The 57,671-nt window shown below is 56.4% G+C and carries 34 protein-coding genes and 3 pseudogenes (2 of these 37 only partly in view); 11 read left to right on the top strand and 26 right to left on the bottom strand.

All coding sequences use genetic code 11. The features are described from left to right. Window positions 1-199 carry the 3' portion of an RbsD/FucU domain-containing protein gene (locus BVU99_RS02845; RefSeq protein ID WP_049209075.1) on the top strand. It extends 218 nt beyond the left edge of the window, so the window shows 199 of its 417 coding nt (coding positions 219-417); its start codon lies beyond the left edge, outside the window; its stop codon occupies window positions 197-199. Window positions 200-249: 50 nt separating this feature from the next. Here the strand turns inward: BVU99_RS02845 and BVU99_RS02840 are convergent, their stop codons facing one another. From BVU99_RS02840 to BVU99_RS02810, 7 genes are all read right to left on the bottom strand, one after another. Continuing rightward, window positions 250-984: an alpha/beta fold hydrolase gene (locus tag BVU99_RS02840; RefSeq protein ID WP_075201387.1), complete on the bottom strand. Its 735-nt coding sequence runs from the start codon at window positions 982-984 to the stop codon at window positions 250-252. A 146-nt stretch (window positions 985-1,130) separates the two neighbouring features. Beyond that, window positions 1,131-17,177, bottom strand: a complete 16,047-nt coding sequence (locus BVU99_RS02835; protein ID WP_099817126.1) for a hybrid non-ribosomal peptide synthetase/type I polyketide synthase — start codon at window positions 17,175-17,177, stop codon at window positions 1,131-1,133. Next, window positions 17,177-24,307, bottom strand: a complete 7,131-nt coding sequence (locus BVU99_RS02830) for a non-ribosomal peptide synthetase (RefSeq protein ID WP_099817125.1) — start codon at window positions 24,305-24,307, stop codon at window positions 17,177-17,179. Before BVU99_RS02830 ends, BVU99_RS02835 begins: the two co-directional genes overlap by 1 nt. A gap of 21 nt (window positions 24,308-24,328) precedes the next feature. Further along, window positions 24,329-25,240, bottom strand: coding sequence for a class I SAM-dependent methyltransferase (locus BVU99_RS02825; RefSeq protein ID WP_025303319.1), 912 nt, complete (start codon window positions 25,238-25,240; stop codon window positions 24,329-24,331). A gap of 14 nt (window positions 25,241-25,254) precedes the next feature. After that, complete coding sequence (locus tag BVU99_RS02820; protein WP_025303320.1) at window positions 25,255-26,211, bottom strand: diiron oxygenase; 957 nt, start codon at window positions 26,209-26,211, stop codon at window positions 25,255-25,257. A 98-nt stretch (window positions 26,212-26,309) separates the two neighbouring features. Continuing rightward, complete coding sequence (locus BVU99_RS02815; protein ID WP_049209473.1) at window positions 26,310-27,491, bottom strand: MFS transporter; 1,182 nt, start codon at window positions 27,489-27,491, stop codon at window positions 26,310-26,312. A 306-nt stretch (window positions 27,492-27,797) separates the two neighbouring features. Beyond that, a complete protein-coding gene (locus BVU99_RS02810) occupies window positions 27,798-28,961 on the bottom strand; it encodes a colicin-like pore-forming protein (protein WP_225735639.1) in 1,164 nt (387 codons plus the stop codon). A 491-nt stretch (window positions 28,962-29,452) separates the two neighbouring features. On the opposite strand from BVU99_RS02810, the gene BVU99_RS25090 reads away from it, so the two are divergent. Beyond that, a complete protein-coding gene (locus BVU99_RS25090; RefSeq protein ID WP_099817124.1) occupies window positions 29,453-30,532 on the top strand; it encodes a pyruvate dehydrogenase (lipoamide) in 1,080 nt (359 codons plus the stop codon). Here BVU99_RS25090 and BVU99_RS02800 read toward each other — a convergent pair whose 3' ends face one another. After that, the gene (locus BVU99_RS02800) at window positions 30,533-30,970 is read right to left on the bottom strand and encodes a MarR family transcriptional regulator (protein ID WP_025303324.1); all 438 of its coding nucleotides are present in this window, start codon (window positions 30,968-30,970) and stop codon (window positions 30,533-30,535) included. A gap of 154 nt (window positions 30,971-31,124) precedes the next feature. Between BVU99_RS02800 and aceE the strand changes: the two genes are divergently transcribed. After that, window positions 31,125-33,800 carry a pyruvate dehydrogenase (acetyl-transferring), homodimeric type gene (gene aceE, locus BVU99_RS02795; RefSeq protein ID WP_025303325.1) on the top strand — a complete coding sequence of 892 codons (2,676 nt, stop codon included), beginning with the start codon at window positions 31,125-31,127 and terminating at the stop codon, window positions 33,798-33,800. Window positions 33,801-33,827: 27 nt separating this feature from the next. Here aceE and umuC read toward each other — a convergent pair whose 3' ends face one another. The 6 genes from umuC to umuD all read right to left on the bottom strand — a co-directional run bounded on the left by umuC (window position 33,828) and on the right by umuD (window position 41,010). Further along, window positions 33,828-35,144, bottom strand: coding sequence for a translesion error-prone DNA polymerase V subunit UmuC (gene umuC / locus BVU99_RS02790; protein ID WP_049204968.1), 1,317 nt, complete (start codon window positions 35,142-35,144; stop codon window positions 33,828-33,830). 205 nt (window positions 35,145-35,349) lie between these two features. Beyond that, complete coding sequence (locus tag BVU99_RS02785) at window positions 35,350-36,081, bottom strand: energy transducer TonB (RefSeq protein WP_164063052.1); 732 nt, start codon at window positions 36,079-36,081, stop codon at window positions 35,350-35,352. 250 nt (window positions 36,082-36,331) lie between these two features. Further along, window positions 36,332-37,249 (bottom strand): FecR domain-containing protein, encoded by a 918-nt coding sequence (locus tag BVU99_RS02780; protein WP_049209469.1) that lies wholly within the window; start codon window positions 37,247-37,249, stop codon window positions 36,332-36,334. Between the two features lie 17 nt (window positions 37,250-37,266). Then, on the bottom strand, window positions 37,267-37,779 hold the full coding sequence (locus BVU99_RS02775; protein ID WP_025303329.1) for a sigma-70 family RNA polymerase sigma factor: 513 nt from the start codon (window positions 37,777-37,779) through the stop codon (window positions 37,267-37,269). A gap of 168 nt (window positions 37,780-37,947) precedes the next feature. Then, a complete protein-coding gene (locus tag BVU99_RS02770) occupies window positions 37,948-40,368 on the bottom strand; it encodes a TonB-dependent receptor (RefSeq protein WP_227255664.1) in 2,421 nt (806 codons plus the stop codon). A gap of 213 nt (window positions 40,369-40,581) precedes the next feature. Continuing rightward, window positions 40,582-41,010, bottom strand: coding sequence for a translesion error-prone DNA polymerase V autoproteolytic subunit (gene umuD / locus BVU99_RS02765; protein ID WP_049209475.1), 429 nt, complete (start codon window positions 41,008-41,010; stop codon window positions 40,582-40,584). A gap of 395 nt (window positions 41,011-41,405) precedes the next feature. Between umuD and BVU99_RS25275 the strand changes: the two are divergent. Next, window positions 41,406-41,639: pseudogene (locus tag BVU99_RS25275) on the top strand (resolvase); the annotation flags it as partial. Window positions 41,640-41,697: 58 nt separating this feature from the next. On the opposite strand, the gene BVU99_RS24915 reads toward BVU99_RS25275, so the two are convergent. The 7 genes and pseudogenes from BVU99_RS24915 to BVU99_RS25085 form a co-directional block, all read right to left on the bottom strand. Next, window positions 41,698-42,069, bottom strand: coding sequence for a hypothetical protein (locus BVU99_RS24915; protein ID WP_126502249.1), 372 nt, complete (start codon window positions 42,067-42,069; stop codon window positions 41,698-41,700). Between the two features lie 75 nt (window positions 42,070-42,144). After that, window positions 42,145-42,600: pseudogene (locus BVU99_RS02745) on the bottom strand (recombinase family protein); the annotation flags it as partial. 84 nt (window positions 42,601-42,684) lie between these two features. Then, window positions 42,685-42,930, bottom strand: a complete 246-nt coding sequence (locus BVU99_RS02735) for a hypothetical protein (protein ID WP_049295892.1) — start codon at window positions 42,928-42,930, stop codon at window positions 42,685-42,687. 14 nt (window positions 42,931-42,944) lie between these two features. Next, window positions 42,945-43,130: pseudogene (locus BVU99_RS02730) on the bottom strand (DNA polymerase V); the annotation flags it as partial. Between the two features lie 268 nt (window positions 43,131-43,398). Continuing rightward, window positions 43,399-44,340, bottom strand: a complete 942-nt coding sequence (locus BVU99_RS02725; protein WP_025303334.1) for a LysR family transcriptional regulator — start codon at window positions 44,338-44,340, stop codon at window positions 43,399-43,401. Window positions 44,341-44,618: 278 nt separating this feature from the next. Next, complete coding sequence (locus tag BVU99_RS02720) at window positions 44,619-45,563, bottom strand: alpha/beta hydrolase (RefSeq protein ID WP_025303335.1); 945 nt, start codon at window positions 45,561-45,563, stop codon at window positions 44,619-44,621. Between the two features lie 392 nt (window positions 45,564-45,955). Beyond that, the gene (locus BVU99_RS25085) at window positions 45,956-46,180 is read right to left on the bottom strand and encodes a hypothetical protein (RefSeq protein ID WP_168186796.1); all 225 of its coding nucleotides are present in this window, start codon (window positions 46,178-46,180) and stop codon (window positions 45,956-45,958) included. Between the two features lie 266 nt (window positions 46,181-46,446). On the opposite strand from BVU99_RS25085, the gene fdhD reads away from it, so the two are divergent. The 3 genes from fdhD to BVU99_RS02705 are packed head-to-tail and all read left to right on the top strand — an operon-like array spanning window position 46,447 to window position 49,262. Continuing rightward, a complete protein-coding gene (gene fdhD, locus BVU99_RS02715) occupies window positions 46,447-47,289 on the top strand; it encodes a formate dehydrogenase accessory sulfurtransferase FdhD (RefSeq protein WP_080350768.1) in 843 nt (280 codons plus the stop codon). Window positions 47,290-47,347: 58 nt separating this feature from the next. Beyond that, window positions 47,348-48,265 carry a bestrophin family ion channel gene (locus tag BVU99_RS02710; RefSeq protein ID WP_025303337.1) on the top strand — a complete coding sequence of 306 codons (918 nt, stop codon included), beginning with the start codon at window positions 47,348-47,350 and terminating at the stop codon, window positions 48,263-48,265. Window positions 48,266-48,299: 34 nt separating this feature from the next. Continuing rightward, window positions 48,300-49,262, top strand: a complete 963-nt coding sequence (locus BVU99_RS02705; RefSeq protein ID WP_099817123.1) for a Dyp-type peroxidase — start codon at window positions 48,300-48,302, stop codon at window positions 49,260-49,262. Window positions 49,263-49,288: 26 nt separating this feature from the next. On the opposite strand, the gene arsC is transcribed toward BVU99_RS02705, so the two are convergent. From arsC to BVU99_RS02690, 3 genes are all read right to left on the bottom strand, one after another. Next, window positions 49,289-49,720 carry a glutaredoxin-dependent arsenate reductase gene (arsC, locus tag BVU99_RS02700; protein ID WP_025303339.1) on the bottom strand — a complete coding sequence of 144 codons (432 nt, stop codon included), beginning with the start codon at window positions 49,718-49,720 and terminating at the stop codon, window positions 49,289-49,291. A gap of 14 nt (window positions 49,721-49,734) precedes the next feature. Continuing rightward, window positions 49,735-51,024, bottom strand: coding sequence for an arsenic transporter (locus BVU99_RS02695; protein ID WP_025303340.1), 1,290 nt, complete (start codon window positions 51,022-51,024; stop codon window positions 49,735-49,737). A gap of 70 nt (window positions 51,025-51,094) precedes the next feature. Further along, a complete protein-coding gene (locus tag BVU99_RS02690) occupies window positions 51,095-51,421 on the bottom strand; it encodes a metalloregulator ArsR/SmtB family transcription factor (protein ID WP_099817122.1) in 327 nt (108 codons plus the stop codon). Window positions 51,422-51,572: 151 nt separating this feature from the next. Between BVU99_RS02690 and BVU99_RS02685 the strand changes: the two genes are divergently transcribed. The 4 genes from BVU99_RS02685 (at window position 51,573) to BVU99_RS02670 (ending at window position 54,542) form a co-directional block, all read left to right on the top strand. After that, window positions 51,573-52,682: a YbdK family carboxylate-amine ligase gene (locus BVU99_RS02685; RefSeq protein ID WP_025303342.1), complete on the top strand. Its 1,110-nt coding sequence runs from the start codon at window positions 51,573-51,575 to the stop codon at window positions 52,680-52,682. A gap of 95 nt (window positions 52,683-52,777) precedes the next feature. Next, window positions 52,778-52,957, top strand: coding sequence for a hypothetical protein (locus tag BVU99_RS02680; protein WP_019453520.1), 180 nt, complete (start codon window positions 52,778-52,780; stop codon window positions 52,955-52,957). Between the two features lie 212 nt (window positions 52,958-53,169). After that, the gene (locus BVU99_RS02675) at window positions 53,170-53,766 is read left to right on the top strand and encodes a hypothetical protein (RefSeq protein ID WP_025303343.1); all 597 of its coding nucleotides are present in this window, start codon (window positions 53,170-53,172) and stop codon (window positions 53,764-53,766) included. A 2-nt stretch (window positions 53,767-53,768) separates the two neighbouring features. Then, window positions 53,769-54,542 carry a DUF3307 domain-containing protein gene (locus tag BVU99_RS02670; RefSeq protein ID WP_025303344.1) on the top strand — a complete coding sequence of 258 codons (774 nt, stop codon included), beginning with the start codon at window positions 53,769-53,771 and terminating at the stop codon, window positions 54,540-54,542. Window positions 54,543-54,590: 48 nt separating this feature from the next. On the opposite strand, the gene mgtA is transcribed toward BVU99_RS02670, so the two are convergent. Both mgtA and BVU99_RS02660 read right to left on the bottom strand, forming a co-directional pair. Next, window positions 54,591-57,290 carry a magnesium-translocating P-type ATPase gene (gene mgtA / locus BVU99_RS02665; RefSeq protein WP_025303345.1) on the bottom strand — a complete coding sequence of 900 codons (2,700 nt, stop codon included), beginning with the start codon at window positions 57,288-57,290 and terminating at the stop codon, window positions 54,591-54,593. A gap of 241 nt (window positions 57,291-57,531) precedes the next feature. Continuing rightward, window positions 57,532-57,671 carry the 3' portion of an MgtC family protein gene (locus BVU99_RS02660; RefSeq protein ID WP_025303346.1) on the bottom strand. 559 nt of this gene lie beyond the right edge of the window, so 140 of the gene's 699 nt are visible here — the last part of the coding sequence; the start codon falls outside the window, past its right edge; the stop codon is at window positions 57,532-57,534.

Genomic DNA, 57,671 nt, shown 5'->3' with positions numbered 1-57,671 from the left:
GATGGCCTGCCCGCCGGACTTCACCAACGCTATCGAAGCCGAATACCGGCAGCTGCTGCCAGAACATTGTCCGATCGAATACCTGCCGCGCGAGGCGTTTTACGCCGCGGTCAAATCGGATCGGACGTTGCTGGTGATCGCCTCCGGCGAACAGCGCCGCTTCGCCAACCTGCTGCTGACGGTGGCGCCGGTGGTGTGATGACGCCATTGCGTTAATGGCGGTTGTGCCCCAACCGCCATACCTGCGCTTTACGCCAGCTGCTGATTCACGATATCCGCCACTTCTTTCGGCTGATGATTGATGAAGAAATGATCCGACGAAACGGTGTGCAGACCGATATGCGCGCTTGTATAGCGCGCCCAAGCCGCCATGTCCGTCTTGGAAACAGTGCTGTCGCGGCTGCCGTGAATCAACACCAAAGGATAATTGATTGTCTTCTCCTTCAACGCCCGTTTCATATGAAAATTAATCGACAGCTCGTTGCGTATAATAGGGAAAAATAAGCTTCTGAAATCAACGTCATCCAAAATATCAGGTTGAGTTCCGCCATAACGACGCAATACTTCGGCCATTTCATCATCATCTGAATGCATCGGATCATGCTTAAAATCCGTAATGTGCGGCGGTGCTTCTGCGGCGATAAAAATTCGCGCCGGCGGTTTATCCTGAGCGATAAAACGACTCGCCAATTCAAAGGCGAATAATCCGCCATTGCTGTGACCAAGAAATGAGTACGGTTTTCCCGACATCAGGCTCGTGGCTTCTCGTTCCACCTCATCCAAAATTTTGTAGACATCATTGCACAACGCCTCTGAAAAGCGGCGCCCATTGCCGGGCAGTTGCATGGCGTACACGGACGTATTGCTATTGACGTAGTGAGAGAATGGCACGAATACCTCGGCATTTCCGGCAGCATAAGGGAAACAAAATAAAATATGCTCATCATCCCCACCGGTACCCCTTTTTATTTGCTCAAACCACATACGGCTTCCTCTGCTTTGCAAGAATATGACGCTATCCGCCACCGCGGAGAACGGGAGCGGCGTAATCAAAATCAATACCGTAGCGGGATCAGCGGGATAGTTTATCCCGCTGATTTCCCCTCAGGTATAGCGAACACGCTGCGCCATCAAGCCAGCGTCCAATGCCCTAACCACGAAGTCATTTTTTCCGCCATCATTGCCGCGCCTTCTCCCGCGTTCATCGTCAGGTGGTTCCCCGGAATTACCTGCACCTCGAAGCGGCCCAACACCCAGGGATGCCAGAACTTGCTTTGATTTTCAGGAAAATCTGCAATCACCTCACGGTGAGAGAAAAACAGCACATCACTCATCAACGCATGCGGGTGGTAACGCTGCATCATCACGTTATGCCGTTGCCAGGTGCTCAAGTAACGAGGTAAGAACGCCGAGGAAAAGAGCGTTTCGGCCGCAGTTCCTTTGGTGATCTCAGATAAATAATGGATTTTATCCGCCATTTGGGTCATCGCCTTCCAGGCATCCCAATCAATGTCCAGTGACACCAGGCCAAATGAAAGCAGGTAGTCCAAAATCTGTTCATCCGTCATGGCCGCAGGCAGATTTCCCTGTCCTGGGGAATCAATCATCACTACCGGCAGAGACACATGTTTTCCCTCTTGGTACTGCCGCGCCATTTCAAACGCGATAATACCGCCGAACGAAGAACCGGCCAGGCAACATTCGCCTCGCTCAAGATGCGGCTTCAGCAAAGCCAGATACTCTCCCGCCAATTGTTCGATGCTCTCGAAGGCGCCCGAGCCATTCAGCAGAGGTGAACGTATGGCATAAATCGTTCTGCTGCTTCCCAAGCATTGAGCCAACTCCCGGTAGAAATAGATGTCGCCGCCGATGGGGTGGATCAACACAAGTGGCATCATCCCCTCATCCTCACCGTCGCGCAGCTTCACCAAACCGCTTTCGCCCTGAGGCTTCGCTGTCGCATGAGCCTCCAGCGATTGCGCTATTTGCACGACGCTCGGCTGTTCCATGGCCATAAGCTCAAGACGTATACCGGTCATTTTTTGCAGGCGGCCAATCAGTTGCAATGCGCTCAGCGAGTCGCCGCCCAGTTCGAAGAACCCGCGCTGTGGATCGACCGACTCACACCCCAGAACCTCGTTGAACAACATTGCCACCCGTTGTTGCATATCTCCTTGGTGCACGGCTGCCTCCGCCGGAACCGGGGCCGGCCGCGAATGAGCGGGTGAATTCATCACACCGAACCAATGCCGCTGAGGCGCGAAAGGATATGCCGGTAGACGCAAAGACGCTTGCCCCGTACACCGCCAGAAACGCTCCTGGTTGATTTCCACACCTGACATATGCAGCACGCCAACGGAACGCCACAGCATCTGCGCAGCCTGCCGCTCATCCGTAGCGTTGCGCGGTGAAGAAACGACAACGGCCGCATTCCCCAATGCCGGATGGCGCGACGCCAACGTACTCAGAATTTGACGCGGCCCTACTTCCAGCAATACCCAGTTGTCATCGGCACGGCGTTCAAGCAAGGTACGCAGGCCGGCGTCATATTGCACCGTATGCCGCAGGTGCTGCACCCAATATTCGGGCTGACAAACCTGTTCCGCCGTTGCCCACTGGCCGGTCAAATTGGAGATAAACGGTAACTGCGGCTCGTTGAAGGCAATTTCTTGCAGTGCGGCCTTAAACTCTGCCAACACAGGCTCCAATAAACGCGAATGGAACGCGTGCGAAACCTTAACCGGATGGCAAGATACCCCTTGGGCGATCAAGCTCGCCTGCAAAGAGGCGATTGCCGACGCCGCGCCGGAAATGACACAGCTTCCCGAATCATTAACGACGGCGATATCGACGCCCAACGCGGCAGCCTGTTCGCTTACGCCCTCCGCCGACTGTTTGATAGCCAGCATCGCCCCCGGTGCGGTGTGCGCCAATAGCGCACCGCGTTTGAGCATCAACTTGAGCGCATCCTCCAGTGAAAATACGCCGGCGATACATGCGGCAACATATTCGCCCAGGCTATGACCAATCATCACCGTCGGCTCAACACCGAGGAAGCGATACCACTGCGCCAACGCATATTCATACACAAACAGCGCCACTTGAGTGATTGCGGTGTGGTGTACGCTCTCCCCGTTCGCCAATACGTCTTCCCGCGTTATTTCACCGCCCATCATCGGCTCGAGCAATGCGAGGCAACGATCGACCTCCACTCGGAATTGCGGTTCGGCGTCATATAACGCCTGTGTCATGCCGACGAATTGTGCGCCCTGGCCCGGGAACATAAAGGCCACCTGCGCCTCGAACGCAGGTCGGGCCATCGTTTCGCCCTTCTCGCGCAACCGCGCGACGACCGCTTCCCGTGAATCTCCGGATACCCACCGTTGGCATGCATAGCGGTGTCGCTGCGCCATCAGGGCATAGCCAACCGCCTCCATCGAATGCTCAGGATGCGTTGCCAAATGATCGGCCAAAGCCTCACTCATCCGTTCGAGAGCTGCGTCATCCGCCGCAGAAACGCACAGCATATTGCGCTGAGCGGACTGAGGTGCGGTTGTCGGCGTGTTCGGCGCCTGCTGAAGGATAACGTGCGCGTTGGTGCCGCCAATGCCGAAAGCGCTGACGCCGGCGGTGCGGAGCCCTGTGGCGCTTTCCCAGTTGCGGGTTTCAACATTCACATAAAACGGCCCTTCAGCCAGTTTTAATGCCGGATTCTCACGCTGCATATGTAGCGTGGGAACTAACGTGCGATGCTGCAGGCACAACGCCGTTTTAATCAAGCCGGCGATGCCTGCCGCGACATCCAAATGCCCCAGGTTACTTTTCACCGAGCCGATTGCGCAGGCGTGTTCCGCCTGTTGTCCGGCGAAGGCCGCTTTCAACCCGGCAATTTCAATAGGGTCGCCCAATGGCGTGCCGGTGCCGTGCGCTTCGACATAGGAAATGTCCGCCGGCGTGACATCGGCATCGGCCAATGCCTTTGCAATCACCGCCTGTTGACGGCTCTCGCTTGGCGCAGTGAATCCCATTTTATCCCGCCCGTCATTATTTACGGCCGACCCTTTCACAACGGCATACACAGCATCACCGTCCGCCAGCGCTTGCGCCAAAGGTTTCAGCACGACAATACCTACCCCTTGTCCTTCAATGGTTCCCGCCGCTTGCGCATCAAACGGACGGCAGTGACCATCAGGTGAGAAGATCATCCCTGGCTGGTACAGGTAACCACCGCGCGCTAATTGACCAATGGAGATGCCGCCTGCCAATGCGACCTGACAGTCGCCCGCCTGCAAGGCGCGACAAGCCTGATGAACAGCGACCAGCGAGGATGAACAAGCCGTTTGGATCGTCATCGCCGGCCCGGTCAAATTCAACTTGTACGCCGTTTTTGTCGCCAGGAAGTGGGATTGGTTATGAATCATCAACTGGTAATGATCGATCAAATCAGCCTGAGGCATGTTCGGTAGAACAACGTCTCTTTCGTAGTTGCTGTTGCCGATGGCCGCATAGACGCCGATATCACCGGCAAAGCGCTGCGGATCGCAGTTCGCATCTTCCAAAGCATGCCAGGCGCATTCCAGGAAAATTCGCTGCTGCGGATCCATCAGACGCGCTTCCTGAGCCGTACAGCCGAAGAAATCGGCGTCAAAGCGATCGATATCGTCGAGCATCCCCTGGGCGCGAACATAATGCGGATGATCCAGCAGTGCGGAGTCAACCGATGCCGCCAGCGCCTCGCGCGAGTAATGCGTAATAAACGCCTCGCCATCGCATAACCGTTGCCAGAATGCCGCCAGCGTTTGCGCGCCTGGGAAACGGCCCGCCATCCCCACAATGGCGATATCGTCCCGGGCATTGATCGGTCCAGTCGTCGGTGCCGGCGCCGCTTCATGTTGGCGACCTTCGATATGCGCGGCAATGCGGGCAATGGTCGGCAGACGGAAGAGATCTATCAGACCGATTTTTTGCTGAACCTGGTCGGGTAACATGCCATAGAGCCGGGTCAACATGATGGAGTTCCCACCCAGTTCAAAGAACGAGGTATTGACGCCCACCGCCTCGCAACCGAGCAATTCTTGCCAGATAACCTGCAACTGCTTCACCAGCGGCGTAGCGATTTCGCTCTGCGCCGCTGGAGATGCCTCACCGGCGTCAACCGACGGCAACGCACGCACATCCAGTTTGCCGTTAGCGTTCAGCGGCAAGGCAGACAACGCAATCCAATAGGCAGGCACCATATAATCCGGCAGTTGTCGACCGACGTGTTCATTCAACTGCCCGGCGTTAATTTCGCCCTGCGCCACATAATAGGCAACCAACGCCTGACCGACGTTCCCATCCCCCGCCACTTGGCATATTTGCACGGTAACCTGCAAGATCGACTCGTGCTGCAATATAACCTGCTCAATCTCGCCCTTCTCAATACGATGGCCGTGCAACTTGACTTGCTGATCCTGCCGCCCAAGGAATGCTATTTCACGATTTGGCAAAATGCGCGCGCGATCGCCGCTGCGATACCATATCCCCTCAGCAAACGACAGTGAGACAAAGCGTGAGGCGGTCAGCTCAGGCTGGTTGTGATAACCCTCGGCCACGCCGCTGCCCCCGATATAGAGCTCGCCGATGGCCCCGACAGGCAAAGGTCTGCCGGCCGGGTCCAACACCAGACAACGTTCTCCCGGCAAAGGGCGGCCTATCGTTAAAACGCGATCCGTCGCGGCATGCCGATAATGTTTACCGGTTGACCAAATGCAGGTTTCCGTCGGACCGTAGACATTGACGAGCGCCGTGAAAACAGCCAGGGCCTTCTGCGCCAAATGCGGCTCAAGCTTTTCACCGCCGACCAGAAGTAAACATTCCTCGTCCCCCTGCAATACCGGTAGGACAATTTCCAGCATGCTGGGCGTTGACTGGATGAAATCGAACTTACGGCAATCCAGCCCAGTGACATGGTGAGTTCCCAAGGTAACGCAGCCGCCGCTCAATAACGGCAAACCGTATTCAAGACCGAAAATGTCGAAAACGGGGTTGGTCATGCTGTACGTTTTCAGCGCTTCCCTGCCCTGGAAGTACTGCTGCCAGAAACCTCGCAATGTGGCGAGCAGCGCCCCATGCCCCACGCTAACCCCTTTGGGTTTACCCGTCGTGCCGGACGTGTAAAGTATGTAGGCGGTCTTCTCCGCCGCAGGTGTGAACGTCGGCATCGTGGCCTGTTTGCGCCACAGCGCTTCTCCCGCGGTGCCGAACAAGGGAATAGACGGAATACCGTACTCGGCCCCTTCATCCCCAGACATCGTCAATACGGCGATAGCCTGGCTGTCACGCAGAATGAAATCGATACGCTCCTGCGGATAGTCTTTGTCCAGCGGCACATAAGCTGCGCCCAGTCGTCCTATCGCCAACAAGGCCATGACCGTCAAGACTTTGCTGTGCAGTCGCAAGGCAATAGGCGCGTGCGGCGTCTTCTCAAGGCGGCCGGCGATGAGATTGGCGAGTTGCGTCACTTCTGCGTCAAGCTGGGCGTAGCTCCAGCTGCGCTCGCCGTCACTCAGCGCCGGAGCGTCTGACCGGCTGCATGCGTAGTGCGCCAACACTTGCGATAAGGTGGCGGCATTCCCCGGCGCAGGAAGCAACAAGGGTTGCTCCGGCTCACAATAAACCGGAGCTATCGCCACCGTCTCCGTACTCGCGTCTTTCGCCATGTGGCCGACGATGTCCTTTAACAGTGCCATCGCTTGCCGCATCATCGCCGCATCAAAGTACTCCGCCGCATATTCCAGCTTAATCAGCAGAACGTCCGGCTCCTCCTCCACGCTGACGACCAATGGATAATCCCTCTGCTCATTGCGACCGACGAATTGATGACGCAGTTCGCGGTGGCGGTCTTCATCAGGCTGCGGGTAATTTTCATAAATGAACAACGAGTCAAACAGGCGCTGGCCCGCAGGCTGCAGATGAGCCAGATCGACCAGGCATCGGGTATTGGCTTCATTAATATCTTGCTGCAACCGATGTGCCTGCTGAATCAGAGGCACATCGCTTTGATGCTCCACCTTCAACGGTAGCGTATTGAGGAACATGCCCAGCGTGTTTTCGATACCATTCAACGGCAGCATCCTTCCCGCCACCACGGTGCCCACCACGGTCACGGCAGCACCGGAGTAGAGTGCGAGCACCTTGTGCCAGGCGTATTGCAGCAAGGCGTTCAGGGTCATGCCTTGGCGCTGGGCAGCTTCGAGCGCGCACCGGCGCTCTTCGGCGCTCAGTTCACAGCGGCAAATCCCTGCAGCAGAGACGCTCTTAATGGCTGCTAACGCCGATGACTCCGCATCCGGACGGCGCCATCCGCTCAGATCCGGCGAGGTGTCGACCGAGCTCAGGTAGTCGCGCCAGAAATCCGTGTCCCTATCGCGATGCCGTTGAATGTAGCGCTGCACTGAAGCAAAGAGATCCGGTCTGTCCGCCGGCTCACGTCCGTGAGAAAACGCCAGGTAAGCGTCATGCAGCGCCCCCACCAGCAGCGGACTGCTCCAACCATCGAGGATGGCGTGATGTACACAGAACAGGCAAGCGAAGTGATCATCCGCCAGTTTGACCAGGCAGACACGGTACAGTCCGCTTTGTTGGAGATCGAAGCTGGCCTGCTGCTCACTTTCCTGCAGCCTGTGCAAGGCGTGTTCCCGCTCTTCAGGCGACAGATGGCTGATGTCATGGACGTGCCAAGGGAAGCGCCCTTCATGATCCACGACCTGCACGATTTCACCGCGCCAATCGAACCGCAACCGCAGGCAGGAGAACTGCTGTTGCACCCATTGCCACGCCCGCTTGAACGTCTCGGGCTCGATCGCACAGTGATAATCCCAGCGCGTAGCCACGCGATACACCCGATCGGCGTCGCCAAAGGCCAGCGAATGGTGCAACATCCCTTGCTGCAGACTATTGGCCATGAAGACCGCATCAACCGCCTGCGCATGTTGCAGCCGATCCAGATGGGGTTGCGGGAGGGCGAAATCGACATCCGATTCGGTTAACCAACGCCAGGATGGCCAATTCATTGATACCAGGCCATCTTCCAACTCTCGAATAAGCCGCTGCGTCAACCAGGCCGCGTCATGCTCCCGCAGCCGGCTTTCGACCCGCAATTCAAGACGATCGCCAACGTTCAACACGACGATATCGATCAGATGCGTCCCTTCCTGGGAGGCATGGCGATGCAGCCCCACAAAGTGGTGATCCAGCGCCCAGTCTCCCGCCGCCTCCATCTTGCCCAGGTAGTTGATGCTGATGCCGTCCTCTTTCACCACGGGCAAACCACACAGGACACCGAAGTTTTCCGCCCGCTGCGACCAACGTCTCAGATTATTTTTCACCGCGAGCAAATGCTCCCTGGCATCGCGTTGATAGCTAAAACGCACGGGATAACGACTGGTGAACCAGCCCATCGTCCTGGAGATATCCAGCGTTCGCTCATCCGCTTGCCGACCGTGCCCCTCAAACCATAGGCTAAAGGCGGTTTGTCCGGTCAAATCATACAAAACGCGGCCAACCGCCCAGGCCACCATGTCCTGCGGCTGCATGCCGAACATGGCGAGGTGCTGCATCAAGCGACAGGATGGCCCTTCTCCCCACGCAAGGGCATGACGCGTCGTCGCGGTTCCGCCCAGCGCTTGCAACGCATGAACTTCGCTGCCCGGCAATTGCCCCAGCCACTCTTCACGTTCATGAGAGGTAATTTGCGCACGTTGCCGCAGATGGTTCACCCATTGGCGATAGCTGCTGGCCTTCTCCGGCAGCGTTTCCTCTTGGCTCAGGCGTCGTAAATCGTCGACGATCACCTGCAGACTGACCGCATCGACAATCAGGTGATGGCAAGCGACGAACACCCTGGCCTTGCCGTCCGCGTACCCTTCAAGAACGGCGAACGCGGCCAAAGGCCCGCTCTGCAGATCGAACGCCTGCTGCCAGTCGGCAAAACGCTGCAACAGCGCGGCGTCAAAATCCGGGTGGTCTTCCGGCAGCGACAATGCGCGAATGTCCAAAGCGTGGCATGGCGGCAGCGCAGCCTGCGGCTGGTAGCATTGGCGCCATTCTCCCTGGGTATCTTTTTCGAAGCGCAGATTGAACGCGTCGTGCTGCGCCACGAGGCGCGGCAACAGGCATTGCAGACGGGCCATTGTCATGCCAGGCGCCACCAACAGCCCGTACTGGTTCCACTGCTGCGGATGCGGCAGATCATGTGCCAGGAACCATTGCTGGATGGGCAGCAGCGGAACTGCGCCGCTCAAGGCCCCCGTTTCGCGCTGCACGGTCTGGATGCCGCCAACGGTTTGACGGCCGAGCAGAGTGTCGTAGAACGATGCGATGGTGCGATACGTCAGCAACTCTTTCAGCGTGACATCCAGCTGCAATTCGCGCCTTAACCGCCCCGCCATTTGGATACTGGCGATACTGTCGATACCCAACTGGAACAAATCCGCCTGGGTACTGAGTTCCTCCGCCGGCACGTGCAGGATCTCGCCCCACAGCCGACACAGTTGATGTTCACGGTCGTCACGCGGCGGGCAATAAGTCGCCTGCTCTTCGGCTGCGGGTAGCGGCAAGGCGTTGCGATCCAGTTTGCCATTCGCCGTCAGCGGCAAGGCATCCAAAGCGATAAGATGCGCCGGTACCATATACTCCGGCAATTGTTCAGCCAGTCGCGAACGGAGCATTTTCTCGTCAGCGTTCGCTTCGCCGACGTAATAAGCCACCAGCATCGGTGCCGGCTGCGCCATCACCAGTGCCACGGCCTGGTGGATCCCGCCGCATTGCAGAAGCCGGCTTTCAATCTCCCCGAGCTCAATTCGATGCCCGCGCAGCTTGACCTGGAAGTCGTTGCGCCCCAGGAATTCGACATAACCTGCCGCATGCCAGCGCCCTAAATCGCCCGTCTTGTAGAGGCGTCCGTGACGAGGGTGCGAAATGAAACGCTCCGCCGTGAGCTGTGGATTTCGCCAATAATTTAATGCCACCCCCATCCCGCCAAGATAGAGCTCACCGGTCACGCCAACCGGACACATCTGTCCCTGCGGATCCAAAACATAAAGCGCCTGATGAGGCATCGCGGTGCCATAAGGGATGGAGCGCCAGGCCGGATCGATCGCCTCTATCGGGTACCAAACGGACCAAATGCTGCCCTCAGTCGCCCCGCCCAGACTGATGCAGTCAGCGTGCGGCCAAAGTGTGCGCAACGTCTCCGGCAGATTCAGCGGGATCCAATCACCGCTCATTAAAAATGCGCGCAGCCTTGGCAGTGAGCATCCCTGCCGTGCCACGGCATCGGCCAGCAGCCCGGCAAGCTGTGGAACGCTGTTCCAGACGGTGACTTCACGCTCAGCAAGCAGCGGCAACCACCGCTCCGGATCTTTTACGCTCTCTTGAGCCGGTAAGACGATCTCCGCACCGACGCTAAGCGCGCCGAAGATGTCATAGACGGAGAGATCGAAGCTCAATTCAGACAGCGCGAACAAGGCATCTTCAGCGGTCAGCGAGAGGCGTCGATTTACCGCTTGCAGCGTATTCACTGCGCCACGGTGATCGATGGTGACCCCTTTTGGCCGCCCGGTGGAACCGGAAGTGAAAATGACATAGGCCACATCGGCGGCGCTGACGTGCGGCAAGCCGAAACACGGTGGCAAAGCGGTCGCCTCATCCAGCATATCCTCGATGACCAGCAGTTGATAACCCGCTTCGCTCAGTGTCCGGATATCCACACGCGCCGACTGTGCCCGGGTCAGCCAGAGCTGTTCTACACCGGCCTGTTGTAAAATATCGGCGATGCGCCCCGCCGGCCACTCCACATGCAACGGTAGATAGCCCTTGCCGGCCTTCATGATCGCCAGACAGGCACAGACCTGGGCGTAGCTTTTTTCCGCCAATACGGCAATCAGCGGCGCAGATGAGCCCATCCCCTGCTGCGCCAACGCATCGCTGTCTTGTTTCAATTGGCCATAGGTCATGCCGATCGCCGCTTCCCCGTCATACACCGCGATCGTTTCTCGATGCCGTGCTTGCGTCGCCAACAGATCGAACGCGCTGAACAGGGTTTCTTCACTGAGAGGCTGAGTGACGGCATTTGCCCGCTGCATCATTTCTCTTTGCGCTTCAGGCAAATAGTTTTCGCATCCCACCGGCGTTTCCCAAGGCTGCTGCGCTAATAGCGAGATCAGACGGCAATAGGCGCGATTCAGATGCGCAATGGTTTCTTCATCAAACAGCTGGTCGACATAAAGCCACTTGCTCATAAAGCGGCCATCGACTTCAATAGCCTGCAGGTCGATCCAAGCCTGAGAGGTTTGCGCACACCAATATCGCTGCTCGCGCGCCTCGCTGTCTTCCAGATACGCCTGTTTATCCCAATCGCCGGTTTGTTGCCCTACGACGCCAGTGAAGACCAACGGCGACACCGCCGAATGGCGATCCAGGCCGTGCAGTTTCACCAGATCGCGCTGCACATCCAACCCGCTGTACAACGCATGCTGAATGTCGTCCCACATGCGCTTATGCGTCGTCTCGATGGTGGTGAACAGATCCTCGCCGGCATCGCGAAAGTGGAACAGGTTGGTCGAGGTAAAATCACCCAAAATGTCGTTTACGTCCTCGCAAACCGCGTAGCGGTTGAACAGCGTCATGGTAATGAGAAACTCGCTGTTGCCGGAATATCGCGCGATGAGGTAGCCATAGAGGCTCAGCAATACCGACGAGTATGAGACCTGATAATGCTGCGCTTGCCGTTTGAAATCCTGCCAAATTTGTTTGTCTATATATAGCGTATGCTCTGCAAAGTGCGGGTGTTCAACCGTGGCCGACGGTACCTTGAGCGGTAAGTTTGGCCGCAGCGGCATATCGGCCAGCTTGTCCTGCCAATAAGCGCAATCTCGTTGATACCAACGGGAGGCCTTCAGATGGGCCAGATGCTCCTGGTAGTCTTTGAAGTTCACGGTTGCCAGCGGCGGCAAGACATTTCCCCGATACAGCGCATTAAGCAGTTGATACAGCGCCAGACGGCTTTGCACATCCAGCAAAATCAGATCGAGACTGATATGCAGCACGTCGCGCTCGCGCAGCCGGCTGATTTCAAAAGTGAACAACGGGAAACGGTCGACCTGATAGACCTGATGGGACAGGCGCTTGCGCACGCGCGCCAGCGCGGTAGCCTCATCGTCGAGGCGCAGGTCATTCACCGCCAAGGCATAATGGCCGGCCTGCGACACCGAAATGAAGCGCTGAGTCATGCTTTCCGCGTCATACACGGTGCGCAGCACCGGACAGAGGGCGATCAATCGGTTAATCGCCAGCTCCAGACGTTCGTCATCAAGGCGCGGATACACGAACTCGTTGTAGATGTGGTTGGCGACGTTGCCGATCTCATAGTTTTCAAAGCGCCCAACCAGATAGGCTTTCTGAATCTCGGTCATGGCAAAGCAGTCGCCGTTTTCGGCACCGCCCTGCAGAGGTAAATGCTGTAAGTCGCGTTCATCCGCAACATTGATGAAATCGCCAAGGCCGTATTGGGTTCTTCCCTGCCGTTCACAGCACGCTATCAGCGTGTCTATAGCCGCCTCCCAGGCCTCCAGCAACTGTTGATTTTGCTCACCGGACAGACCGCTGACGACTTCGAGCTGCAACCGACCTTGCTCTATGTAGCTAAAGAGCGTAATACCGAAAGGCAAGCCGTTGTCAGGATGGCGCGTCTCACCGACCGGCGACATGACCAGCGCCCAATCCTTTTCATCCGGCGAAGTCAGCTGTCCCAGGTAGTTGAAACAAACATTGGGCAGCGGCAACCCTAGCTCACGGGCAAACGCGCCAAATCCTACGCCCTGATGAGGCACGCCGCGCAGTTGCGCTTTGGCCGCCTGCAAACGCATTGCCGGATCGGGAGAGGATGAGAGCGCACAGGGATAAAGTGACGTGAACCACCCGACGCAACGATGAACGTCCAGAGCGGCATCAATCTCTTCGCGTCCGTGCCCTTCAACGGTGACATGGGTCAGCTCTCCGTTAAACCAGTGAGCGAGCATGCCGTCTGCACACGCCAGCAAACATTCGTCGACTTTCGCATTGAAGGCACGTAAACCCTCGGTTTGCAGCGCCTGCGTCACTTTTATTGATAACGCGAGGCGGCTGCATGCCATCGTAGCGCCGCGCGCAGCCGGCAACGCAACGGGGCGGTAGTCCGCCATCCTGGCCCGCCAGTAAGACGCCTCTTCCGCGTGATTGGCACAATATTGCTCGAAGTGCTCAGTCCACTGACGATAACTCGTTCCCTTATCTCCAAGGCTTTCACCGTGGTAGGCGTTCGCCAGATCGCGGGCCAGAATGCCCCAGCTGACGCTATCGAGCACCAAATGGTGGCAAGCGCAGAAAATACGGGCTCGCCCCTCGTCGAACCCCGTGACATAACCAAAACGATAAAGCGGCCCGTCGGCCAGATCGATATCGCTTTGCCATTCGGTCAGCACGGCGGACAGGGCCTCTTGCCATTGCGGTGCCGAGCGTTCGACATGATGACACCGCAGTTCGATGGCGTCCGTCATCGGTTGATAGCCTTGGCGCCAATGCGACGAATCCTCAGACGTAAACGTCAGGCGTAGCGCATCGTGATGTTGAATCAATGCGTGCAGCGCTTCGCGCAGGCGTTCGACGTCCAGCGCCGGCACATCCAGCAGAAACGCCTGGTTCCAATAACTCGGATAAGGGAATGCGCAGTCAAAGAACCAGCGTTGGACAGGCAGCAGCGGCAACTCGCCAACCAATACGCCCTGCTCCCGTTTGCCTTCAATCATCACCTGCTGCTGATGCTGAGCGAGACGTAAATGGAGTGCATGCACGGTTTTGCTGGCGAACACGTCTTTCACCCGGATCGATACGCCCATCGCCTGGCGCAATTTGCTCACCAGCTTGATCGCCATGATGCTGTCCAGCCCCAACTGATACAGGTTAGCCTCACAGCTGAAATGCGCTTCATCGATCCCCATCATTTCCGCAACAATGGCGGCGATCTGCGCTTCCCTCTCCGACTGCGGTGCGACACGTTCCTGTACGACCGGCAGAGACGGTTCAGGAAGCGCACGCCGATCCAGTTTGCCATTCACCGTGACGGGCCATTCTTTCAACCAGATAAAGGTCTCCGGCACCATGTACTCGGGCAAGGCGGCGGCAAGAAAGTGTTGTAGCGTCGCCTCCGGCAACGGTGCCTGCGCCGTGTAATAGGCCACGAGGCGGGGATGGGGCTGTTGATAAACCAGCGCCACCGCCTGGCGCACCAAGTCAAACGCTTCGAGACGCTGGGCGATTTCACCCAACTCAATGCGATATCCGCGTATTTTCACCTGAAAATCATTGCGGCCAACATAAACGATTTGCCCATCATTCCGCTGATACACCAAATCACCGGTTTTATACAAACAGGCATAGTCATCCGCCCGCTCATCCCATTCGGTGCAATACGGATTGACGATGAATTTCTCCGCCGTCAGCGCCGCTTTATTCAGATAGCCGCGCGCCAGTCCGACGCCGGAAAGGTAGAGTTCACCCACCGCACCGGGCGGCAAAAGCCGCTGCCCTTTGTCCAGGACCAACACTTTCATGTTATCAATCGGCCGCCCGATCAGGACATTATCTATATCCGGATCGTTACAGTCGAAATACAGCACATCGATGGAGGCTTCGGTTGGCCCATAAAGATTGTGCAGGGCGATATGAGGCAAACACTGCTTAATCCCTTTGACCTGGGTCAGTTTGAGCTCTTCACCGCTGCAGAACACGTAGCGCAAGCTCGGCAAGCTGACGTTTCGATCGCGTTGAATGCCCTGTAATGTCTCGGTAAAAGCCGCCAGCATGGATGGCACAAAATGCAGTACGGTGATGGTTTCGCGCTCGATCAGCTCAATCAGATAATCCGCGTCCTTGTGGCCATCCGGATCGGCAAAAACGATGTTGGCGCCGTAAAGAGAGGCCCAAATCAGTTCCCATACGGAGACGTCAAAAATGTACGGCGTTTTTTGTAACACCCGATCGGCTGCCGTCAGCGGATAGGATTTATTCATCCATTGGATACGGTTGATCAAACCGCGGTGCGTGCACATCACGCCCTTGGGCTGCCCTGTGGTCCCGGAGGTATAGATGACATAGGCCAGATCGTTCGGTGATATCTGACGCGCCATGTTTTCATCGCTCAACAACTCAAGCTCGTGGCGCAGCGATTCATCATCCAACACCACCAGCCGCCGCCCTGGCGCCGCCACCCGGTGTCGGTAGGCCTGATGGCAGATAATTACGTCGGCCCGGCTATCCTGTAGAATGTAATCGAGACGATCGTCGGGGAATGCCGGGTCGACAGGCAAATAGGCGGCCCCCAATTTCAGGATCGCCCAAATACCGACCAACAGCTCGACGCTGCGATCCAGACACAGCGCAACGCAGGCGCCATGCCCCACCCCACGTGACGATAAGGCGGCCGCCAACTGATTGGCTTGTAGATTCAACTGGCGATACGTCAATTGCCGATGCCGATCCGCACAGGCGATATTGTCCGGCGTCAGCGCTACCTGCGCTTCCAATAAAGACGCGATATGCTCATCTTCTGAATAATCGCAGCGCGTGTCATTCCATTCAGACAGCACCTGCCGACGCTGGGCTGGCGTGATTAAATCGATTTGTTCGAGCGGCGTCTCCCAGGATTGCCGATCAAACTGGCCCAGCGCATAAACTAACGCCTCGAGAATATTGCGAACGTAGTCCTCTTCGTAACGATTCTCCGCCGCGGTTAACGTGAAATCGATTTGACCGTCTCGTTGAGCGGCAAATAAGGACATGCCAAACTTTTCCGCCAGATCGGGATAAGGCTCCAGACGATATTCCACGCCGGGGACGGCGATATCGCCGTTTTCAAAGTTATGGAAGGTAAATAGCAGCTGAACCAGTTCATTGATGCGCACCGCGCCACCGTCGATCTCCGGCGCCAAGTGCCCAATGTTCACCCACGGATGTTCCTGCAACTGCAAAATATCGTGCTGAATGCTTTTGACATTGCTCAACACGCTTTGGTCTGCGCGCAATGCGGCGATGACCGGCAGGGTGCTGATAAACGGCCCAATGGCGCGGCTGAACGCCTCGGGGCGATTCATCACTGTCAGTCCAATAGGGAAATCGCTGTCCTGGCCGCTAAAGGTCCGTAATACATGGGCGAACGTCGTAAACAACAGAGAATAGAGCGTCAGTCCCCGTTCGCCGCATGCCTGCGTCAAACGCTCGACAACCTCCGACGTCAATCCTGCCTGCACGGCAAAGGCACGATTCTCCACGCCAGAGAGATGGCGCTGTCGCAATGCCGGCGGTTCCGCCTGATTCAAACGGGCGGCCAACGATGTTCTGAACGCCTGAACATCATCTTGCCGCACCCGCCACTGTTGATATGCGGAGTAATCCAGGTACCCCGCTTCAGGCTGCGCCGATACAGACGGTGTGGCGTACGCACTCAACAGTTGATGAGCAAAATGCTGGACGGAAGGGGCATCAGACAGCATATGATGGTGAACGCACGCCAAAACGGCCTCTTGCGTCTCAGCCCGCACCAGCAGCACAAAGCGCGCAAACTGCCCTTCCGGCATAGGGAAGGTTTGTTGTGCCAACGCCCGTTTCTTACTTTCCAGCTCGGACCAGGAAATCCTTTCTACTTCCAGTGCAAACTGCTCAGGCGCCAGAAAAACGCGCTTCATATCGCTATCAATCGACTGACGCAACAGGGGCTGATGCCGTAAAAAGGTTTGCAGCGCGTTTCGCAACCGCGCGATATCCACCTGCGGCAATCCAATGAACAACGGTACCGTATAGGTATACGGCAAGCCGTCGATGTCGCTTTGCAGATACATGCCTTGCTGAATTGAGTCCAGCGCAAGTGGCCAGCTACTTGGCGGTAGCCTCAGAAAAGACGTTTCCTTCGCGAATTGTTCGCTGGTCACGCCATTGTCCTGTAACAGCGCCAACAATTCGTCTTTGCGTGCCGCCACTTCAGCCTTCAGATCGGCATCAAAGCCGATATCCTTGTCGACAGAAAAACCCAACCGATCGTCCGCTTTAGCCCACAATAAAATGTTATTTTTTTTCAGGTTGTTCAATAAATCCGTCAACATCATTACAGCGCCCCTTCTTCTCTGCCGTTGCCACAAGGTTGCCCGGCGACCCACGCCGCCATTTCCTGAATCGTATTGTTGTTGTAGAGGTCTTCCAGACGCATCTCGGTTCCCGTCGCGAGGTTGATCTTGCGTACCAGTCGCATAGCCAGAAGCGAATTCCCCCCTTGAGTGAAGAAGCTTTGGTCACAACCGATTCGCTCTTCACGCTTGTCCAGAAGCTCCGCCCAAAGTCGGCGCATCCGTATCTCATCATCGCTGCGCGGAGCCAGACATTCGCTGTGCTTGACGACTTTCGGCAAGCGTGATGTATCGACCTTACCGTTGTTAGACAAGGGGATTTCCGGGATCAAAGTAACGTGCTGCGGCAACATATAGTCCGGCAAACGACGCGCCAAATGCCGTCTGATCGCCTGGGTCATCGAGACAGTGAGCGCAGGAACGTCAAAGACCGGTTCATCCTCGGCCCGCGCATACCCTATCGCCATGCTGCACAACGTGTCCTCGGCCGGCGTGACGCCAAGAATGCAGCCGCCAATTCGCCGCTGGGCGGCGAGCGCGCCAAATCGCTGCATCATCCAGCCACTGGCCTGATAATGGCACGCGTTCTTAGCGCCATGGACCTGCAACAACACCTGAGACGACTGCAACACCCCGTACACGTCTGATGATTCGGCCAGCACGGAGGTCTCACCGAGGCAATAGTGTCGCCCTGACGCGCGAGCGACATAGGTTCCCCCCTCGTTTTCCATCACGCTGAAATCGACGCTGACTTGCGGTGGTGAAGTGACGGCGCAAACGCCGAGGTGGATCCGACACGCTAATGCCCCCTCGTCAGGTGAAACGGCGTCAGCGGGCTTGACGTAATAAGCGACGCCCAAAGACTGGAGATGCTCAGTCAGCAAGGCCAACATGTGGCCGACTTCTATCTGCGCCAAAGCGAATGCGCGCTCGGCATATAACGCGGTGATGGTTTCCCACCGAACCACCAAGTCCAGATAAGGCCCGGTGTGTTCTCCCGACGCTTCTGCCTGGTACAAATGCTGTTCCAGCGGATGGTAGTAGTAATAACCCGCGGCATATTCTCCCATCGCCGCCGGGAGCCCGAGATACACTTGCACCGCATAGAGGCTGCTGGCCGAAGGATAGCGATATTTTGGCAACGCGCGCTGCGGCGAACGGAAAGCGGCGCATACGGCCAACAGCCCGGCCAAAGACGCAGGCGGCAGCGCGCTTCCCTCTTGCGCCATCTGTTGCGTCAACCACCCCGGCAGCGCTTCGTACAGACTGCTGATGGTTTCGGCGGATAACGCCTCCGCGGTAAACTGGCGAGTGCTCTTGCGGGCACGGTAAACCGCTTCATCCAACGGATAGGGTATCGCTCGCGAAGGTTGCAGATCTTGACGTAACGCCGGCAGCGAAAGCACGAATGCGTCGCGGTTAGCAAAATAGAGCGGCACCGGCTGTTGCGCCTCGGGAACAACGTAAGCCATGAGGTCACCCTCGCTGAGCCGCACGATCGTCTGCCGGATCCCAGGTAATTGGCTCAAGTTATTCTCGATATCCTCCAGCTCCACGCGATAACCGTTAAGCTTGACCTGGGCATCTCTTCGGCCGAGGAACTCGATATAGCCTTCCGCCGACCAGCGACCCAGATCGCCGGTTTTGTACAGGCGTCCATAGGTTGGATGATAAATGAAGCGTTCTCGAGTCAGCGTTTCAGCCTGCCAATATCCCTGAGCAACGCCGAGCCCACCGATATGTATTTCTCCGGTTACGCCGAAAGGACAAGCACTCCCCCACTCATCCAGCACCCACATCTGTTGATTCGGCATGGCGACGCCATAAGGAATGCTTTTCCACCTCGCGTCTACCCGATCGATTTCATGCCAAATGGACCAGATGCTGCCCTCCGTCGCGCCCCCCAGGCTCACCATCTTGCTGTCTGGCGATTGGGTTTTCAGGCGATGAGGCAAATTGAGCGGCAACCAATCGCCGCTCAACAGGAACAGCCGTAACCGGGTTAGCGCCTGCGTCGCAGGTTCGACTTCGTCAACCAGCAGGCCCGCTAATTGCGGCACCGAGTTCCAGAGGGTCACGTTATGTCGGCGCAGCGCGGCCACCCAAGCTTGCGGCGCTTTGGTCTCACGCTGGGAAGGGATCACCACACCGCCCCCCACGGCCAACAAGCCAAACAGATCGTAAACGGACAGATCAAAGCTCAACTCGGACAGCGCCAGTATCCGGTCTTCCCGACCGACCGACCAACGTTGGTTAACAGCCAGGATGGTATTGACCGCCCCCTGGTGATCGATCGCTACCCCTTTCGGTTTACCGGTAGAGCCAGAGGTAAAAATAATGTAGGCCAGATCGTCAGCCCTGACGATCGGCCAGGCAACCTCCGTCGACGCACGTTCCTGCGCCGGCGCCACTATCTCGTCGAACACCAAAATCGTGATATCCGAAGGCAACGCCGACAGCTCATGTGCCAGGTCATGACGCTGCTGAGCAGAGAGCAGCAAGATATCGCACCGGGCTTGCTGCAGAATGTCGCGTATGCGCTCCCATGGCCATTCGATGTGCAACGGCAGATAAGCGCCGCCGCTTCTCATGATCCCAAGGGTTGAGACGGCCTGCGCATACCCTTTCTCCAGCAGAATAGCGGTAATACGTCCCTTTTCGCCCTTGGTATGCCGCAATAGCGCACGCCCCAGCGTGTTGCTGTCCTGTTCCAGCCTGGCGTAGGTAAAGTGGCGTTCGCCTTCGGTTTCGATCACCGCAATGCGCTCGGCCGTTTGCGGCGTTTCCAGACTGGAAAGGAACAACCCGTGCAGCGTTTGCTCCGACACCGTACTTTGCGTGGCATTCCAGCGCATGACCGCTTCCGCATGTTCCGCCGGCAGTTCAGGCTGCGGGAATGACATGGTTTCCCAATCGTGTTCTGCCACCCATCGAATCAGAGAACAATAGCCTTCGTGCATGGCCTTGATGGTTTTCTCATCAAACAATTGTTCGACATAATCCCACTCGGCAACGAACCCTTCATCGTTTTCGTAGGCTTTATGGTCGAGCCACACCTGAGACGTTTGGGAGATTGCGTATTGAACGCCGCGATATCCTTCATTAAGCGGCAATTCAAACATGCTCGCTTTATTGTTCATGCCAAGCACGCTGGTCAGCACCACCGGCGCGATAACCGTATTGGCGGGCAGATTCCGCCGCTGTTTCAACAAACGCTGTACGTCAATGCCGTCAAATAAATTATTATCGACGTCATTAAGCAAGGTGCGGTGGATAGCCGATAGCTGTTCGCTCATCGCAACGCCATTTTGACGTTGGTAATTGAACAGGCTTAAAACGGTAAAATCGCCAATAATTTGCTCGACCTGAGAATGTAACGGCAAACGGTTGAACAGCGTTAAATTAAGGCAAAGGCTCTCTTGACCAGACCAATAACATAACGTTCTGCTGTAGAGCTCAAGGATCAGAGCGGTCGGACTAATATTGAAGCGCTGGCATTTGTCGACGATCTTTTGCCAACTCAACATGGGTATCGTCGCAGACAAACGCCGGAAGCTCGGCTTATCGATCCTGGCGGGATGCGCGGCCAGCGGCAATCCGACCTCCAGCGTATAATCATCGATTTTCTGCAGCCAATATTGCTGCGCCCGCTCAAATAATGCGCTGCCGCGCAGGCGCTCGTACTGCAGCTGATAATCGCGGTAGCTGATATCCAGCGGCGGCAGCGCCAGATTTTCGTCGTGATATAACGCAATCCACTCGCCGAATAATATTTCAAAACTGGTCATGTCAATGATAATGGCATCAAAGCTGACATGCAGAAGGTATTTCCCTTGATACTCGCTCAGGAAAATATCGAACAGCGGATAACAATCCGGTTTGTAAACCTTGTGCGAGTACTCGGCGCGCAAAGCCAATAGCTCGTCTTCATTTCTCAGGGGGTGGTAGCCTATTTTGTAATGCGCTGCCGCACTTAAAAATCGCTGTTCTCCCTCTTCAAATACGGTGCGCAACGCAGGATGGCGTGCAATAAGTTGATTATAGGCACGCTCCAATTTTTCGTGATCAATATGGTCGAAAACAAATTCATTATAAATATGGGTAGAGACCTCGCTGAGATCGAAACTTTTCATTCGTCCCAGATAATAAGATTGCTGAACATTATTCAGCGGGAAAGGATGGTACAGATGGGTCTCATCACATTGTGCAATCTGGTAGTCTTGGTAAAGAAAACTGCCGCGCCCGGCGGCCACCAATGGCGTTAACCTGGCCACATTTTTTCTTTCGAAAATATCTTTAACTTTCAGATCGCACTGAAGCGTACCGTTTATGCGATTTACCAAGCGAATGGCCGACAGGCTGTTGCCTCCCAAAGCAAAAAAGTCGTCGGTAATGCCGATTCGTCCGCTTTCGCTCCCCAATACATCCTGGAATAGCTGGCACAGGCATCGCTGGAACTCGTTTCCCGGCGCTACGTAATGCGCTTTATCTTGCGCTTGTACCTGCGGCAAGGCTTTACGATCCACTTTGCCATTCATATTCAAGGGGATCTCAGGCAGGTACATATAAGCGCTGGGGAGCATGTAGTCCGGAAGCAGCGTCACCAGATAATCCTGCAGTTGCTGGCGTGCCACCGGCGATTTGGCCTGATAATAGGCAACCAGGAACGCCTGTTGTTCTTCCTTGGCCGGCTGTAAATTTACAACAACCTGCTGCATCCCGGGGTAGGTTCGCAAAACCGACTCTATTTCACCCAGTTCGATCCGATGTCCCCGCAATTTTATCTGGTTATCCCATCGGCTGAGGTATTCAAATCTGCCGTCGGGCAAACAACGCACGCGATCGCCCGTCTTGTACATGATGCGACCGAACCAGGCTGACGGCGTGCTGGAACATATGTTCGGCAAAAAGCTTGCTTGCGTCTGACGCGCATTGCCGTAGTAACCGCGCGCAACGCCCAACCCCGAAATATACATTTCCCCGATCACGCCGGGAGGAAGTAAACGCCGCCGTTCGTCCAAGATAAAGCACTGGGTATTCGCCAGCGGGCGCCCAATGGTGACGCTATCAACCCCAGGCAACAGTTCATCCGCGGTAGACCAAACCGTCGTTTCGGTTGGCCCATACACATTCCACGCACGCTCGGTGTTTTCTGACAACCAACGCGCCACCGCATGCGGCACCGCTTCCCCACCGCACAATGCCCGAACGGGTAGCGTTGTCTCGGCATATTGCTGCGCGACCTGATGCCAAAAAGAAGGCGTCCCCTGCATCAGGCTCACGGAATGACTCGCGATAAAGTGCGGCAAGTCATTATTCGCCAACAACGTCTTCTGGTCGGTTAATACCACCGTGGCGCCAAACATGAGCGGCATAAATATTTCCAGAGTTGAAATATCAAATGCCAACGTCGTGATCGCCAGAAAACGATCCTGATGCGTCACAGACATGCGTCGAGAAATATCGCTGGCGATATTCACAAAGCTGCGATGTTCTACGGCAACCCCTTTAGGCTTACCTGTCGTTCCCGAGGTGTAAATAATATAGGCCAATGCTGAAGCCTCAGCCTGGGAGGGGAATTCGTTGCAACCGTCGGCCCCAGCGAAAGGAGAAGCGGCATATTCACGCCAATCCAAATAACTCAGCCCTTGCGGCAGGCTGCCAGCTGACTGAGCATGCGCACCGATGATTAACGCCGGCTGGGCATCGGCCAAAATAGAATAGGTCCTCACTACGGGCGCATTTTTGTCGATCGGAATATAGGCGCATCCCAGCTTAAGCACGGCCATCAGGCATACTGCCAACTCCGCCTCACGCGGCATCATCAAGGCAATTTTGTCGCCTGCCGCTACCCCATATTGCCGTTGCAGATAGTCGGCCAGGCGACTGGCCTGTTGCTGCAGCATTCGATAACTGAGCGTTTCATTTTTCGTTATCACTGCAGGGTGATCGTTAAGCGCCCTTGCCTGTTGTTCAAACATCCCGACGATAGTCTGTCTCGGATATTCACATTGCGTGGCATTAATTTTCGCATAATAACGTTGGTAGCTATTTTCAGACACGCCGGTCAACGCATCTATATCCCCTTCATTACGCATGAATGTGGCGAGCGCCGCCATAAACTCATCGATATTTGCGGCTACAACGTCGAAAAAGGGGTTTTCGCCGTAAAATTGCAAACTGAGCGTACAGCGCGTGCTGTTCCATACGATCCTGATCGGGGCCGCTGCCGCGTCGACATCCCCCTCATCCATGATGACATCTACGCCAACCACAGATAAAAAACGGCCGTCATGATGGGATTCGTAGAATGGGTTCGCCGGGTCCCCCTGCAGTACCCGCACTAACCAAGGAGAGAGCTCGGCGTATGTTTCCGTTCCGTTGAGTAACCGTAATACTTTGCTGCTGCGTTGCCTATCTTGCAATTGCAGAGCATAAAGCCCAGGCCGCCGTGCATTGAGCAGAAACTGCAACTGGAAAGCCAACAGCAAAGCCTGTTGCGGCTGCGCAACGCCATCGATGGTCCGTTGAACCACTGCAGCATCGTTAACGGCAGACACTTCATCCCTCAGGTTGAAGCAGCCATAACGCGGTTCATCGTTTTCCAGCGCTCGCTGCTCTTGCTGTACCCTCTGCTGGGCAACCAGCCAATCCGTAACTCGGTTTGGCCCTTCGGGCAGAGCAATATCCAGATCTTTCGCCTCACGGCTGAGCATGACCACGCCATCGATGAACAACTCGCCCAACACCGTCTGCGACAACGCTCGGCGGGCTTCCCGCCACGGCAGCTCACGCTCAGCTAACGCCCTGATATTCCCGTCTTCTTCAGCATGAATCTGGAACAACACATTTTGTCGATCGGCGAAAACGGCTAACCGGACGATGGGGCCTCTCACCGAGGCGCTTTCTTCGAGACAGAGCTCATAGTCGATACGCTGATCGCCAACGTCGGAATAGCAAAAGAGGTTGTGCTGCGAACCTGTCCAGCGCGTTCGCTCAGCGTCGCTCAGACCGATTAAGTAGACAAAGTGGCCGGCATCCAGCAAGTAACGGACAATATGGCTGCGCAACGGTTCTACGGTGTGGTTGACAAGAATGTTCAGAATCTTCATGGATATTACTCTTTTGGGTTATCAGGGTTTTACCGCCACGAGGATCGGCAACACGCCGCGTGAGCTGTAGTTGATATCTTTAACCGTGAACCCTGCCTGGGTTATCTGTTGCCTGATCTCTGCTTCTGAAGTGAAATTAAGGTAGGTAGCCTGAATAATGTCGCCAAAGATCGCGAACTCCTGCAAAAGGTCCGCCATTGGCGTTTCATATTTATCCCACTCACCGGTGGGCGCGTTCTTTTCCGGCGGTGGCGTGAGGAAACTGAGCAACAAGGTTCCCCCTGGTTTTAATGCCTCGAAGAACCGACGATACAAAGCCACCAGCCTGTCCGGGTCAGACTCATACATATTCAGGCCGTTACTGGTAATCACATCGAAAGCGTTTTTTTCTTTTAACTCCCAGGCATTCTGCTGCGAGAATCGGCAACGGTTCGCCATGCCAACGCGCTTGGCCTTTTCGTTGGCGTGATAAAGTGACTCCGGGTCAAGATCAATGCCGGTCAATTGCACCGCGCCATGGCCGCTGTAATCCAAATCCAATAAATCATCCATCACCCCGCACGGGATTGAAGCCAGCGTCTCCGCCTGCGTAATCAACTCAGCCAGCAAGGTCTGATAACGGTAGTAACGCTCGCGCGCCCGGCACAGCAACGAGCGATTCAGAAGCCAGTCTTCCAAAACATGTTCGGCGGGTTTTCCGGCGGGATGCTGGAAAATGTAAGACGTCCAGTAGCCATTGAGGCCGCGGTTATGCAGGAGGAAACGACCAAGCTCAAACTCCGTCAATTGATCGACCAGTTCAAGATTTCTCTCTAATGGAAGAATAAGCGAATTGCTATTCCGTAAACGCGCTTTTATTTCATCGGCCAACATCTTTGTTTCAGTCAAATAGGCCAGTTTAGAATGTGTTTTATGCGAGGCGAAACTATCCATACCCATCTCCATGATTAAATTATCCAACCAATATTTTCGAATCCCTGGCGCACTATCGGCGAATTCAGAATGCCGGTTCGTTTCAAAGCCATTAGCACGTTTTTAACAATGGGGACATCAGGCGTCACTTCAAAACCGCGATAAACCTTATTGATTGACTCCCGGCTGGCTTCGCAATCATGAGTTATCTTCGATAACAGCTCAATGTTAAACTGTTTCTCTGATTCAACATTCAAATACATTTTTACGAAATCAGCGATCTGCCCGCCGATCATCGCCTGATCGTTTTCATCCAACCTCGTCCAGATATAGCCAAGTAATTCGAGAAAGAAAATATAGTGTCTAGACTCATCGTTCATATGGTCATTAACATAGTATTTAATCGATGGATGAACGCCGTCACTATTAAAGAACTCCACCAGCTCTCTCACCAGGGTCGTTTCGAAAATGCACACCGCAATGATCTCGAAAATGTCATGGCAGCGCTCAGGTAACCGTTTCATCACCTCTGTAACGGCCACATAGGCGTCAGAATCCGGGTAACTCAGCGCACCGAGATCGGCATCATGCTCTCTAAGTTGATTGATCATATGTCTGGCGATATAAACATGATAATACTCATCGATGATGACGGTATAGGCATTCAATTTAATCTGTTCGTCAAATTTGACAGCGAGATCGCCGTAGATAATTTTATTGCATGCTGAGTTAATGAGTTTGATCTCAAGATTAACGATATCATTGAGGTATTTAAACAATGACTGAGTAAGTATTTTTGACTTCCTCTCATTGTCCATGCCGCTCATCATGTCAGCCAAAAATATCGGCTGATTCTCCTCGGGGAAAAATGCGCCAGGAATAGTAAAGTCGATAAATTTACCGGGGCGGGTTCTTATTGATGCGCGCTGTTCCCATTTATCAGTATAGGCGGCAGACAAACCGCCCTTCGAAACCATGGTTTCGTTTTCCATAGATATTCTCCAGATGAAGGAATACATGTATTTAAAAAAGTCATGCCGATCCCGGCCAAATATAAATATTTAGCCGGGGGTCACGCGAAAACGATTATTTATTCTTCAGCTTTGCTTGGGGATGCCACGATACTCAACATAGACAACAACACGACAACGCCTATCACACTCGCCATCACATAGCTCATTTCCTCCGGCCGCCCGATAAAGACGTAGCTGGCCATCCCCGTGATAGCCACAACCAGCAGCGAGCGCATGCTCATGATATAGGAGGCCGCCACACCATAAATTTCCGGGTAGACACTCATGGAACGTGCGAACAGCGTCGGATAGCAGATAGAAAAACCGAAGCAGAACAGGCTCATCAGCAGGGTAATAGCCCAAGGCGTTGTCGCCGTCAGTAGAGCGAGAATGCTGACGATGGCTAACGCCATACCGATTTTCTCAGCGCGCCGATCGCCACCAAACGCGGCGATAATACGGGCGGAAAAGAGGCTGGGGATTGAAAATGACGCCACGATAATAAAAAAGTGAACGACAAATGCCGACAGCGAGAACGCAAAGGTTTCACGGTAAAGAAAAGCGCTGGAGGCGATGAATACCATATAAGCAGCAAAGAAAAGTGAAGGAATCAACGATAATCGCATGAATTGGAAACTCGCCGTCAGCCGGGCATAGCTTCCCACAATGGCTTTGAGATCGAATGGCGTTTTTTCTTTCTTCGTTTCCGGCAGGAACAACAATTCCAGCAGTACCGCCGCTGCGGTGATCACCGCGACAACCGCATAGTTTCCTCTCCACCCCCAATGCTCATTAATCCAACCACCGGCGATCGGCGCTAGCGACATGAAAATCGAGATACAGGCATTAACCAGACCGATCATGCTGTACATGGCCGCCCCTTGATAACGGTCTGCGATGATCGCGTAAGCCACTACCACCGGCGTGCAAGCCCCCAACCCCTGAATAAAGCGGGACAACATCAAAAGATCGATTGAAGTGGCGTAGGTACATCCCAGAGCACCTAACAGCATGATAGCCCCACCGATCAACATGGTTTTGCGTCGACCAATCGACTCTGACAGTGGGCCATAAATCAACGCGCCAAACACAAATCCCAAGAAGTTATAGGTGATCGTACGCTGAATATGCCCTTCAGAAACACCGAAACTGGCAGCCATATCCGGAAAGCTGGGAACGGACATATCCACTTCAATACACCCAGCCAATAAGGAAACCACAAGGATAAAGGGCAGAGGCACCCACTTTCCTGTCAACATATCCATACTCCAACAGAACATTAATCCGAATGTTAATAACCATGAACAAACTAGGAGAACAATTGTTATATGTAAATATCGCTAATGAATAAAGGATGATAAATAGTGTTTTACGTGAAGAAAATCACATAACAGGAAGAAAAATAATGAAATTATCCGATGACGGGGAGATGGCTACATAAGACGAACTACACAGATAAAAAATCATCAACTTAAGAACTACATGAGACATGCTAATGCATTGTTCAGGGCGCGTTCATACCCCATAAAAGAGGGGGCATGCCCCCCTCTTCTGTCATGAGCTTGTTACATCTCGAGGATGAATTTTTCCAGTTCTCCTGCAAGGGCCGCATCGATATAGCTGGTGGCCCAGCCAAACAGGTAAGCGAAGGCGAAAATGCCCACCGTCGACGACACCAGCGTCGGCGCGAAAAACGCGGCGATAACGGAGAGCGTATACCCTGCGCCGATCGACAACCCGAGCGCTTCGAGCTGGTTGCGGAACGCTTTCCAATTGCCGGTAGAGAAACCTTCAATCGCGGCGTTTACCAGATCCGCGCCCTTGATCGCCCAGTCCACCCCGGTGAAGACCTTGCCCAATACCCGCGCATTGCGGGCATACTGTTCCGCATCGATCATTTTCAGCCAGGCGACAATCGCCGCTTTGTCCTGCGCCTTGAGCTTTTTGTTCAGGCCCTTCGTCAATTGCTCGTAGGTTTTCTCCGCATCTTGCACGTTGCGGATATATTTTCCTTGAATTCCCGCCTCCAAATCCTTGGCGAGTTTGGCGTATTTCGCGCCGATCTTTTCCGCGATATCTTTATTGATACCTGCGGCCAGGCTGACGCCATCCTTGATGGCTTTTAATTCCGCATTTTGATATTCGACGAAGTCCTTAACGATCGTTTTTACCGAGCCGGGCGATTTTACCGGCTTGCCGTTGGCATATTTCACCTCCATGGCATTCAGGTTATCCCCTCTCACCACGGCGATAAACGCGGGCCGGTTCTTATTGGCCTTATAGTAGAGGCTGTAGGTCGCCACTCCGTCTTGCTTTTCCACCTTCAAATGATGAAAACCGTAGTAACTCCCGGTCGTGCGGGTCGTCGAGAATTCGCCGGTTTTGCCGTTGCCATGCCAGCCGCTGACGGGCCGATCGCGATGCGAGTCTGTCACGAAACTGCCTAACGAAGAGGCGCCGATCTGCCCGGCATTCAGGCCATTGTTGCCGCCTTTGCCAGGGGTTGAGGGCTTGCGCGCATGGCCGGTTTCGATATCCCCGATCGCCACTGTCACCCCCTTGGCGTTGACCCCCATCACCAGTCCCCCCAGGCCAATGTGCTTCGCCTGATCGGCCGTCAAACCGGTGGCGGAAAGGCTCAGCGTGCCGGATGGGCTGACGCTTTCAATATGCAATTTCGCATCCGGGTTAATTCTGCGCGCCGCCTTAATCACCGCCGCCAGCTTCATGCGCAGCGCCGGATCGTTTTGGATCGCCGCTATCTGTTGCTGTTCCGGGCTGCTGCCAACGCCGGCGCCGCCGCGATCGCGATCGCCGGAATGGCCTTTATCGCCGCCCCCCGGCTCTGGGCCCGTACCGCGTTCAGAACTCCAATTAGTTCCATCCCCTTTACCACCATAATTAAATCCAGGCATATGCTTTCATCCTTATTTCGTTTTATTTTTAAGATGCCGATATCCTCGTTTAGCGTTCACTAACGCGTGCCTGAGTAATATCGGCAAACCGTTTTTAGCTGCCCGCCATTTATAAAAAACCGCAGAAATAAGGACAACGGATGACGGCTGTCTGGTCGGTGAAACAAATAGGCTCCCTTCCGCAGAACCTGAATATACCGCCGCAGGTCACGCCTGGACGGCGGCGGCCTGTTCAGAAGTCATTGGCATACGTCATGAATTGCAATTACAATCATCGCACTTGCAACTAAAAAAGGGTACTCCGCATGTCGCCTCAACGTATAACACTGCCCGCCGCCTCGGCCAGAACCAAAACCCTGGCCGAAGCCTGTATCCGCAAGATGACCTCCGTCAGTCAAAAAGCCGGCGCCTCGCGCCCTTCTTCCAGCGCCTGGACGGCGCAAACGCTGGACGAACTTAACGCCAGCGGCGACATCTGGCTTATCGACGGCAGAAGGCGCACCGAGCCACCGAGTTCCCACTACGCCACCGCCTGGCCGCTCTGGTTTGGCCATCAATCAGAGCGTTATGAGAAGCCGCTGTTTTACTTCGTCAACACGCCCTCGGTGGACATGCTTCGCGGGCTTGAGCCGGAAACCAATCGTAAAGGGATTTTCATCAGCGATGCGGATACTGGCAGTGCCGATTTGCCCAAAGGCGTTCAGGCCTGGTTCCCGCTTCAGCTCACGGCCATGCCGGGCTGGTTGCCTTTCGATCCGGCCAATGCCCGAGAAACCGGCGCGATACTCCATCACGCCCTCCACGCGCTCTATCTGGAGGGAACGAGGAAGATGGTGTATCTCGCGACCAACGCAGACAATGGCCCCCTCTCTTCAGGGGAACCGTTTGTCGCAGAACAGGCGTTCAAGGGAATGTATCGTGTCGCCGCCGCGGCAGACTCGCCGTTGCAGGTTCGTCTGTGCGGCGCCGGCCGAGCGCTCGCCCGCGTTCAGCAGGCGGCCAAGGTGTTGAAAAACTGGGGGATTGTGTCTGAAATCTGGAGTTGCCCCAGCTACACACGGTTGGCGCAGGACGCCGAACTCGCCGACATGCAGCGCCAGGACAGCGGCGGCGAATGCCATCTGAAAACGTGCCTGGGTACCGGGAATGCCCCCGTCGTCGCCGTTACCGACTACTCGCACCTGATTGCCAATCAGCTCAGGCGATTCATTCCCGCGCGCTTTGCCGCGGTGGGCTCAGATTCACGGGTGCGCGGCGAAATCCACTACCCGCAGGCGGAATGGATTGCGCTCTGCGCCCTTAAACTGCTGGCCGACGAGCAGAAAATCCCTTCGGCGCTGATCGCCGATGCGCTGCGCGTTCTGCACATCACGCCCGATGCCTGATCACTCTCTGGCCAGCTGCATCGCATTGTTCAACGCGTCGGAGAAGCGTGCGACCTCTTCTTCGCTGAACTGGTTGAGAAAGTGGGTGTTGACCACCGAACGGTAGATCTCCCACATCTTTTTCCGCAGGGCCTTGCCTTCCTCGGTGATAGTCGCGAAGGAGGCCCGGCGATCGTCATCCGATCGAAAACGCGTGACCAGCCGCTCTTTTTCCAGGCGATCCATCAGGCGGGTCAGGTTGTAACGCTCAATCACCAACACGTCCGCCAGCTCATGCATGCGGCGTGTGCCGTTTTCCCCGCTTTCCAATCCCCATAACACGTCATACCAGGCGTAAACCGGCAGCCCCGCTTCCGACAACTTCGCCTCTATCTTTCTGATCATCGCCCGATGCGCGCGCACAAAGGAGAACCACAGGTCGGGTTGTTTATCTGTCATGTCATTTTTCTCGTCAAAACCGGTGAGTTGCAATTGCAATTGTAAAGGGATAGAGTGGCTTTCGCCATTGTTGCATTTGCAACTCTTGCACTTGCAATTCACTGAATCCCTGTATCGCTCAGCGCCTTATCAGGTAAGTACATTTGGAGCTTTTATGAACCAACCTGCGGTAAAAGCAGATCTCGACCCACAAGAGACGGCTGAATGGCTTGAGGCATTTGAAGGTGTCACTGACATCGACGGCCGTGAACGCGCGCATTTTTTGTTGGAAAGAATGGCCGAAGCCGATCAGCGCAAGCACGGTGATTTCTTCAGCATGGTCACCACGCCCTACGTGAATACGATCCCGGCCTATAAGCAACCGACGTATCCCGGCGATCTGGCCGCTGAAGCGCGCATCAATGCGTTTATTCGCTGGAACGCCATGGCGATGGTGCTGCGTGCCGGCAAACATTCCAACGTCGGCGGGCATATCGCCACCTACCAATCGGCCGCGGTGCTTTACGATGTGGGGTTCACGCACTTCTTCCGTGGGCGCACCGATGATTTCGCCGGCGACATGGTGTATATCCAGGGCCATTCCGCCCCCGGCATTTATGGCCGCGCCTATCTCGAAGGCCGCATCGACGAGGAGCTGCTCGACAACTTTCGCCGCGAATCCGCGCGCCGCGGCCTCTCCTCCTACCCGCACCCGCGGCTGATGCCGGATTTCTGGCAATATCCCACCGTTTCGATGGGGCTGGGGCCGCTGACCGCCGCCTACCAGGCGCGCTACATGCGCTATCTGGAATACCGCGAGTTGAAACCGCACCAGGGGAGAAAGGTGTGGGCGTTTCTCGGCGACGGCGAGATGGATCAGCCGGAATCGCTGGCGGCGATTGCGCTGGGCGGGCGAGAAAAACTCGATAACCTGATCTTCGTCGTGAACTGCAACCTGCAACGGCTGGATGGCCCCGTGCGCGGCAACGGCAAGATTATTCAGGAGCTGGAAGGCACCTTCAAAGCCGCCGGCTGGCAGGTGATCAAGGTGATCTGGGGCAGCGGCTGGGACAAACTGCTGCAAAAAGACCGCTCCGGGCTGCTGATGCAACGCATGATGGAGTGCGTCGACGGCGATTACCAAACCTTCAAGTCGCAAAGCGGCGCCTATGTGCGGGAGCACTTCTTCGGCAAGTATCCGGAATTGCTCGAGCTGGTCGCCGACCTGAGCGACGATGAGATCTGGGCGCTGCACCGCGGCGGCCACGATCCGCAAAAGGTGTACGCCGCCTACCATCAGGCGGTGCATACCCCGGGCAGGCCGACGGTGGTGCTGGCCAAAACCGTCAAAGGGTTTGGCATGGGGGAAGCCGGTGAAGGACAGAACATCAACCACCAGCTGAAAAAAATGAGCCAGGATGCGGTGAAAGCCTTCCGCGACCGTTTAGGGCTGACCATCTCCGACGCCCAACTGGCAGAGATCCCTTACCTGAAGCCCGAACCCGACAGCGCGGCGGCGAAGTACATCACCGCGACGCGCACCGCGCTGGGCGGCTACATCCCTGCCCGCTTCGGCCAATCCGCTCCGCTGGCGATACCGGAACTATCGCGCTTCGACGGCCTCCTGAAGGGCAGCGGCGAACGCAACATGTCGACCACCATGGCTTTCGTTAATATCCTCGGCACGCTGCTCAAAGACGTCAACATCGGCAAACTGATCGTGCCCATCGTGCCGGACGAGTCGCGCACGTTCGGCATGGAAGGCCTGTTCCGCCAGATTGGCATCCATTCCTGGCTCGGCCAGCTGTATACCCCGCAAGACGCCGGGCAGCTCAGCTACTATAAAGAGGCCAAAGACGGCCAGATTTTGCAGGAAGGCATCAACGAATCCGGTGCGATATCGACCTGGATCGCCGCCGGCACCGCCTACAGCAACCACGATGTCGCGACGATCCCGTTCTATATCTTCTACTCCATGTTCGGGCTGCAACGGGTGGGCGATCTCGCCTGGGCGGCGGCCGACGCACGCACCAAGGGTTTCCTGCTCGGCGCCACCTCCGGCAGAACCACCCTGATGGGCGAAGGCTTGCAGCATGACGACGGCCACAGCCACGTGCTGTCTTCGGTGATCCCCAGCTGCGTCTCCTACGATCCGACCTATGCCTATGAACTCGCGGTGATCGTCCAGAGCGGCATGCGCAGGATGTTCGTTGAACAAGAGGATATTTACTACTACATCACCTTGCTCAACGAGGGCTACCCGCAGCCGCCGATGCCGGCGGGCGTGGAGGACGGGATTATCCAGGGCGCCTATTTGCTCAAACAGAGCGAAACGACAAACCAAGAGAGCCCGCGCGCTCAGCTGGTCGCCAGCGGTGCCATCATGCGCGAGGCGCTGGCGGCGGCGGAGCTGTTGGCGGCGGACTTTGGCGTCGCCAGCGATATCTGGAGCGCCACCAGCCTGAGCGAGCTGCGCCGCAACGGCATGGCGGCCGAACGCTGGAACCTGCTGCATCCGGAAGATCCGCCGAAAGTTCCTTATATTCAGAGCCTGCTGGCGGCGCATCCCGGCCCGGTGGTGGTGGTGACGGACTATATGAAGATCGTCGGCGATCAGATCAAACCGTTCTTGCCCGACCGCACCTTTATCGCCTTGGGCACCGACGGCTTTGGTCGCTCGGACACCCGCGAGGCGCTGCGTGAGTTCTTCGAGGTCAACCGCCATTTCATCGCGCTCGCCGCGTTGAAACTGCTGGCTGACGAAGGCCGTATCGCCCGCAGCGAGGTCAACCGCGCCATGGCGCTGTATGGCATCGCCCCCGATAAGCCGGATCCGGCGGCGGTGAAGTAACACTCAGCCTACCCACGCCGCCGGTTGTCACCCGCGGCGTTTTTCTTCCTTCGATTCGGCGGAGCACGGCGCCCGCTCCCCCAGCCGCACCACCGGAATGTCCGCCAGCCGGGTGGTGTAGGCCGGCGACAGCATGTCGCGCTTCATTTGCCACGGCTTGACGATCCCCTGCCCGGCGAACCACACGCGCCCGCGCCCTTCCTGATTCAGGCGATCGAGGGTCGCCATCAGCCGCTCGCTGTTGCGGCGCGGCGGGCAGTCGTCGAACAGATCGATCTGTGCCATGGCGGCGGCGCTGAAATCTCCCAGCACCACGCCGCCCTTCAGGTAACGTCGCCCCTCCTGCCAGATGCTTTCCAGCGCACGTACCGCCATGGCGATGATGTCGCGGCTGTCATTGCTCGGGGTTTGCAGCCGGGCGGTGCCCATATTGCTGTAATACCCTTCGCCCGCCGAATGCGGGCTGGTTTTGATAAATACCGACACGTTGCGGCAATAGCGCTTTTCCTGCCGCAGCTTTTCGGCGGCGCGTTCGGCGTAGCTGCAGATCGCCTCGCGCATGTGTGGGTAGTGCGTCAGCCGCTGGCCGAACGAGCGGGAACAGATGATCTGCTCTTTGGCGGCCGCCTCATCTTCCCACTGCAGGCACGATTCGCCGCGCAGCTCGCGTATCGTGCGCTCCAGCACCACGCTGAAGGTTTTACGCGCCAGCCGGGTATCGCAGTCCGCCAGCTGCAGCGCGGTGTGAATACCCATCGCCTGCAACTGGCGAGTCAGGCGGCGCCCCACGCCCCACACCTCTTCCACCGGGAGCAACGCCAGCAGTTTGCGCTGGCGCGCCGGATCGGATAAATCCACCACGCCGCCGGTGCCGCGCCATTTCTTGGCAGCGAAGTTGGCCAGCTTGGCCAGCGTTTTGCTCGGCGCAATGCCGACCCCGACCGTCAAATGCAGCTCGCGCCGGATGCGATCGCGCACCCGCTGGCCGAATGGCTCCAGCGCCTCGCAGTGCGCCACGCCGTCCAGCCGCAGAAAGGCTTCGTCCAGCGAATAAATCTCCACCGCCGGCGCCATCTCTTCCAGCGTGTCCATCACCCGGCGGGACATGTCGGCGTACAGCGCGTAGTTGGAGGAGAACACCGCAACGTTGCGGCGGCGCATCTCCTCTTTGATTTTGAAATAAGGCGCCCCCATCGGCACGCCCAATGCCTTCGCCTCGGCGCTACGGGCGATCACGCAGCCATCGTTGTTGGACAGTACAATCACCGGCCGCCCCCGCAGATCGGGCCGAAAGATGGTCTCGCAGGAAGCATAGAAACTGTTGACGTCTACCAGGGCGAACATGGCTACTGCCCCTTCATCGCCAGAGGCCAGACTGGCGTTATCGTCAGTGGGTTGTTATTCATAACGGCACCAGGTTACTGTTCATGCATACAGTATTTGTATTTTTCTGGCGACGATCAAGTAGAAACCATCTCATCGCTGCTATCCGTTTGATGCACTTTGGCTTTTAACTCAGCCCTCCGTTTACCTGGAGCCGAGTTTTTCATTAACGGCGAACTTCACGCAGATCGAAACGAATCGGAATGGTCACGCTGAATTCCGCCTGCCCCGCTGCGATCTCGTTGCCGGGTGCGGGCAGTGGAGAAGCGCGCTGCGGTAACTGAAGCGCCTCCCGATCGAGCGAAGCAACGCCGCTCGATCGCAATAGCTTCACGCCCAGCACGTTTCCCTGTCGATCCAACGTCACGGCAACCTGAACAATACCCTGGCGCTGCTGGCGTACCGCCAGGGCGGGATAGCGTTTGAAACGGCTCAAATGCGCCAACAGCAGGCCGCTCCAGACCGAGGCATCCTGACTCGGCTGCGACGCCACGCTGGTTTGCGGCGCGGCAACACGCTTTCCGTCCATAGACGGCGGCGCGCTGGTGCTTGATGCTCTTGAGTTTGCAGACGCCATTTTTTCCTGTTCTTCTTGCCTTGGGCGCGGCGGTTCCGTCTTCGGTTTGATGGGGTCGTTCCGTTGCCCTTTGGCCTTGCTCTGCCGCTCCGTTGCACGCGGCGCATGAATCAGCGGAGGCATCGCCGCCTCCGGTTCCCGATTGGCCTGCCGTTGCGCCACCGCCTGCACCTGGCGCACGCCGGTTGGCATCGGTTCCGTGTTGGGTGTCGATTCAGCCGGCTCGGCAACCATCATCAACACCATCGGTTGTGCCGCAGGCAGCAACGGTGGCATCAGGTGATAACCGAGCCCAAACCACAACGCACCATGCAGACCCAACGCCAACACATTGGCGGTAGCCCAGCGCCATCGCCCGCCTGTAGGGGGTAAAGAGAAATCGCCAGATAATACGTTGTGATTGAACATAGGGAACGGTACTCAGGTTAAGCGTAAAACAGACCAACGTACGCAGCGGTCAACGGCAGTCGGGGTATGTCAGAAAGGTCGTTTAGGCACGCGGCACCGGGCAGGTAACGAAAAAGAACAGGTCAATAGAAAAGGAAATGCCCTAATGGCAGAGTAAAAAACTTTAGGATACGGTGATGAAGTATTTTGACAGCATATTTACCCTAACCGGCAACGCGCCGGGCAGTGCCGCGATGACGCGCTCGGGGTCAGCCAGCGGGAACGCACCGGAGAGCCTCAGGCCGGCGACCTCCGGCCGGCAGCGAATAACGCCCTGACGATAACGCCCCAGTTCCATCAGGAAGTCGTCCAGCCGCATGTTGTCGGCCAGCAGCATGCCTTGCCGCCAACCGGGCTCTTGCGTCACGCGATACGGTTCGCCAATGCCTTGCCGGCTTAATCTGCCGCCCTGACCGGCGTTGAGCACCGCGTTCCGATGCGCTGGTGAAAGGATCGTGACCCGGCCAAGATAAACGGCGATATCACTGTAAGTGTCCCACAGGCGAATGCTGAAGCGAGCAGCCTGCACCATGAGCTCGCCCTGCGGCAATCTCACCGTCAACGCACCGCTTTCCGGCGGCAGATTCACCATCATTTCGCCTTCCAGCAATGTGGCCTGCTGACGGCTGACGTTGACCGCCGTTTGCGTGTTCAGCATCAACTGCGCGCCATCCGCCAACGCGACGGTTTGCTGTTCCCCCACCGCCGTACGGTAATCCGCCAGCCAGGGGCGCCATGGCAGCGCGCCCGAACCGACACCAACCGTCCCCACCACGCCGATGGCCGCCAGGCTTCTCAATAACCGGCGACGTTGCGGGTTCGGCAACTGCGACAGACTACGCTGCGCCGCCGCCCCGTTAAGCAGAGAAAAACGGGATGAAAACGCGGCGATATGCCGCCAGGCGCGTTCATTTTCCGGTTTCGCCTGATACCAACGTCGCCAGTTTTCCCTATCCGCGTCGCTTGCCTCTTCCGACATCAGCTGCGTTAACCACGCGGCGGCCTCTCGCGCGCTCTGCCGATCGATATCCGATTCCATCATGGGTTCCGCACCTGCCGTTACGCCGCCAATGCAAAGAAACAGTGCAAATTAGCGCGCTGCAGATATTGTTTCACCGAGCTGGTCGACACCCGTAAACGTTCAGCGATGTCGCAATAACGCATGCCCTGCAGGTGCGCCAACAGGAAAGCCTCGCGGACGTGCGCCGGCAATCCGTCCAACGCCTGATCCAACTGTTCGAGCATTTCGAGGGTTTGTTGACGAACTTCCGGCGAGGGCGCCTCGATCGCCGGCAACTCGCTCAAGGCCTGCAGATAGCTCTCTTCGATTGTTTTACGCCGGTAATAATTCGCCACCAGCCGGCGCGCTACGGTCGCCAGGAAGGGGCGTGGTTGCCGAATGGCGAGCAACTGCGGGCTCAGTAAAATACTGATGAAAGTATCCTGCGCCAGGTCTTCGGCGTGATGCGCACACCCAACCTTCTGTCGCAGCCAATGGCATAGCCAACTGTGATGCTCAAGGTAAAGCTGTTGAGCAAACCCGTTGGCTGCCGCGGCCTCTTTCCTTGCCATTCGGTGACACCAATTGATAATGAGATTGAAAATGATAATTATTATTATTTTAAAATTGTAACTTCTGTGTCAAGCGATTGCTGATGATTTATAAACGGCGAAAAAATAGGGAAATACGGGGGAGGAAACGTGAAAAGGGGCCTAAATGGCCCCCTGCAGACAGGATCGTCAAAAACGCTGACTGACGCTGAACTTGATGTTGCGCCCTACGCCAGACACCGATTCGCCCAGGTAAGGGTAATAATCGCGGTTGAACAGGTTGTCCACCGCCACGCGGGCTTCGAAGCCGTGCAAACCGCTGGGCTGCCACGAGGCGAACAGGCCGTGCAATGCATAACCCGAGGTTTTCGGCAGGGCCCAGACAACGGCCATCGGATCGCCGTCGGCCGGTGAACGATCCTGTTTACGTACGAAATCGCCGGTCCAGCCGAAGGCCATGTCCCACTGCGGCACTTTCATGCCCAGCATCGCGTGTGCCGTAACGGGTGGAATTTCGGCAATCCAGGTTTCGTTGCCCCACGGATCGCGCGGTGAAGCGTCGCGTTTGCCGCGGATCGAGGAGAACGACAGGCTGCCGAACAGGCTTTCGCTGTCATAAAACGATTCGAGCTCCACGCCCTCAATGGTATAGCCCGGCAAGTTGCGATAGTTCGACAACGGTTGCCCACATTGGCCCCCGTGCCGTGCGGCGTCACACACTACGCCGCGACGATAGAAAATCTCGTCCTTGCCGCGATTGCGGAACAGCGTAGTGCGGATCTGCAGGCTGTCCCGCGCCATCAACACATCGTTGAAGTCCAGCACCGCGCCGAGACGAACGCCCGTCATGCGTTCCACCTGCAGGCCGCGGCTGGTACCGGGCACGCTGGAAGCGGCGTATTGCACTTCGTACTGTTCGTCGATCACCGGGGCGCGCCAGGTGCGGCTAACGTCGGCAAACAGGGACAGATTCGACGTCGCTTTCCACATCACGCCCAAATGCGGCGACCAGCCGGTATAGGTCACGCTGCTGTAATCATGGCCCACGAGCGGATCGCTGTCGTTATAGCGCGGCGCCCGGTTCGGTTGCCCGGTATTGGTCACATGATCGTAACGCACGCCCGGCGTCACGGTCAGGCTGCCGAAGCTGACCGCATCCTGCAGATAAACGCTGCGGGTTTCCTGTTCGCCCGCCGGCATGTAGTACGGCTGGAAATAGCCGTAGTTGTAACTGGCGTTTTTCACCTGCGAAGGGTAATACATCAGGGTATCGCGCTGATGTTTATGCCAACGCGCACCGAGCAACAGCTTGTGCTCCAGCGGACCGCTGGCGAAACGGCTTTCATTGCTGACGTCAAACTGCCGATCGGTATAGTTCACCCAACTTTCATTGCCCAGCGTACCGAGATAGCTGAACTTTGAAGCGGAATCCGGCCGCTTGTCATGCTGCTCGGTCTTCGAATAGGCGTAAGACAGCGTCAGATTCAGCAACGGCTGCGCTTCCGGCGCCAGATTCCATTTCACCGAGTAATTGGTGTCTGTCTGGTCGCGATACACCAGAATGCGGCGCCACGCTTCTTCCCGGCCATATTTATCGATATCCGCCTGGCTGGGCGCGGCGATATCGTCCCGCTTGGCGGCAAAAGGCTGCCAGCCATCGGAATCGGATCGCATCGCCGACAGCGTCAGCGTTTGCGCCTCGCTCAGATAAATATTGGTTTTTAACAGGTAGGAAGCCTGATCGTTGGCAGAATAGGCAAAACGCGTGCCGTCCGGCCGCTTCAGGTTGCCGCCGTCACGCTTGCTCATGTAGAGCAAACCGTCGGCGGATCCTTCCGGCGTACGGCCGTACAAGGCACCGCTGTAAATGCCCTGACGATCGTTGGTGTGGTAGCTGTACTTCAGCAAGCCGCCAAAATCTTCGCCCGGCAGCAGCATGTCCCCAGCATCTTTGGTCTCCAGCGTAATGGTCCCGCCAAAGCCGCCATTGCCGTTCAACAGATTGTGCGGCCCCTTATCGACCTCAACCTTTTTCAGCAGTTCGGGTTCGATGAATACCGAGCCCTGCCGATATTTCTCAAATCCCTTCGGCGCCCCGTCCAGCACGACCTTCACATCTTCCATGTCCCCCATGCCCCAGATATTCAGGCTTTGGCCGCCCGGGCGCGGCGAGCCCGCCATCCCTACGCCAGGCAAGCGATCAAGCAAACTGGCGATATTGTCAGCCTGCACGCGTTCGATGTCTTCTTTATCCAACACCGAACGGCCGGCGGCGACGCTGTCGGACAAACCGCCGACCACCGACAGTTCCGGTATCGTCAACGGCTGAACCGGCCCGGCGTCGACCAACCGATATCCCTGTGCGGTTTGCTGAGCGCGCAATCCGCTGCCCGCCAACAGCGTATCGAACGCGTCGGTGAGGCGATAATGCCCCTGCAGGCCCGCGGTGTTTTTTCCACGCGTCTGTTCGGGCGTGAAAATCACTATCACGCCGGCCTTAGCGGCCGCCGTCTGCAAGGCGGGCGCCAGGTCACCGGCGGGAATGGCGAAAGGCAGGATAGCGGACTGCTCGACCGCCGCCGGTGGCACCGACGCACCGGGCGCCGCCATCGCGGAGGTGAGCATGCCCGATAATGCGCACCCTACCCCGATAGCGACCCGCTTCCCGGCGGTACGTTTGGCTGATGTGAACGTACGCCCTGCGCCGTTCTTGTTTTTTATGGCCATGAAGGATTCCCCTGAGTGTAATGAACTGGAAACTCAGTAGAGAGGTCACGCCAACGAAAAGATCGGGCAGAAAAAAAATGAAAAAAAGGGCCGAAGTCACCGGGCCGCGTAGACGATAAAGGTCACCACGCCGAAGATCTCCAGTTGCGCTTCGTCGTCGAACACGATCGGCGCGTAGGCGGGGTTCATCGGCAACAGCCGCACATCGGGGTGACGCTGCAGTTTTTTGACGGTGAATTCGCCGTCCACCGCGGCGATCACGATATTGCCGTGCTCCGGCGTCAGGGCGCTGTCGACAATCAGCAGATCGCCATCCCGGATATTGCCGTCGATCATCGATTCGCCGCTGGCGCGCACGAAATAGGTGGCGTTGGGGTGCCGCACCAGCAGCTTGCCGATGTCCAGCCGACCTTCGACATAGTCTTGCGCCGGGGAAGGAAAACCGCAGGCCACGCGATCGGCAAACAGCGGTAACGTTAGGGGTTCACCTGGTGAAAAAGCATACAACCTTGAATTACTCAGCATAATCACAACCAAACTGTATATTTATACAGTAAAGCATAAACAAAACGCGAACGCGTGCAACCCCCTATCCCCCTGCGGATCGCGCTTTGCCGCGTAATATAATAATTTTCTGAGCGATTTTTTTTTACGCCTGCTAAGTGTTTTACTGCCCCTTGCACACACGTTATCCACCAAAACTGTGGATAATGCGGCACTCAGACCGTTGGCGTATCGATGGGCAGGATGAGTGAGGGGTTGTCATTGCGAACGGCGCCGACGGCGGGCGATACCGGTTGCCAGACGAAATCCTCTGCCTGCAGGCTGCACACGTCAGCCTGCATTTGACCAGAGGGCGGGACTAAGCGGGTGTCGAGCCAGTCGCGCGCGGCCGTCGGTCTCTGCTGCGTACAGCGCCGCAAAGAACAGCGGCAGGCCTTGCCTCAGCAAGAGCCCACAGGAGGAACGGCGGACGGCCTTACAAAATGACACCAATAAAATTGCGACTGGCAATGGCATCAATGGGACGGCCAGAGACGAAAGTCAGTACGTTATGCCAGGAGCTTGGGATAACCCGACAAACGCTGTACCGCCACATTTCCCCTGATGATCCACTGCGAGCTGACGGTATAAAGCTGCTCAACCGGGGATAATTTTAGCGGACGGAAAAATCTGGGGTTCCGGCGTAGAACCCCGAATAAGGAATAATCCTTAATTCATTTCAGGATTATTAATTCCATCTAAAACCTCTCGGCAATATTCTTTTTTATAGGCTTCATCATTACTTAATGACTTAACCAAAAAATCAGCATTTTTCCAACCATTATCCCAATGCGTATCGAATCCTGACTGTTCATACTTTAATGTTCTAGTTAATGAGTCTTTTATTTGTTTTTTATATTTATCAATTTTCTCATTGGTTGCCCCACAAACATCATGTGCAACACGAGCATTTGAGCCAGAAAAACCTATTGCTGAAATTGCCATCGCTTCATTTGATTTGTCGAAATCATTCGCATATGCCACAGCATTAGATAAAGCGAATATGACAAGAGCAGGTATGATTTTTTTGTATGAAATCATCTTTCACCTCTAACTCATTGATTGTTCATGGGGTCAGTTGGGATATCGAAAATTATTGTACATTAAGGCTGCTTTTTAATCAGTCTCAACTTCTTTATAGAAGGCCTGAATGCGACAAACTTGGGAAGTACTGTAGCCTGTCGCGTCTGCTGTTTCTCGGATGCTCAGTTTCTTAATCTGTCGGTAGTACAGGACTTTCTGATGTCGTTCCTGATCTGCCTGCTTTCCCCGGTATCTACCCAACGTATGCGCCCGTTCAATTCCCTGCTTTTGCCGTTGGCGGCGACTCAACCAGTCCTTATGTGACATCGCGGCCATCAGGTCGATTAGCATGTTATTGATGGCGGTTATTACTGCACGGGTGATCGGGCCCGCCTGTGCAGGATCTTTCTCTGACAGCGCCTGCCATGAGGTAGGGACATCCAGGCTGACAATCCGTAACTCATGCTGCTCAATCTGCTTTTTCAACGTCATCCAGTCACTGTTGCTGAGACGGGTCAGGCGGTCTATCTGCTCAACCAGCAAAATATCAGTTACCGTTTGGGGGCGGCCAGCACAATCAGCATCCGTCGCTGCAGCGGCGACGGCCGGCGGACGTTAACCGTTGCCACGATGTCACTCCTCTCTCTTATAGATGAGGACATGCAGGCGCAGCCGGTCGGCATCAACACGTTCATCCATTATTGTGCCCGGATAGCCCTGCAGCGCCAGACCGTACCAGAAACTCAGAATGACAGAAGCCTTACCCAACTCTAGGGTGTAACCCATCCCGCCCTGGTTCAGATTGCATTTTTTAATCGCATCTTCTGCTTCCCGGGTCAGCTGCGCATAGCTGAGTGAAAAATTCAGTGCCTGATCCATCCTGCTCGCTCCATCTCTCCGCTGGCGCGCACGAAATAAGTGGTATTAGGATGCCGCACCAGCAGTTTGCCGATATCCAGCCGGCTCTCGACATAGTCCTGCGCCGGGGAAGGAAAACCGCAGGCCACGCGATCGGCAAACAGCGGTAACGTCAGGGGCTCACCTGGTGAAAAAGCATACAACCTTAAAGTACTCAGCATAATCACAACCAGGCTGTATATTTATACAGCAAGGCATAAACAAAACGCGAACGCGTGCAACCCCCTATCCCCCTGCGGATCGCGCTTTGCCGCGTAATATAATAATTTTCTGAGCGATTTTTTTTTACGCCTGCTAAGTGTTTTACTGCCCCTTGCACACACGTTATCCACCAAAACTGTGGATAACCTGGCACTCGCCCCCACGGCATATCGATAGCCATGGTGAGTCATGCACTGTCATGGCGAACGGTGCCGAAGACCGTGATATTCAGCGATTAATCGGCGTGTTATCCCGTACCGCGCCCTTCTTCGTAAGCCACGGTGCGAGCTGCTCGGTTATCCAATCCATGAATACGTTAACTTTACGGGACAAATTATGACGATGCGCGACGACGAACCAGAACTTCATCGGCTCAGGCTCACAATCAGGCAGAATCTGCAGCAGCTCGCCACGCTCGACGTGGTTATGCACGCCAAGCATCGGTGACTGGATTAAGCCAATCCCCGCCAACCCAGCAGCAATAAACGACTGCGCATTGTTCAGCTTCAGCGATCCTGGCAGATTTAAATATTCATATTTACCGTTTTTCAGGTAGTCCCAGCCCATCGGCTTACTACCAATATTCGGCGTATAGTGCACGGCCACATGCTGATACTTGAGAAGGTCATCGATACTGTATGGCGTGCCTTTTCTCGCCAGATAATCCGGGCTGGCGAGGTTGAATACGGGCATTTCTCCAATCAGTTTCGCCACCAGGTTCTTATCGTAAACGGCACCCGCCCGGACAACGCAGTCGAAGCCTTCCTGTACCAGATCCACCCGCCGGTCGGTGCAAGATAATTCCAGCGTAATGCCGGGATAGCGGGAAAAAAAATCGGGGAGTTTAGGGATAATAATGCTGTTGGCTATATCCGTAGGCATATCCACCCTCAGCTTGCCTTTCAGTTCCGTCCTTTCGACAAACATCGTCTGCAGGTCATCTACCGAAGAGAGTATTTCTACTGCGCGTTCGTAAAACGCCAAGCCGTCTTCCGTCAGATGCACTGCCCTGGTGGTTCGATGTAACAGGCGTACGCCAAGCACGTCTTCCAGCTGGCGGATAACAATGGAAATTCGACTCTTATTCACCCCCAGATCGTCTGCCGTTTTTGTGAAGCTGCAGGTCTGGGCCACACGCAAAAAAATCCTCAGATTTTCCAGGGTATTCATGCGATATCTCCTAACGTTTTGCATATTCATGGGGAGGTCCAGACGTTATGCCACCGCAAAATATTATCCAGAACGACTATTCCGTCACAACCAGAAATAAATATATTAATTGAATAACAAAAAAAAGAAAGAAAAGCACCGCCAAAACGAGCGATGCCCTAGGAGAATTCCGTGAAATAAAAAGGTGATGGTGAAATGCAGTTTTTATAACTCCATGTGGACACACTCACTTATTCATCACATTAAAAATAAATACTGCTTAAAAGATCCATTCACCCTCAGTTCATGTAATTATTGAACCAGTCCAACATCAGCTTTGGCTCGCGTTGGAAGTACAGATAACCATCCCAGCGGTGGGTGGTATTACGGATCCAGTGCAGCTGTTTCTCTTTAACCGGCATGCTGTCGAAAATGTTCTGCACATCGGATGGCCGGGTCATCACGTCGTCATGTACCTGATAGATGAAAGTGGGAACACTGGTGTTGGTCCGCGCAGGCACGGAAGGATCCATGTCATCCAGATGGAAACTGGTGACCATCGCCAGACGTTCGTCAATTTCATCAAGACGGTCCGGGATGCCGGCCAATTCCGTCGCGACGCCGACGGCGGCACGCATGGAAATCGGCTGTGGCATAACCACACAACGGACATCATTGAACTGCTCCGGATATTTCGCCATCGCAAAGAACGTCGCGTTACCGCCCATGCAGCGACTGAACAAACCGATTTTCTTTCCTTTCAGGTCAGGACGGCTGCGGACATAGTTCAATGACCCCACGACGTCGCGCGCTTCCAGCACGCCGATGCTGCCGATACCGCCGTTAGCTTCGCCGCTCAGACCCAGATTGCGCAGGTCGTAAGCCAGTACGTTGTAGCCTGCATCGTGCAGAATTTTATAGTCCGGCAGGAAGCTGAAAGCAAAATCGTTACCGCCTGCAGCGCCGATGGAACGCCACGGCTCGCGGTCGGCAGGCAGGCCAGTCCGGCTGCACCACACAGGGTGGTTACAGATGATGACCTTGTCGGAACCTACGCAAGGGATGAACCACGCTTCCAGCGGCACGCCGTCCAACGCTGGGAAAAAGACGTCTTCATACTGCAAGCCGAAGTCAGTGGGTTTGCCGATGACCGGAGAACGGATAGGTTTACTGAAAATAGCAACCATGCTTTCAACGATGGCATCGGCTTCTTCACGGCTTGGCGTAGACGTTGTCTGTGTCATGATATTGTGCTCCATTTATAATATATTGGTTAAAGTGTATATTAGTTAATCAATAGTTCGCAGATGCGCTGTATTGCTTAGCTGAGATGGATACTAGTAAGGATATTGTTTGCGATAAATAGCAAAAATATAAACGTATTGTTTCACTAAACAACAACAATAGGGGGCGATGAGAAAAAGACAGAAGCAGCAATCAAACAGAGGCTGACCTCAGCGATAATAAAAAAATCACTTACACCAATAACAAGTCACAAGTCACAAGTCACAAGTCATTATTAATAACGCCAAAAAATTCCATGACGTAAAAACCCACATAAAATGCCGACAACGTTTCAATTTGATAAGTCAGCGGCTCATTTGAAATCACGGTGACTATATCGATAGGGTTATGTTCACTCTGGTGGCTTGTCAGAAGAAAAAGTGCTGCGGCTGTTCAAGCGCAGACTCGCCGCAATGCCGCATCGTCGAGTACCAATTTTGACATTTTTGCACTGGTGCTTAATCACGTAAGGCTCATTGCCAGAGCAAACGACGACAGGATAAACCTGCTGATTAAAAAATGCGCCTCTTCTCCATGCCCCCTGACTTTCTAAAGCACTGTATTTTAATACCGTCATTGTGTTCGTGGCGCAAAGCGGCATCCATCGCCAAAAGTCGCCATACGCTGCAGTCCTCTGCGTAATATAATAATTTTCTTAGCGATTTTTTTACGCCTGCTAACGGTTTCACTCTGCCTTGCACACACGTTATCCACCAAAACTGTGGATAACCTGCAGGGCGTGATTCCCTACGCGAGCGGGATCAGAATCCTGTATAATCCCCACACCTGCTAATAAGAATTCATCCCCGTCGGCGCCTCGTCACCGACAGTCACGAGAACGTTATGAACAAGCACCTACTCCTCGCAGAAACCGACGATATCAAACAGGAATGCCTGACGCGCCACGCGGTCTGGCAGCGCAACGATCTGGCTCAGGCGCAACAGGATTGGCTGGCGGAAGAAGTACCGGTCGCCCTGGTGTACAACGGCATTTCCCACGTGGTGATGATGGCGACGCCGAAAGATCTGGCGGCCTTCGCCATCGGTTTTTCGCTGTCCGAAGGCATTATCGCCTCCCCCGACGACATCTACGACATCCGCCAGCAACCGGCCTGCAACGGCATTGAAGTGCATGTGGAACTCTCGAGCCGCCGCTTTATGCAGCTGAAAGAGAAGCGCCGCAGCCTGGCCGGCCGCACCGGCTGCGGCGTCTGCGGGGTGGAACAGCTGCAGGAGGTTGCTCAGCCCATCGCACCACTGCCTTTCACGCAACGTTTCGATTTGGCGCTGCTCGACCGGGCGTTAGCGCAGCTGCAGGAGGTGCAAACGGTAGGAAAACTGACCGGCTGCACCCATGCGGCGGCCTGGATCCAGCCGGACGGCGCGCTCAGCGGCGGATGTGAAGACGTCGGCCGCCACGTGGCGCTCGACAAGCTGCTGGGCTACCGCAGCCAACAGGCGTGGCTGCAGGGTGCGGCGCTGGTGTCGAGCCGCGCCAGCTATGAAATGGTGCAAAAATCCGCCATGTGCGGCGTCGAGATCCTGTTCGCCGTTTCCGCCGCCACCCGCCTGGCGGTGGAAGTGGCCGAACGCAGCAACCTGACGCTGGTGGGCTTCAGCAAACCGGGGCGCGCCACCGTCTATACGCATCCGCAGCGGCTCTGGCAATCGACAACGGCGGCCTAACGCCGCCGGATAAGAATCGACTATTCTCAATAGCAGGACACCAGGAAGCACCCACGTCATGATAATTCGCCCGAATCAGAACTGGTTTTTTCGCCTGTTCGCCTGGCACGGTTCCGTGCTATCAAAGATCACCTTTCGCCTATCGCTGAACGTGCTGATGTCGATAGTGGCGGTGATCAGCTACCAATGGTACGAACAGCTCGGCGTGCATTTAACCATCGCACCGTTCAGCCTGCTGGGCATCGCCATCGCCATTTTTCTCGGCTTTCGCAATAACGCCGGCTACAGCCGCTTTGTCGAAGCGCGCAACCTGTGGGGCTCGCTGCTGATTACCGAGCGCTCCCTGCTGCGCCAGATCAAAAGCCTGCTGCCGGACGAATCGGCGGTGCAGCAAAAGGTTGCCAAGCTGCTGATCGCCTTCAGCTGGAGCCTGAAGCATCAGCTGCGCGGCACCGACCCGACCGCCGATCTGTACCACAATCTCAGCAGCCAAGAGCTGGCCGAGGTGATCGCCAGCCCGATGCCGACCAACCGCATCCTGCTGATGCTGGGCCAGGAGATCGGCAAGCTGCGCCGACAGGGGCTGCTGAGCGACATCACTTTCGAGCTGCTCGACAACAAGCTGAGCGAACTGTCCCACGCCCTCGGCGGCTGCGAACGGCTCGCCAGCACGCCGGTGCCGTTCGCCTATACCCTGATCCTGCAGCGCACCGTTTACCTGTTCTGCAGCCTGTTGCCTTTTGCCCTGGTGACCGACCTGCATTACATGACACCGTTTGTTTCAGTGTTCATTTCCTATACCTTCTTATCCTGGGACTCACTGGCCGAAGAGCTGGAGGATCCGTTTGGCGTGTCGGCTAACCATCTGCCGTTAAACGCCATCTGCAACACCATCGAGCGCAACCTGCTGGAAATGAACGACCAAAGCCCGCTGCCACCGCCGATGAAACCCGACGAGCACTTTAATTTGATCTGACCGATTTCACCCGAACACACTGGAGCCGAATGCAATGAATGCAAATAACCCTCTGCCGCAAGCCGTATTCACACCGGTGACGCGCCATGCCATCTTCATCGTCGCTACCCTGTCGCCCGTTCCCGCCCATCTAGCGGCGGTGCGCGCCTGGTGCGGCGACATTGCCGCCGTGGTGCGTTCGGTCGGCAAACGCGCGCCGGCAAGCAATCTCACCTGCGTCTGCGGCTTCGGCTCCGAAGCCTGGGATACGCTGTTCGGCGCACCGCGCCCTCGCCAGCTGCATCCGTTCAGCCCGATCGGCAGCGGGGAGCGCGTCGCCGTCGCCACGCCCGGCGACATCCTGCTGCACATCCGCGCCGATGAAATGGATCTGTGTTTTGAACTGGCCTCTCAGTTGACCGCCAAGCTCGGCGACGCCGTGACGGTGATAGAAGAGGTGCACGGCTTCCGTTATTTCGATCAGCGCGCCATGATCGGCTTCGTCGACGGCACGGAGAACCCGGAGGGGCACGAAGCCTTCGACTACACGGTGATCGGCGACGAAGACGCGGCGTTCAGCGGCGGCAGCTATGTGCTGGTGCAAAAATACCTGCACGACATGCAGGGCTGGAACTCGCTCAGCGTGGAAACGCAGGAGAAGATCATCGGCCGCCATAAGCAGTCCAACATCGAGCTGGATGAAGCGGTCAAACCGTCGTCGTCGCACAGTTCGCTGACCACCATCACCGACGAGCAAGGCAACGAGGTGAAAATTCTGCGTGACAACATGCCGTTCGGCCGCCCCGGCCTGCGCGAATTCGGCACCTACTTTATCGGCTATGCACGCTCCCCGCAGCCGATCGAGCAGATGCTGGAAAACATGTTCATCGGCCGCCCGGCCGGCAACTACGATCGGCTGCTCGATTTCAGCCACGCGGTGACCGGCACCCTGTTCTTCGTGCCTTCTGCCCCGCTGCTGGAAGCGCTGGCCGACCGCAGCGGCGCCGAACTGCACTGATTGAATGAAATACGGGGCCACAGCGATTAGCCATTGGTTATCCTGTGGCCCTGCGCATCAATCACCGGCTCTCCGTCCTCTTTGCTGAAAGCGCCACGCTGCGGATCCGGCAGAATCTCCAACACCGCCTCCGACGGACGGCACAAACGCGTACCAAGCGGAGTCACCACAATGGGGCGATTGATCAGGATCGGCTGTTGCAGCATGAAGTCGATCAGTTGATCATCGTTCCAACGAGTCTCGTCCAGTTTCAACTCGGCGTAAGGCGCGACGTTTTTACGCAGCAACGCGCGCGGCGTCATGCCCATCTCGGCCAGCAACGCAATCAACCGTTCGCGGCTGGGCGGCGTTTCCAGATACAAAATCACCTCAGGCTCAGCGCCGCTGTTGCGGATCAGCGCCAACGTGTTGCGCGACGTGCCGCAGGCCGGGTTATGGTAAATCTTGATACTGCTCATGACGGTTTCTCCGGTTAGGACAAAACGGACAGCCGCAGCGCCAGCGCGGCCAGGGTGACGAACAGGATCGGCAGCGTCATCACCAGTCCCACGCGGAAATAATAGCCCCAGGTAATGACGATGTTCTTTTTTGCCAACACATGCAGCCACAGTAACGTCGCCAGGCTGCCAATCGGGGTAATTTTGGGGCCGAGATCGCTGCCGATAACGTTAGCGTAAATCATCGCCTGTTTGATGACGCCTTCCGCACTGCTGCCGTCGATAGACAACGCCCCCACCAATACCGTCGGCATGTTATTCATGATGGAAGAGAGAAATGCGCTCAGGAAGCCGGTGCCAAACGTCGCTGCCCACAGCCCCTGCCGCGCCAATGCGTCCAGCACACCGGAAAGCCAATCGGTCAAGCCTGCGTTGCGTAGCCCGTAGATCACCAGATACATGCCCAGTGAGAAAATGACGATCTGCCAGGGCGCTCCGCGCAACACCTTACCGGTATCGATCGCTAGCCCGCGTTTCGCCACCGCCAACAGAACCAGCGCGCCGCAGGCAGCGACCAAACTTACCGGCACACCGAGCGGTTCCAGGGCGAAGAAGCCAATCAGCAACAGTGCCAATACCGCCCAGCCGGTCCGAAACGTCGCGCGATCGCGAATCGCTTCCCGTGGCACAGGTAAACGCGTCAATGCGTAGCGCTGCGGAATATCCTTGCGGAAGAACAGATGCAACATCACCAGCGTCGCCGCGACGGCGGCAAGGTTGACCGGCACCATCACCGCCGCATACTCCGTAAAGCCCAGCCGGAAGAAATCCGCTGAAACGATATTTACCAGGTTGGACACCACCAGCGGCAGGCTGGCAGTATCGGCGATAAAGCCCGCCGCCATGACGAAAGCCAGCACGGCAGCAGGACGAAAACCGAGCGCCGACAGCATGGCGATCACGATCGGCGTCAGAATCAACGCGGCGCCATCGTTCGCGAACAGCGCCGCCACTACGGCCCCCAGTAGAAGCATATAGGTAAACAGCCATCGACCTTTGCCGTTGCCCCAACGTGCGACATGCAAGGCGGTCCAGGTGAAGAAGCCGCTTTCATCCAGCAACAGGCTAATGATGATGACGGCGATAAAGGTCGCGGTCGCATTCCAGACTATCTGCCACACCACGGGAATATCGCCGACGTGCACCACGCCGCTCAATAATGCCAATCCCGCCCCGAACGACGCACTCCAACCGATGCCCAGCCCTTTCGGTTGCCAGATGACCAAGATCAACGTCAGAATAAAGATCGCCCCTGCCACTATCATCGCTGCTCTTTCGCCCTTTTAAGTTTACATATTCGATTTTTCATATGTATTTACGTAAATTTTTTTACCCTTACGGACAACCTTTCGCCACACGTTGCGCTAACTTCGTCATCTGTTCTGGCCGACACTGATAAGCCTGCTCAATAATCGCCGCGGCCCAAGCCGGCATATGTGGCGACAGGCGATAATGTATCCATTTACCATCGCGCCGATCGAGCAACAGCCCGCTTTCGCGCAGCATCGCCAGATGCCTTGAGATTTTGGGTTGCGGCAGCGCCAGTGCGCCCGACAACTCGCAAACGCACAGCTCGCCGGCGTGGCGCAGCAACAGCACCAGCGTCAGACGCGTCTCGTCAGACAGGTTTTTAAACAGCTTCAGCGGCGTCAATGGCGTCATGTCGCACTCCCGTTAACCTTTATCTTCTCCACAAATCGCTCGTGAAGATACCATCTTCATATTCGAAAAAACAAATATAAAATGCAAAACGTTGCCCTCCTCACCGAGACATATACTTATCTTTATGCCGTTCTTGCAGGAAGGAGGTACCATGCCGCTCACATTCAAACGTTCGGAAAGGCTCTCCATCGGCACCGAAATAGAGTTACAGCTGGTCGATGCCGAGCACTACGATCTGGCGGATCGGGCCGACCGGGTGGTCAGCGCGGTCGGCGACCGCCGGCGCGTCAAGCATGAGCTCACCCAATCGATGGTGGAGCTGAACAGCTCGGTGCACCGCGATCTCGATGAGCTGCACGCCGAGCTGCGCGCCCTGACCCATACCGTCCGGCGCAGCGCGCAGCGCCTGGGCTGTGACGTCTGCGGCGGTGGTCGGCACCTGAGCAACGACTGGCGCAAGCAGGTCATCAGCGACAGCGCGCGCTACAGGCAGCTGGCCAGCCGTTTTGGCTATCTCTCCAAGCTGGCCTGCGTATTCGGCCAACACATTCACCTCGGCGTCAACGACGGGGACGAGGCGATGTACCTGTGCCATGCGCTGACGCCCTATTTTCCGCAGCTGATCGCGCTCAGCGCCTCGTCGCCGCTGTATCAGGGGGTCGACACGCGCTTTGCCAGTTCCCGCTTCAGCGCCCAGAATTCTTTCCCCAACTACGGGTGCCTGGAACACATCTACAGCTGGCGCGAATTCAACGCTTACTACGAACGCTTGAACGCCGCCGGCGTGATTGAAAGCGTCAAGGATATTTACTGGGATGCACGGCCGAAACCGGAGCTGGGCACGGTGGAGATCCGCATCTGCGATACGCCGCTTCGCCTCGCGCACGCCGTGCTGCTGGTCGGTTACTGCCGTCTGCTGGCCGATTTTCTGTTGCAACGCCGGACGCCGATCGCGCCGGAATACGATGCCTTCACCCACTACAACAAGATCAACGCCTATCGCAGCGGTTTCGCCGCCGAATACGTCGATCCCACGACGCTGCGCCGCAGCAGCCTGACCGCCCACATCCTGCACACCCTCGAGGCGCTGAGCGATTTCGCCGAGCGGCGGGAGGATCGGGCCGTGTTACAGGCCGTCGAGCGCCATGTCCGCCAGGGCATCAGCGATTCGGAGCATATCCGCCAGATGTTGCACAACGGCCTGCCGCAGGCTCAGGTGATCAAACGCCTGTGCGATGAGCTGTTGCAACCGGCAAGTTAAGTTTCGGCTATCGATTCCATACGCCAAAGCCACTGTTCATTATGTGCTCTTTCGCTACAATCGTGAGCACTGACATTCACCGTATCGAGGACACCATGTACAACTTCTCCCGCTATCAGGCAAAAGAACTGGCGCTGGCTTACATGAGCGGCAAAAAACACGATCTGTCGCCGCAGGAGTTTTTGCAACAGCTGAAAAGCAGCGAACGATCGTTTGAGCACCTGCTGAAGCACGGCAGCGAAATGCCGCGTGAAGTGCTGGTTAAAAGTTTCTGAACGGCCGGTTGCCGGCCATTTTCCCTCTACGCCGCCGGTGGCGAGCCTGACAGGCCCGCGCATTCCCGGCCGTTCGTCCCCTTTCCTCACGCCACCGCATTTCGTTCTCACAGGCGAATTCCCTACAAATTCGTATCCAAAGACGAATTATTGACATATTCGTATCCAGGTGCGAATTTATAGTCATCCCTCGGTAAGCAACGGAACACGCTATGTCGACGCCAATCAGCGTAATCAGCGGCGATCTGGTCGATTCTCGCCGATCAGATACCGTCAACTACCTCAACGAGCTGCACAGCCTGCTCGATCGGCTGCAGCGCGACGGGCAGCTTCATCAGGTGGAAATCTTTCGCGGCGACGCCTTCCAGGCGCAGGCCGCCCCGGAGGACGGGCTGCTGCTGGCGGTATATATTCGCCTCGCGCTGCGAGCGATGGGCGCCGCGCACTGGGATGCGCGCGTCGCCGTCGGGCTGGGCAGCCAACGGCCCGACGCCGCGGGTTACGGCAGTGCCTTTATCAACTCCGGCAGCGCGCTGGACGCCATGGCGAAAAATTGCCGCCTGGCTCTGAAAACCGACAACGATCGGACAAACGCCATTGTCAGCGATCTGCTGCCGATGTTAGATCATGTGATTGGCCGCCTGTCGCAGACCGAAGCGCGCATCGTCCAGATGAGAATGTTCGCCGACAGCGGCGCCGCCGTGGCGGACCAGCTGCAAAAAGCCGCCTCCACGGTCTCCGCCGCACTGAAACGCGCGGCCTACGAGGAAATCATGCGGTTTATTCACGCCATTAACAGGATCGTCTGACTATGGATCTGACCTATGCGCCTTTGCTGGCCTGGCTGTTGCTCGTCCATCTGCTGGCGGATTTTCCGCTGCAGCCGCTGAGTTGGGTGGAAGACAAAATCCAACATCGCGCGCGTTCGCGTTTTCTGGTATTGCACGCGTTGCTGCACGGGGTGCTGGCCGCCTGGGTGGTGGCCGGGTTCGGCCTGCTGCACGGCGGGCTTTCTTCACTTCAGGTGCTGGTCAGCCTGCTGGTCATCGCCGTCAGCCACTACCTGATCGATTTGCTGAAAGTCACCGTCATGACCCGCCTGAGCCCGGCCCGCAGTTTCCTGCTCGATCAGGGGTTGCATCTGGCGGTGATCACCTTGCTGTGGCTGGGGCTGACGCCGAATGCCGGTGAACTGCTCGCCGCGCTGGGGCAGCAGTTGGGGCGTTGGCAAATTGGCCTGGTGCTGGTGGCCTACAGCCTGATTTATCTGCCGATGAGCCTGCTGATCGGGCAACTACTGGCGCACTGGACGCCGCAAATGCCGCCTTCGGCCAAGGCCGACAACGATTCGCTGCTGCGCGCGGGCAAACAGATTGGCTATCTGGAGAGAACGCTGATCCTGACCTTCGTGCTGCTGGGGCAAATTCCGGCGATCGGTTTTTTGCTGGCGGCCAAATCTATCTTCCGTTTCGGCGATCTGCGCCAGAGCGACGATAAGATGCGCACCGAGTATGTGCTGCTCGGCACGCTGTTTTCCTTCACGCTGACCATCATGCTCGGCCTGCTGGTCAACAAACTGCTGTAGTAGTGCAGGGGCGAAGAATTTCGCCCCCGAAGTGAACGCCGAGGCGGCTTACAGCCACTCGCCGAAGCGGCGGATGTAGAAACGCTTCATCAACTGCGCGACCACGCAGTAGCTGACCAGCGTAGCGGCCAACCACGGGAAGTATTCCCACGGTAGCGGCTGCAGGCCAACCAGGGCGCCGAGCGGCGAGAACGGAATGTAGATGCCGAGCGCCATCACCAACCCGGTGGTCAGCAACACCGGCAGCGCCGCGGTGCTCTGAATGAACGGGATCTTCTGGGTGCGCAGCATATGCACCACCAGCGTTTGCGACAACAGCCCCTCAATGAACCAGCCGGACTGGAACAGCGCCTGGTGTTCCACGCTGTTGGCGGCAAACACGTACCACATCAGCGCATACGTCGTAATATCGAAGATCGACGAGGTCGGCCCAATCCACAGCATAAAGCGCCCGATGTTTTTGGAGTCCCACTTGCGCGGTTTGCGCAGGAACTCTTTGTCCATCTTGTCCCACGGCAGCGACAGCTGGGAAATGTCGTACATCAGGTTTTGAATCAACAGGTGGATCGCCAGCATCGGCAGGAACGGGATGAAGGCGCTCGCCACCAGTACCGAGAACACGTTGCCGAAGTTGGAACTGGCGGTCATGTTCAGATACTTGATGATATTGCCGAAGGTCTCGCGCCCTTTGATCACCCCCTCTTCCAGCACCATCAGGTTCTTTTCCAACAGGATGATATCCGCCGATTCCTTGGCGATGTCGGTGCCGGTGTCGACCGAAATGCCGACGTCAGCATCGCGCAGCGCCGGCGCATCGTTGATGCCGTCGCCGAGGAAGCCGACGGTATGGCCGTTGCTCTGCAACATTTTCAGCACCCGCGATTTCTGCAGCGGCGTCAGCTTGGTGAAGACCGTGCGCTGTTCAACTTCGCGCGCCAGCTCTTCGTCATCCATCTGTTCAATCTGCAGCCCGGAGAGTGGTTCGCCCGGCTCCAGGCCTACATCGCGGCAAATCTTACAGGTGATCACCGGGTTGTCGCCGGTCAGCACCTTCACCGTCACACCGTTTTCCTGCAGCGCGGCGATCGCCTGCTGCGCGCTCTCCTTCGGCGGGTCGAGGAAGGTCAGCAGCCCTTGCACCACCATGTCGCGCTCGTCGGCCACGCTTAGCGGTTCGGCCGGGCGCTGCGCATCCAACTCACGCGTCGCCAGCACCAGCACGCGGAAACCGTCTTCGTTGTACTCGCGGGCCAGCGCCTGCAACGCCGCACGGCGCGCGTCGTCCAGCTCCAGCATCTTGTCGCCTTCACGCACGTGGGTGGCGATCTCCAGCATCTCCTCCACCGCGCCCTTACAGATCAGCTGCTGCTTGCCATTCTCATCCGCCACCACGATCGACAGACGGCGGCGCACGAAATCGAACGGCAGCTCATCCACCTTGCTGAAACGCCCCAGGGCTTCAATCCCCGGTTTGCCGCGCCCGAAACGGATCACCGCCTGATCCATCAGGTTCTTCATGCCGCTCTGATGGAAGCTGTTCAGCCAGGCCAGGTGCAACACTTCGTTATCCCTGGCGCCAGTGACGTCGATGTGGTGCTCGAGAATGATGCGGTCCTGGGTCAGCGTGCCGGTCTTGTCGGTGCAGAGCACGTCCATAGCACCGAAGTTCTGAATGGCGTTCAGACGCTTCACCACCACCTTGCGACGCGACATGGCGATCGCCCCTTTCGCCAGATTGGAGCTGACGATCATCGGCAGCATTTCCGGCGTCAGGCCGACCGCCACCGCCAGCGCGAACAGCGCCGCCTCGCTCCAGTCACCTTTGGTGAAACCGTTGATCAGCAACACCACCGGCACCATCACCAGCATGAAGCGAATCAACAGCCAGCTGACGCTGTTCACCCCGCGATCGAACGCGGTTTGCGCCCGCGAACCAACGATTGACTTGGCCAACGAGCCGAAGTAGGTGCGCCCGCCGGTCGCCACCACCACCGCCGTAGCGGTGCCGCTGGCGACATTGGTGCCCATCAGGCAGATGTTGGAGAGCTCAAGCAGCGCGTTCTCGCTGGACACTTCCCCTTCGCTCGACTTCTGCGCCACGTTGCCCATGGCATCGTATTTCTCGATCGGGATCGCTTCGCCGGTCAAAATCGCCTGGCTGATGAACAGATCGCGCGAGGCGATAAGGCGTACGTCGGCCGGCACCATATCACCGGCGGAGAGCTGGATGATATCCCCCGGCACCAGTTCGCGGATCGGCACTTCCAGCGTCAGCGGATGCGCGCTGTAGCTGCTGCGGCGCAGCACCGTGGCGGTGGTGCGCACCATCGACTTCAACGCTTCCGCCGCTTTGTTGGTGCGGTATTCCTGCCAAAAACGCAGCAGCCCGCTCAGCGTGACCATGGTCAGGATGATAATGACGCCGGTGAGTTCAGTTTCTTCACCGCTCTGGCGCGGCAGCCAATAATCGGTAAAGAAACTGATCGCAGCCAGCACCATCAGCACGAAGATAAACGGGTTGTTGAAGGCCTTGATCAGCTGGATCAGGGCATGCGGCGCCTTGTCATGGGCGACCTGATTGGCGCCGAACTGTTCCAGCCGCTCATCGGCGTCGTCCTGGGTCAAGCCGTTGCGGTTGCACTTCAGGTTCGCCAGCGTTTGAGCGATGCTGTTGGTCGCCTCTTGCGCAATGGCGTAGGTCACCGCGTCTTTATCACGGCGACGCGTTCTTTCATTAATCTGAGTCATAACGCTATTCTCTTATTTTCGTTCTGCGCACAGCGAAGCCCCGCCCGATAAACAGGTGACTCTGCGCAGCTTGGAATTTTTTATTAGCGTGACTAAATGGCGGAATTACCCTGTCAGCCACGCTGGAATCATTTTCCTTCCGGGGTCATCGTCCATAATGCCTCCTTAATGCTCCGCGTTATTCAGGCGAGCCCGAATAACCTGAGCATATAATCAAGTTAATAAATATTTATATAATTAATCAGACCGGTAATTCGGACGCGACGCGCCAGCGAACGGCACTCACGCTTTTCTCCAGGCTGACGCGGCAGACAATACCCTCAATTTCTTTTTGCGCGGCCGGCGTGGCGGTAATTTCCGCGCACACTTCCAATTGCCCCG

It is taken from the genome of Serratia sp. OLAL2, assembly GCF_002752475.1.
In the GTDB taxonomy this organism is placed as follows: Bacteria; Pseudomonadota; Gammaproteobacteria; order Enterobacterales; family Enterobacteriaceae; genus Serratia; species Serratia bockelmannii.
The sequence above is the reverse complement of the archived record's forward strand: the minus strand, read 5'-3'. Positions and strand labels throughout refer to the sequence as shown.

Bases quoted from the DNA above. Each gene is read 5' to 3' on its own strand.
- BVU99_RS02825 (WP_025303319.1), bottom strand. From the start codon at position 25,240: ATGGATAGTTTCGCCTCGCATAAAACACATTCTAAACTGGCCTATTTG.
- BVU99_RS24915 (WP_126502249.1), bottom strand. From the start codon at position 42,069: ATGATTTCATACAAAAAAATCATACCTGCTCTTGTCATATTCGCTTTA.
- umuC (WP_049204968.1), bottom strand. From the start codon at position 35,144: ATGTTCGCCCTGGTAGACGTCAACAGTTTCTATGCTTCCTGCGAGACC.
- BVU99_RS02775 (WP_025303329.1), bottom strand. From the start codon at position 37,779: ATGGCAAGGAAAGAGGCCGCGGCAGCCAACGGGTTTGCTCAACAGCTT.
- BVU99_RS02710 (WP_025303337.1), top strand. From the start codon at position 47,348: ATGATAATTCGCCCGAATCAGAACTGGTTTTTTCGCCTGTTCGCCTGG.
- aceE (WP_025303325.1), top strand. From the start codon at position 31,125: ATGAACCAACCTGCGGTAAAAGCAGATCTCGACCCACAAGAGACGGCT.
- BVU99_RS02830 (WP_099817125.1), bottom strand. From the start codon at position 24,307: ATGAAGATTCTGAACATTCTTGTCAACCACACCGTAGAACCGTTGCGC.
- BVU99_RS02705 (WP_099817123.1), top strand. From the start codon at position 48,300: ATGAATGCAAATAACCCTCTGCCGCAAGCCGTATTCACACCGGTGACG.
- BVU99_RS02820 (WP_025303320.1), bottom strand. From the start codon at position 26,211: ATGGAAAACGAAACCATGGTTTCGAAGGGCGGTTTGTCTGCCGCCTAT.
- BVU99_RS02800 (WP_025303324.1), bottom strand. From the start codon at position 30,970: ATGACAGATAAACAACCCGACCTGTGGTTCTCCTTTGTGCGCGCGCAT.
- BVU99_RS25085 (WP_168186796.1), bottom strand. From the start codon at position 46,180: ATGACGGTATTAAAATACAGTGCTTTAGAAAGTCAGGGGGCATGGAGA.
- BVU99_RS02815 (WP_049209473.1), bottom strand. From the start codon at position 27,491: ATGTTGACAGGAAAGTGGGTGCCTCTGCCCTTTATCCTTGTGGTTTCC.
- BVU99_RS02680 (WP_019453520.1), top strand. From the start codon at position 52,778: ATGTACAACTTCTCCCGCTATCAGGCAAAAGAACTGGCGCTGGCTTAC.
- BVU99_RS02810 (WP_225735639.1), bottom strand. From the start codon at position 28,961: ATGAAGCTGGCGGCGGTGATTAAGGCGGCGCGCAGAATTAACCCGGAT.
- BVU99_RS02735 (WP_049295892.1), bottom strand. From the start codon at position 42,930: ATGGATCAGGCACTGAATTTTTCACTCAGCTATGCGCAGCTGACCCGG.
- BVU99_RS02690 (WP_099817122.1), bottom strand. From the start codon at position 51,421: ATGACGCCATTGACGCCGCTGAAGCTGTTTAAAAACCTGTCTGACGAG.
- BVU99_RS02675 (WP_025303343.1), top strand. From the start codon at position 53,170: ATGTCGACGCCAATCAGCGTAATCAGCGGCGATCTGGTCGATTCTCGC.
- arsC (WP_025303339.1), bottom strand. From the start codon at position 49,720: ATGAGCAGTATCAAGATTTACCATAACCCGGCCTGCGGCACGTCGCGC.
- BVU99_RS02670 (WP_025303344.1), top strand. From the start codon at position 53,769: ATGGATCTGACCTATGCGCCTTTGCTGGCCTGGCTGTTGCTCGTCCAT.
- BVU99_RS02720 (WP_025303335.1), bottom strand. From the start codon at position 45,563: ATGACACAGACAACGTCTACGCCAAGCCGTGAAGAAGCCGATGCCATC.
- fdhD (WP_080350768.1), top strand. From the start codon at position 46,447: ATGAACAAGCACCTACTCCTCGCAGAAACCGACGATATCAAACAGGAA.
- BVU99_RS02840 (WP_075201387.1), bottom strand. From the start codon at position 984: ATGTGGTTTGAGCAAATAAAAAGGGGTACCGGTGGGGATGATGAGCAT.
- BVU99_RS02695 (WP_025303340.1), bottom strand. From the start codon at position 51,024: ATGATAGTGGCAGGGGCGATCTTTATTCTGACGTTGATCTTGGTCATC.
- BVU99_RS02780 (WP_049209469.1), bottom strand. From the start codon at position 37,249: ATGATGGAATCGGATATCGATCGGCAGAGCGCGCGAGAGGCCGCCGCG.
- BVU99_RS25090 (WP_099817124.1), top strand. From the start codon at position 29,453: ATGTCGCCTCAACGTATAACACTGCCCGCCGCCTCGGCCAGAACCAAA.
- BVU99_RS02770 (WP_227255664.1), bottom strand. From the start codon at position 40,368: ATGGCGGCGCCCGGTGCGTCGGTGCCACCGGCGGCGGTCGAGCAGTCC.
- BVU99_RS02725 (WP_025303334.1), bottom strand. From the start codon at position 44,340: ATGAATACCCTGGAAAATCTGAGGATTTTTTTGCGTGTGGCCCAGACC.
- umuD (WP_049209475.1), bottom strand. From the start codon at position 41,010: ATGCTGAGTAATTCAAGGTTGTATGCTTTTTCACCAGGTGAACCCCTA.
- BVU99_RS02685 (WP_025303342.1), top strand. From the start codon at position 51,573: ATGCCGCTCACATTCAAACGTTCGGAAAGGCTCTCCATCGGCACCGAA.
- mgtA (WP_025303345.1), bottom strand. From the start codon at position 57,290: ATGACTCAGATTAATGAAAGAACGCGTCGCCGTGATAAAGACGCGGTG.
- BVU99_RS02835 (WP_099817126.1), bottom strand. From the start codon at position 17,177: ATGATGTTGACGGATTTATTGAACAACCTGAAAAAAAATAACATTTTA.